A 55,773-nucleotide genomic window follows, 5' to 3' on the forward strand; every position below is an offset into this window, starting at 1 on the left:
AGCCGGGTGCCGGCCGCCTCCCGCGCCAACCGCGCCTGCTCGCCCTCGTACGACTGCGACATCGCCCGGAAGTGCCGCAGCAGAAAGGGACCCACCCCGTGCACCCGCACCTCGGCCGCCGCGTCCGCCTCGATGATCAGCCGGGACAGCGTGTTCGCCGCCCGCGAGTGCTGCACCCACTCCTGGTACGACTGGTAACGGCGACGCGCGATGGTCAGCGCCGACCAGGCACTCGGCATCGTCATCAGCAACAGCATCGGCATCAACACCGGATGCAGCACCGCCAGCACGCCGGCCGCCGCCGCCAGCGACAGCAGCGCCGAGATCACCCGCGTCCCGTGCCCGATCATCCGCCGCGCCGACGACGCCCCGAACTGCGCCGACTCCAGCAGCTTGTGGAACGCGTGGTCCTCGATCGCCTGGAGCTCGACCCCCAACGCCCGCTCCAGATAACGCTCCTGCGCGTGCCGCTCCACCTTCGGCTGCAACGTGCCGTCCGCGTACGTCGACACGGCCCGCGCCACCGCGCCGACCGCCCCCACCACCGTCATCACCGCGATCGCCGGCATCGCGTCCCGCAACCCGTCGGTGACGTCCGCCGGCTCCAACAACGCCACCAGCACCGCCTGCACGCTCAGCAGCATCACCGCCTGCGCGACGCCCCGCGCCACCTCCGCCAACGCCACCGCCCGCGTCGCCCGCCGATCCGCCGCCCACGCGAGCCGCACGCTCATCGCCACCATCTGCGGCAGCCGCACCAGCGTGCGGCGCAACGTCAGCTCCAACACGGCGTCGTCATGCCGCGACCACCCCATGTCGTACCGCAACCGCCCACCGAACAACAGCCGTTCGGACTCGGTGACGAACTCCTCCCGGTCTCTCCCGGCTCCGACGCCACGGAGTCGCCCCATCCAGCCCCACCACCCGACGCGCGCCTTCTCCGCAGCGTTGGCGGAAGCTGAGGGGTTCACATCCATACGATCACGCCCTCCGCAAAGCGACAGCCGATACACGAGCACGCGTACCGTATCCATCTCATCACTTAGCGCAAGTGTCGAGCATCCCAATTTCGGGCCCCGGACGCCCCCGGACGAGCCACCGCTCAGCCTTCCTCCGAGTCAGCGGGCCGCACGACGCCCCGGCGAGCGCGATTGTGCCTGCGGCGAGCGAGCACGCTCGTGACCACCGCCACGATCGCCGTCGTCAGGAGCTGGGCCGGAAGTTGCGTCAACAGCCCTTCGACGAGCGTGTGGGCGATGTGATTCAGTAACGTGGGCATGCGAGCGTCTCCCGTGACTGGCCCGCGGCCTACGCCCGGGCGGGATGAGTACCACCTGGTTCAGCGAACAGGCAGCGCATCACACACTCCGTCTGCCGGCAGGGCCTGGTCCATTTATTCACCCCCCGACGCGTACAAGTCCGGACAAGTTCCTTTGTCCGCGGCGGAGACGGCGGGCATTCCGGAAAGCATGACCACAAGAGGAGAGGGCGTTGACCGAGGGCCGACGACGCACGCGCCCCTGGGGGCCGCTGCGCGGCACATCTGACGAGGACAACGAGCTGGCGAGGCACCTCCGGAGCTGGCTCGACCATGCGGACCTGGCCCTCAACGATCTGATGGGCGAGTTACGGCCGGAGCATTTCCGCGACGGCCGGGTTCCCGGCCGCACCACGGTCTCCGACCGCCTGGCCGGCGTCAGGCTGACATGGGACTTTGTCGAGGCGGTCGCCGACGTGTGCTCGCGAACCGAGGTCGAGCGCGCCCGACTGCTCTCAGAGGCCCGTGCATGCGGAAAGCGCCCTGCCGGAACCGAGCGAGGCGCCTCAGCGGGCGACACCGGGGCAACTCGCGATGTCGGCGGCCCCCGAGGCGCTGACGTCGCGGACTCGGCCGCCGAACTCGTGGCGGTTCAACGGCAGTCGCTTGCCCTCTCCGACAAGCTGGTCCGGGCCGTGGAGCGCGCGGTTGAACTTGAGCGAGCCCGCAGCGAAGCCAGTCAGATCGTATGGCTGCTGCTGGCGATGGTCGATGAGTTGCAACGCCGGGTGAGCTCGCTACAGGCCGAACGCGGGCGACTCCTCACGGCCGGGACGGGGAAGAACGAGCTCCGGCTACGTGAACGCCTGCGGCGCAGCGAGGACCAGCGACGTCAGGCCGAGTCGGAGCTACGCAGGGCCAGTGCCGAGCGCGACAGGGCCGATGAACTCGCCGAACGCGCGGCGGCCCAAGTCCGTGCGCTGACGGAGGAACTGGAATGTCTGCGCCGGAAGGCCGACCCTCACCAGGTTCCCGCCACACTACCCGGACCGCAGCACCCCGCCCGGGAGATCACGGACACTGCGGCGGACGACATCGACCGCGCGCTGGCGACGGCCGCTCGTCGTCTGGACGACGGGGAGGACCGACTCACCAGACTGGCCGACGAACTACGCGAGGACGCGGACGACTCGGATATCCCTGGTCAGGGACGCGAGTGGGCGGACATCCCCCCGGACAACCCACTGCCCGGACTCCACGCTCCGTCCACGGACATCCCTCGGCTCGTGCGCGATGCGCGGGCGGCGGAGCGGCACCACGAGGCCCACCGACTTCTCACGGGTGTTGGCCGCGATGATTCCCCACCCAAAGTGCTGGAGGTCGTGTCGGCACTCCGGGACGCGGGGCAGGAAGCCGATGCCTACCAGGTCCTGGCTGCTGTAGGCCGGGTGCGGGCCAGCGCCGACATTCCGTCCTTCCTACGTTCTGTGCGCCGGGCGAGCGACGCGGAGTGGGTGCTGGCGACAGCCGCTCGTGAACGAGGCCCAGACGCACTCACGGAGTTGGTGAAGGCCTTACGAGGTGATAACCAGCGACAGGCGGCTGACACGCTGAAGACCCTCCTCGTACAACGTCTTAGGACCCCCGTCCCGCAGAACCCCCGCGAGTGGACGAAGGCCGATCGCCACAACCCACGCTTTTCCCTCCGAGCTCGCGGGGAGGACGCCCCGGAGGGCAACCAAGCCTCGCTCGTCCGCCCCTACGCCCCTGCGGTCCCCAAACAGGTCACCCACCACCCTCCCTTGGATAACGCGGTCGTTGACACGACGCAAATCGGCGAACAAGCGTGGAACCTGCTGCCCGAGCAACAGCGCATATGTGATCTCTGTCGTCGGCCCACCTCGGTCGCGCACATCTCCATGCAGTTGTCCATCCCCCTGGGAGTGACCCGCCTCCTGGTCTCGGATCTCTGTGCCGCCGGGTTGGTCACGATTCGACAACCGGGCGACAGGGCTATGGGTACAGTAAGCGTTGCCTGGGAAGACGGTCCGTTCGGCCCGATGCCCAGCCCTTTTGGCTGACCGGAGTCGGCCCGGCTGAGGAGAGGCACGGCCGTGACCACCGATACGACGCCTGCCACCGCCGCGCCCCTTTTCCACCAACCACTGCCGGAGCGGCAGGCGAACACCACGGTCGTCACCCACTTCGGCTCGGACGCCCGCTTTCGTTGACCGCGCCCTCGTCGCCTCCGATCAAGCGCTCGTCCCGAACCCCACGCTTCGCGCCGATCACGAACCCGCCCCGGCAGCCGTCGAGGGTGCGCAGCGTCTCGGAGCCGAGCCCGCCGCTTTGGTCGACCATGGTGACGGCGCGACAGGTGGCAAGCCGGCGTGGCCTGGCGCGATGCCCTCGTCACGCGTTGTCCCAGTCCGGCTGTTCAGTCGTCCAGCGTCGGCGGATCGACTTCAGCGTTCCCTGGCGGCTCTGCCTCAGGCACAGCGCGAATGGGCTGGCCGCCGCGGTAGTACCGCCATGCGCTCCTGTAGGCCGTGGGGCTGTCGTCGTACATGATCACGTAGCCCATCAGGGCAGTGACCTGCCACTTGGCCGGTATCTCTGCGGAGACCAGCTGGAAGACCTCGTCGGCGGTCATCTCAGCCCTCGGCACGTGGACCCGTCGAGCCTTGAACTCCGCGGACTTCCCGTACCTGAAGTTGTACGGGAGACCGACCTTGATCGTTTCCAGGAGTTCCTGCAGCGTCGTCTCGCCGGCCCGCAGCCCCTCGACCGGCCGCTCCAGGTCAATGGGGAACATCACGTCGAAGTGATTCTCTTTCAGGACAGTGCTGTCCCGCTGGCGGCCGGGGTCCTTGTTGCCGAAGCCGTTGTTGTTCCAGGGGATGTCACCCATGCCCTTGTGGTGGCTGATAAGCAACTGTTCTGGGGCGAGGGCGGAGAAGTCCTCCGCCACGTACAGGCACGAGAAGGCCATCTCGGCCAGAGAGATGTTGCGGCGTCCCGAGATCTTGCGGAGGTGGTTGCGAAGGCGGGCGGGCAAGGATTTGTCGGCCTTGCCCACGTAGACGAACTCGCCGTTCAGGTACAGCTGGTAGACCCCAGGCTTCTCCTTGAGCCGCGCGATGCTCTCCTCGGCGAGCGGAGCCCTGTCCAGTTCGCCGAGCGCTGCGGCCAGTTGGTCGCCGAGCGCCTTGGTGATGCTCAGGGTGAAGTCCTTGTGGTACCGCGTCCCATCGTCGGAGCCCACCACCGGCGTCATCCGTCCCACTCCCTTGGTCGACATGATCTCGGAAACCCTAACGGCGACCTGTACACGCTGACGAACCTACAGCTCGAAGGGGTTTGCGGGTCCACAACTCCGCGGTATGCTTTTAGAGTGGCTGAACTGCAGGAAAAATCAAAGAAGGACCGCACGGGTGTCGAGCTCTTCGCTGGCGCTGGTGGTCTGGCCATGGCCGTCCATCGCGCCGGGTTCCGCCCTCTCCTTTTCAACGAGTTCGCCAAGCGGGCGTGCGAGACGCTGGAGGCCAACGGCGCCCAGCGGCTGCCCGACGGGCAGAAGCCGACCCGACCGCCCGGGCCTGGTGAGAAGGTGCCCCTCTTCGCGGGCGACGTCCAAAAACTCGACATGGACTACCTGGCCGGCAAGGTGGACGTGCTCGCTGGCGGTCCCCCCTGCCAGCCGTTCAGCCTCGGCGGCGTCGCGAAGGGGGACGAGGACAAGCGGAACATGTTCCCGCAGATGTTCAAGGCTGTCCGTCAGATTCAGCCAAAGGTTGTGATCTGCGAGAACGTCCGCGGCCTACTCAGGCCGTCTTTCCGTCGCTACTTCGACTACATCCAGCGTGAGCTAGAGCTACCCTTCGAGGAACGACGCGAAGGCAGCAACTGGGAGCAGCACTACGAGCAGCTGCTGGAGCGGCGGCTTGAAGAAGAGCCGGGTGGACTCAAGAAGCGGTACGAGGTCGTCATGATGCCAGTGAACGCGGCCGACTACGGAGTACCTCAGATCCGCAACCGCGTGATCATCGTCGCTTTCCGTCGCGATCTGAACGTCGACATCGACCTGTTCAAGAGGCTTGTGAAGCCAACTCACTCCGAGACTGCCCTCTTCCGGTCCATGGAGGACGAAAGCTACTGGGTGCGGCACCCTAACGTCCCCGACCACGTACGTGAGTGGGTCATGGCCCGCCTGCCCAAGACGATGCCGATGGACGACGGCCTGTTGCCCTGGCACACGCTGCGTGACGCGATCGCCGGCATTGGAGACAACAAGCCTCTGCCAGATGTGCCGGACGAGTGGCTGGATCGCACTGAACACTTCCTAGGCGGGTTCACAGAGCATATTGGCTGGCCCGGAGCTCGCATCTACGACGGACATACCCCCAACGAACTCGACCGCCCGGCGAAGACCGTCAAGGCCGGAGTACATGGTGTACCCGGCGGCGAGTCGGTCATGCTCTTGGACGAGCTGGTGGCCGACAAGACTTCCCAGGGTGGTGTCCCGTACAAATACAGATACATGACGGTCCGTGAGACCGCTCGCGTCATGACCTTCCCCGACACGTGGGAGCTCAGAGGGCCGCGAGGGGAGAAAATGCGCCAGCTCGGCAATGCCGTACCCGTCGCCCTCGGAGAAGTCTTCGCCAAGGCCGTCGCCGCCGTACTGGACGATGCGGAGGAACGTTAGAAGTGACAAGTCCCACCAGCAGAGCGCAGAGCGGCTGGAAGCACGACTCACCGCCGGACCGGGCGTGGAAAGGGCGTCCCGGCAGGACCCGGGCTGCCATTGCCGCCGAACAGGATCGGGCCGCTGGCGGTCGTCACCGCCGTTCCGTCGATCTCGGCGAGGGGCGGTTCGCCCGGGCTTCGGTAGAGCTGAAGGTTCTTCCTGACACGCGACGTATTCGCGCGTACCTGCGCTGGTCCGACGGCGGCAAATCCCCTGCCCGTTACCTAGGGCAAGTCGAGCACAAAACTCGGGCCGCAAACCTTGCCGAAGGCTGGAAGATGGCCTGGGAAAAAGGCCTTCTCACCGAGGAACCGCCTGCAGAGGACTCCTGGGCTTCCTCGCCGTCGGTACGCGCGGTGATGCGGGCCAATCGGGGCAAGGACACCCGACCCGAGTTGAGGCTCCGGTCCTTGCTACACAAGCGGGGTCTCCGGTATCGGGTGGCGTCACGGCCTCTGCCTGAACTACGGCGCACCGCCGACCTGATCTTTTCTAAGCCGAAAGTCGCGGTGTTCGTCGACGGATGCTTTTGGCACGGTTGCCCAGAACACCTTCGGAAGTCGCATAAGAACGCCGAATTCTGGCGCGGCAAGATCGAAGGCACTCAGAACAGGGACGCGGAGACGGATCGTCTCCTGCGAGAGGCGGGCTGGACGGTCGTTCGCGTCTGGGAACACGAGGATCCTGACGCGGCAGCCGCGCGAGTTATAAGCGTCGTGCGAGGCTCACTCATAAATCGCGACGAACCGGAATAGCTTAGCGGAATTACCTACAGCTCGCACAAATCAGCAATTCTCGGGCATAGACGTCTGTTTTTATCAAGGTGTCGCGCCAAGGAGGTCGGGCATCCCGGACGACAAGTAGGATCCAACCATGGTTTCCAGCCCAGTGCCCCCCCCAGTTCAACCCTTTGGACCTTGACTTGCTCGGCCGTAACCTCCGTGAGGAGATGGACAGGCGCCCACGGGTACCCCTAGATGAGATGAAGCCGTTTTCGGGTGCGGGACTATACGCGCTTTACTATAAGGGCGACCTCGAGATCTACAAAGGATTGAAGCATGCGGACACCCCCATTTATATAGGGAAAGCATCGGCTGGCGATAGCAGCTACGGAGATCCGCCAAACTGGTCTCAGCGAAAGCTGTTCGACCGAATAAGCGACCACCGTAGAAGCATCAATGAACCTCACAATCTCCACGCTTCAGATTTCGATGTAAGATATCTGACCGTCGATGACATTTGGATCGTTCTCGGTGAACGGGCCCTCCTGCGTGCCTATAGTCCGGTTCTTTGGAATACTGTGATGACTGGTTTTGGCGCGAACCCACCAGGACAGGGGCGGAGGAATGCCCGCTCAGTCTGGGATTCGGTCCACCCGGGACGGAAACGGGCGATCGGGCTACTCTGCAATCGCAGTTACAGCGGCGTCGAGATGGATAAGCTCATCTTGGACGGCATCGAAATTTCACTGATGGAGGCGGGCGAGCAGCGCGATAAAAAGTTGAAGGAATTCCGGAACCGCCCCGCAGAAACAATCTGGCAGGAAGCTAAAGGCCCCGGGAAGGGACCTAAGCCTGTCCTCGTGTTCCGACATGAAGTGTTCCTCGAAGAAAACAGCCGCTTTGGAGTCGACCTCGATGATATCGAGTGGGAGCTGGCTGCGGCGCCAGAGCAGAAAACAGCAGAGGAAACCGGTCTGTTCCCTTCTGAGTAATTAACGGTCACGGGTGTCGTGTCGACTGCTGTTTCATGGCGCCGTGCTCGTAGCGGTCGCCCCGTGCTCACCGATGGACCCCGCGCAGGAGGTACGGAGGACGGCAGCCGGCTCGAAGTGGCAGGAACACGGACTCGCCTTCGCCTCGGAAGTTGACACCGAGTCGGCGGCGGCCACCTGGTGCTCTCGACGCGCGTTACGGCACCCCGATCGATCCGAGGAACTTCAACCGGGAGTTCGTGCGACACTGCGAGCGGGCCGACGTCCGCTTGATCCGCGTGCACGACACCCGGCACACCTGCGGGTCGCTCCTCACGGCGATGGACGTGCACCCGCGCATCGCCATGCAGATCCTCCGGCACTCCGAGATCGCGGTCACGATGGATGTCTACACGCACATCCCGTCGAAGGAGACGCGACGGGCGTTGCGCAAGCTGGGCAACGCCCTCGGTCGCAAGCCGAAGGAAGGGAAGGGGCGGCGGGGGCCGTAGCGGTTGCTGTACTCCACTGCTGTACCGCAACCGAACTGCGCCGCACCACCAACCGGCAGCGCTTGGTACCCGAAATAGCTAGGCCCTGTCCGGGCGATTTTCTTCGGGCCCGCGCCGCCAGCTACGGCACCTCGCTGCGTTACCGAATCGCGCGAATACGGCCAAGTATGAGCTGCGATCCGGCGCCTTGCGATGCACCGCATCTGACGCCGCGGGCTGATCCTCGAAGATCGCCCGGACAGGACCTAGCCATCAGTTCCCACCACAGCTATCCAAGTCTGTTGGGCACGGGCACGGCTGTCTGCTCTGTGCACCCGCCGTGCGCGCCAAGGGCTAGCCCGTTTCCTTCTGGATCATTGATCTGGTGTGTCGTTGACTGACGCCCAGTGGGCACGTATCGAGCCGTTGCTGCCGGATCGGACGCCAAAGCGGGGCGGGCGGTGGCGGGATCAGCGGCAGGTGATCGACGCGAGCGTGTCCAAGCACCGCACCGGCACGCCGTGGGTGGACCTACCCGAGCACTTCGGCTCATGGGAGGGAGCGCCCACAACATGCTGCGAAAGTGGACTGCAGACGACACTTGGAAGAAGGTCTTCACCGCGTTGCTCACCAAGGCCGACGCCGAGGGCGATCTGAACCGGGTGGTCGCGGTCGACTCCACGATCGTCCACGCTCATCAGCACGCCGCCGGGGCCCGTCAAAAGGGGCCCCGGCCGGCAAGCCGGTCCACCATGTCCTCGGCCGCTCCTGCGGCGGACTGACCACCAAGTTTCACCCCGCCGCTGATGGCCGCTGCCGGCCCCTGGCGTCCGTCATCACTCCGGGCCAGGCGGGCGACGCACCCGCCTTCGAGCAGGTCATGAGCCTGCTGCGGGTGCCCAGACGCATGGGCCGCCCCCGGGTCACCCCCGACGCGGTCCTCGCCGACAATGCCTACTCCTCAAGGGGCGATCCGCGCGCATCTACGTCGCCGCAGAATTCGCGCGGTGATTCCGCAGCCAACCGACCAGACCGCGAACCGCCAAGCGGCTCGGTGTCCCTGAAGCGCTAACTGGGCAGTGGTGATGGTCAACTCCCTCGTCTGCTGTCGTTGAACTCAACGTCGGGTGTCGGAGCCGCTCACCCGCCGATACGTTGTGGGTGAGCGCTACGGGTGGTCCGCCCTCGAAGTCCAAGCCCGCAGAAAGCGCTGAATCGTTGCAGCGTCGTCTCCAGCCCCGGAGCAGCTTGGACACGTATTCGGCTCTGTGGCCATGGCCGCCGGTGGGCGGAACGCCCACCGGCGTGAACGAGTAGCACGCGTGAACTCAGGCCCCACCGCCATGACTTCGGCAGGATGAGCACCATCTCTGCGTTTCTCCCGTATCGACGGGGTCGAGTGCCACACTGGTGATGGCTTCGCTTCGGGGGTCACTCCGCAGGCCGTACGAGCACCGGTTGGTGCAGGCACGCGACAGGGCTGAGAATCGCTCAGAACTGCTCGTCTCGTACGACTAGAGACTCGGACGGCGCCACATGATGATCAAGAGAACGTGGGTGTGACCCCCTCGTCCTTACACGCACGCGAGGCGTGATCTGAGGAGGAGCGCCGTGAAACCCCACGACGAGATCGAGTACCTACTTTCGCCGGATGCCCTGTTCTGGGCCATGGAGCCCTTCGGCCCGCCCCTGGGTGAGGCAGCCTGTCACGTGTGGGACGCGACGAGGTTCCCCAGCCAGGCGGAGCAGCAGGCGGCCTTCGACGGAGAACCCGTCAAACCGGAGCGGGACATCCCGCAGGCCCGCGCTATGTGCCGCGAGTGCCCGTTGCTGCAGAGCTGCCGGCGCTACGCCCTTGACAGTCGAGACGAGCACGTCTTTCTCGCCGGCGAGACGGCGGAGGAGCGGCGCAGGAGGTGGCGTAAGTCCGGCGAGGTCGCCAAGCGGCGCCGTCAGGTAGCCGAGCTGTGTGCCTTGAAAGTGCCGACGGTGATCATCGCGCAGTTGCTCGGTCGTGACGAGAGTTCGATCCGTAACGATCTTCGGATCCTTGGAGGTCGTCTTCCGCAGTCGCTCACTAGCGCGTGAGTCAGGTGGCCGCCGGCAGGCTTCACGACGCCGTCGGCGGCCTCATGCGGAGCCCGTTTCGGTGTGTCCGCACACCACCAGCCCCCACAAACCTGTGCTGATGGAGGAGATCACGATGGATCGGCAGGAATCCGAACACCAGAAGAAGGCCGAAGACGTGGAAGAGCTCGAAGGCGTTGAGGACGAGTTCGACGCGGACGACAGTACGGAGGAGGACAGCGCTGCGATCTGGTCGCGCTTCGCCGAGGACGAGCTGCCGTCGATGGCAAAGGTGGCCGCAGTCCGGCGCGCAGCTGCGGCGGGCGAGGATGTAGGGCTGCCGGCTGAGTTCGCCGCAGCGCTCGCTCATGCCGCCGTTGACCCTAGTGAGCTGAGGTCCCTGCTGAAGCGACCAACGCGAGTCAATGTTGCGGGGGGGGTGATCGAGGCGATCGACCTCGACCTGTATGTCCCCGGACTCGTTCCGCTACCGACCAACAACCGCACTATGGAGCGGCGCGTGTACCCGGCGGCCGGCGCCGAGGGATTTGTGGGTCCGCTGACCGGTCCGCGCTCTACTCCGGGCGAGACCAGCACACTCTGGATCGAGGGCGAGAGCGTCAGCCACGTCTTGGAGGAGACGGAACGGGCCCACGAGTTCATCATGTCGAGAAACAATTTGCGGGAGTCTATCGCCGCGCGCGGCATCGCCATGCCGGTGACCGTTGTCCTCTTCGAACTGCGGCATCGTGACGGGCAATCATCTATGCCTCTCCTGGGCACTGCAGACGGTTCCAGCCGGATCACCAACGCACAGGATATCCTTGGGCTTACAGAGGAGCAGATTCACTATCATTTCCCCACGAACCGGGATGACTACCGTCGCACGATCGGTCGCATCAGCGGGGAGAATCCCCAGGATCTGAGACCGACCGCGCATCGCAAGCTGATCCGACAACGCAACGCCTTGATCACACCGGCTCGTGTGTTCCTCCGCTTTACCCCGACCAGAGAGGGATATGATTACGCGCGGGCGGTCAATGCCTTCGTCGGCATGCTTCACGTCGATCCTCCTCGGCCGTGGAGTCAAACGGGCAAGCTGGAGGCCATGGCCGAAGCCGTCTTGGACGTGCTCCGTGGTGCCGAGGTGCTCGACGACCCGGTGCACGACTACCTCGCCGGCCTGCTCACGCCAGCAGAAGCGAAGGCAGCGGGACTTCCCGTGGAGCGAGACGAACAGGCGGCGTATGTCCTTGCTTCCCTGCTACGCGAGCATCATCGTGAACTAGTCGAGCGCGGCATCCGAGACGTCACCGCCAAAAAAAGCGTGAGTGCCGGGCGACGAACCGAGGTGATCGCGGAGTTGGCCCTACGGCCCACTCGAAGCATCGCAACCACTCTCGACCCTCGCGATCCCGAACGGCTACGGGCTGACCGGATGCGCGCCCCGTACCTGCGTTGCACCCGGCTGGCGCGATACGCCACGGTGCCGTGGAGGGTCACCGGCCGTACCCCTCAAGCCCTGCTTGAGGCCGCTTTGTTGGAACTTGTCGTTGGCAATGCGTCGCCCACCGAACCTGAGGCCTGGGTGGCTCGGCTTGAACTAGCGGCTCTGGCCCAGTATCACTTGACCGCCTGGGGTGGGCTGCAGCGCGAGCCGATGGGCAGCGCCAATGCTGACAAACGTGGGCCACATCAGATTCTAGAATTGATGCTCCATGACGAACTCGGGTTGCATGTGCTGGCACAGGCGATCGTCGACGGACGTGCCAAGACACGCCCTCGCCGGGTTAATGAGAACGGCGAGTTCGAGCTCGGCAGCCTCGACGAGTCGGGGAAGTGGCAGGAGGATCCCGAAGGCAAGCCGATGCCGATCGAGGACACTTGGTTGCGCTACGAGGCCTATCCCGCAGGCACCGTGGTCCCGCGGCCGGTGACAGCGCCGAATGAGACACCCCGGATGAAGGCGACACGTCTGAAGGGCCAGATCGCCCAATTCATCGAACAGACCAACCTAGACGTTGACGAGCTCGCCAGCGTAGAGGAGCCGGGGGGAGCCCGGCTGCTGGACCGGGAGGGCTGGTCCAAGCCAAGTGAACTCCTCAACCAACTGATGGAGATTCACTCGCAGATCAGCTACTGGGCACGCGTAGCCGAGCGCCGGATGCCATGATCTGAGGGGCGCACTAGGAGGGGGGAGCCCTAGGGGCTCCCCCCTCTCTCGCCGCTTCAAGGATCCGAATTCGGCACCGGCGCTAGAGGGCGGTCTCAACCCTTGCAGATCCGCCCTGCAACGGGATCACGGCCTGTGCGGTGGCCTGACGATGCATAGTCCAGTGCTGAGTAAGCCACTTAATGTGGTCGGCGGTGACGATAACCGTAAGCGGAGCGCCGTGGAGCTTGGCGTAGTCCGGGTAAAGCCTGAGCTCGTCGTGCAGGTGCAGGGTGCCGGTCTGCGGGTTGACAGCGATCAACCCGAGGTCGAATAGCCGGTGCAGGTCGCGGCGTAGGAGTAGGCCACCGCCCTTGTGATGCTTGCCGTTGGCGGCGTAGCTGTACAAGTGTGCGGCCTCCAACGCTTGCACCGGGGCCGGCCCGGTGAACGCGCACACGTTGCCGAAGCTCTCCAGCAGCTGCTTACGGAAAGCCGCGCACGCGGATGGTCGCGGTGCTGTGGCCGCCCTGAACGGTGTCATGGGCGGTATCGATGATGCCTAGCGGCAGCGGCACGGAGCCGTAGGCGAGGGCCTGTTGGAAATCGGGCCAGCGCAGCTCGCGCAGGCTGTTCTGCGACTTCGGCTTCACGCACAGGGCCCGCAGCTCGGGCGCCATCAGCGTGCCGCGGGCCGGAATCCAGCCCGCCTCGTGTCGGCTCCGGTAGGTGACAACCGTCTTGTCCTTCCAGCCGGCTGTCTCGGACTCGTGCTTGCACTCGCTGTTCCAACACACGAAGCGCGGCATCTTCTTCTTGCGCTCGGCGACATCGGCCTTCCCGCACTTGAGGCAGTACGGAGTCTTCTTCTCGGCCTGGCCCAGGGTGATGTCCTCGATCACCGACAGGCCCAGCAACTTGGTCGCGTCCCACAACGCAATCACGTCCCCGACCCGCACGGTGGCGTGGTTGGGCACCGTGTTGTCCCAGCTGTAGTGAGTGGCGGGGCTGTCATCGTACCCCTCACCGATCCGCTTACTGCCGTCCTTCGTCAACATCAACCAGGCTGCCACGTGTCCCCCTATACCACACACAGATGGATCACGCTGCTTCGCGCTTATGCGAGAGTTAGCGTCACAGAAATTAACGCTAGTGGTGGCCACTGAAATATCGCCTCAGAATTCCCGTCGATCTCCCACGCGCCAGGTGCGGCGTGCGTCCGAGCCAATCCTATCGGAGTAGGTGGAGGACCCGGCAGGACAAGTTCAGAAAGTTCAAGAGATCAGTCAGCTCTTTATGGCTAACTCGACCAATAGTCCAGACGTCAAGAAGCCGTAGCCATCCTCGGTGATCTCGCCCCCAGCCGGTAGCCCGCTACACAGCCACCGTGGGGATACCTTCCCCACCAGCATGCACCACAGTCGTCCTGCTCCCATCCCGTCCGCCGTCGACCCACACGTCTGTGGAGCGGGCGTGGTTCATGGCGTCCCAGGTGGAGCGCGCCATTCTACGAACGACCTGGACGCCATGGGCCGCGTCTGCTCGGCTCGGCCTGGGGCGATGGCCGACGGGATGGGAGCTCACCACATTCGCCACGATGCGCCCGCAGCCGGGAACGGCTCTCTACCCCACCCGGTGCAGGCCGATCCCCCGCCGGAGACATCGCCCTTGACCGGTGGCCGTGTGCTCGTTGGTGCTCGACTCATGACCTCCGGGCCTACCCGCACGTGGACGGGCGTCGGTGCAGCCGGGGCGGAGCGGGCCGGAGGCAGGAGCGGCGCCCCGAGCGGCGCCGGGAAGCCCGCCCGGCGGAGCGGAGCGCAGCCAGTGCTTGAAGTCGTGGAGAAGGTTGTAACTCACTTGGTCTGGCGGCGGTGTGGGCGCTGTCGGTCGCGTTCGATCTCGTAGGCGATGGTTTCGGCGCAGTCGAGGACGAGGCGGAGTTTGGTGAGGATGTCTCGGCGGGCCTGGCTGATGAGTTTGTAGTGGTCGGGGCTGTTGCCTCGTGGTGCCCATAGGCCGCGGTGGCCGTGTTCGTTGACGGTGTTGCGGCAGTACTGGATCACGGCGTTCATGGCGACGCGGATCTCATCGCGGTAGCCCTGTTCGATCTCGGGGCGGAGCGGTGCCTCGTCGGCCTGGTCCTCCTGGTCAATGTGGTGAGTGGTGATGGGGCCTGCTTGGGGAGTGCGGTGCGGTTGGCGGGGGCGTGCGGACAGTAGCTAGCGGAGGCTGTCTTCGTGGATGGTGTGGGCGTAGAGCTCGCCGTTGACGAGGAGCGCGAGAGCGTGTTCGTGCTCGGCCTGGTCGGTCAGCCAGTGGCGCACGATGGCGGCGGCCGGTTCGTCGAGTTGGTCCGCGATGTGGCCGGCGCGCGTGCGGAACCAACGCATCACCGGGCGCGGCGTCGCGGCGGGGTGAGATCCGAGCCAGAACGTCTGCTCGGTCTCGGGGTAGGAGGCGATGGCCTCGCACCAGAAGCCCATGCGCAGTTCGAGGCGGACCGCGCGGGCCGTGGTCAACATGAGTCGGCCCCTGGTGGCTTGGGGGGAGTTCGGCGGTGATGGTGTGGCCTCGGTGGTCGCCGTGGATAGTGACGGTGTCGGCGTAGGCGTGGACGAGGGCCAAGCCTCGACCGCCGGTGCTGTCGGTTGTCGGGTCCTGGACGTGGGGGCGGGTGGTGGCGCCTCCCGAGTCGGTCACGGCGATGGTGATGCCTTCGGGGGAGTGGGTGAGAGTGAGGCGGAAGCCGCCGCCGGTGGTGTGGGTCAGGGCGTTGGTGCCGAGTTCGGTGACGATCAGGGGCGTCGTCTGCTCGTGGTTCCCCGTCGAAGATTTCTCGAACGAGTTTGCGCACCCTGGTGATCTCTTGCGGAATGCCGCGACAGGTGACTACCCAGACACGGAACCGACTCACATACTCGTGCATACAAGTTTGTTTCTGCTGGTAGACGGCTATGGGCAGGTCGGTTGTGCGGTCGTCCATGAGAAGTGGATCAAGATGCACGCGGAAGCCAGCAAAGGGCCAGTCGCCACGGCCGTTCCGACTGTGGGCAACTACCTCGCCTACTGGCTCCGGGAAGTGGTGGAGCCCAACCTCCGGCCGCTGACCGCAGCGACGTACGAGACGAACGTCCGGTTGTACATCCTTCCGTTCCTGGGTGCGAAGTGGCTGGACCGGTTGAGCGTCCGGGACCTTCGCACATGGATGAACAAGCTCGCGGAGACCTGCCAGTGCTGCGCGCAAGGCAAGGACGCCGCGCGGCGGTGCCGTGCGCGTGGGCAGTGCTGTGGCCGGACGTTGTCCAAGCGGTCGGTCAACGACGCCCGGACCGTGCTGCGGAGCGCGCTCGGCAACGCGGTTGTTGAGGAGCTGATCGCCAAGAACGTCCCCCAGATGATCAAGGTGCCTCGGGCCCGGCGGAAGAAGCCCGAGCCGTGGTCCGTGGAAGAAGCCTGCGGCTTCCTGGAACGAGCCGAAGCGGAACGGGACTACTTCTACGCGGCCTACGTCCTGGTCCTCGTGCTTGGCCTCCGCAAGGGGGAGGTTCTGGGGCTCACCTGGTCGGACGTGAACCTCGACGCGACCGAGCTGCGTGTCCGGCATCAGCTCCAGCGGGTTCGCCGGCAGCTCATCCACTCGGACGTGGCCAAGACGGAGGCGTCGGAGGCGGTGCTCCCGCTGCCTGACATCTGTGTCGCGGCGCTTCGGGCCCGGCAGAAGCACCAGGCAGCGGCGAAGGAGGCGGCCGGCGAAGTGTGGCAGGGCTCGGACCTGGTGTTCACGACGCGCTACGGCACCCCGATCAATCCGGGGAACTTCAACCGGGAGTTCGTGCGACGCTGCGAGCGGGCCGACGTCCGCTTGATCCGCGTGCACGACACCCGGCACACCTGCGGGTCGCTGCTGGCGGCGATGGACGTGCACCCGCGCATCGCGATGCAGATCCTCCGGCACTCCGAGATCGCGGTCACGATGGAGGTCTATACACACGTCCCGTCGAAGGAGACGCGGCGGGCCTTGCGCAAGCTAGGCAAGGCCCTCGGTCGCAAGGCGAAGGAGGGGAAGGGGCGGCGGGGGCCGTAGCGGTTGCGGTACTCCGCTGCTGTACGGAACGCCAGAGGCCACCTACTAAAAAGAGTAGGTGGCCTCTGAGCTGTGTCGGGGTGGCGGGATTTGAACCCACGACCTCTTCGTCCCGAACGAAGCGCGCTGCCAAGCTGCGCCACACCCCGGTTCAACGGGGACTACTCTAGCCGACCGCCTGGCGTACGGGAAATCAGGTTTCGCGGGGGACCAGGGTCAGGAGGGTGGCCTCCGGGGGGCAGGCGAAGCGGACCGGGGTGTAGCGGTTGGTGCCGCAGCCGGCGGAGACGTGGAGGTAGCTGGTGTGGCCGGGGGTCTCGTGGGTGGAGAGGCCTTTGACGCGGTCCGGGTCGATGTCGCAGTTGGTGACCAGGGCGCCGTAGAAGGGGACGCAGAGCTGGCCGCCGTGGGTGTGGCCGGCGAGGATCAGAGGGTAGCCGTCGGCGGTGAAGGAGTCGAGGACGCGCAGGTAGGGGGCGTGCACCACGGCGAGGGAGAGGTCGGCGTCGCGGTCCGGGCCGCCGGCGACCTCCGCGTAGCGGTCGCGGCGGATGTGCGGGTCGTCGAGGCCGGTGAGGGCGATCTCGGCGCCGGCGGCCTTGATGCGGCCGCGGGCGTTGGTGAGGTTGGCCCAGCCGGCGGCGTCGAAGGCGTCGCGCAGCTCCCACCAGGGGTTGCGCGGCACGTTGCGCGCGGGCGCGTTGCCGTTGAGGCCGTGGCGGCCGGTGGCGCGCTCGGCGAGGTAGCGGGCCGGGTTGCGCAGCCGGGGTGCGTAGTAGTCGTTGGAGCCGAAGACGTAGGCGCCGGGGAATTCCAGGAGCGGGCCGAGCGCGTCGAGGGCCTCGGGGACGGCTTCCGGGTCGGAGAGGTTGTCCCCGGTGTTGATCACGAAGTCCGGCCGCAGCCCGGCCAGGGACTGGAGCCAGCGGCGCTTCTTGTTCTGACCCGACACCATGTGGATGTCGGAGACCTGCAGTAACCGCAGCGGCGGCATCCCGGGCCGCAGGACGGGGACGGTCACGCGACGCAGGCGGAAGGCTCGGGCCTCGTAGCCGGCGGCGTAGGCGACCGTGGCGGCGGAGAGCGCGGTCACCGCGAGCGCGGCTTTGAGGGGGACGCGGTATCGGGCACGCATGGGTCCCATCGTTTCACGACTGCCACAATGGCTCGCATGACCACCTTCAAGTCCCGACTGCAGGGCGACCTCACGACCGCGATCAAGGCGCGGGACGAGCTGCGCTCGGCCACGCTGCGGATGACGCTGGCCGCGATCACCAACGAGGAGGTCGCCGGCAAGGCGGCGCGCGAGCTCTCGGACGAGGAGGTGCAGAAGGTCGTCGCGCGGGAGGCGAAGAAGCGGCGCGAGGCGGCCGAGGCGTTCGAGAGTGGCGGCCGGCCGGAGCAGGCGGCGCGGGAGCGGGCCGAGGGCGAGGTGCTCGCCGAGTACCTGCCGAAGCCGCTGAGCGACGAGGAGCTGGCGGCGCTGGTCGCCGAGGCGGTGGCCGAGGCCCGGGCGGGCGGCGCGGAGGGGCCGCGGGCGATGGGCGCGGTGATGAAGATCGTGAACCCGAAGGTCGCGGGCCGGGCTGAGGGCGGCCGGGTGGCGGCGGCGGTCAAGCAGGCTCTGGCGGGCTGAGCCGGCGGGCCGCCGCCCGGGAGCGGGCGGCGCCCGCGAACATGGCGGCGGCGAACATGGCGAACATCGCCACGGTGGCGGCGGCGAGCCGGGTCTGGGCCTTGCGTTGGGCCCAGTACTCGGGCTCGGTGAGGATGATGCGGGTCGCGTCGGCGGTCAACGGGGCGTAGGAGTAGCGGCCGTCGACCGCGTCGATCGAGGAGAGCACCGGAAGCGGGCCCACGGCGACGCAGAGGACGCTCACCAGCAGGAGCCCGCCGGCGGCCCAGGCGAGGGGGCGGGGCACCGACCAGAGGGCCCCGGCGGCTCGCTCGACGCGGCCCGCCCGCGCGAACGCGAAGATCGCGGCGACGAACACCAGCAGAACGAGGACGGCGAGGACCGGCACGGTGCTGACTGGTAACAGTGCGAGCGCCATCACCAGGACGCAGACACCGCAGAGGGTCAGGGCGAGTGGCACGGGACGGCCTCCTCACGTCGGGGGGTAGCGAGGACCACCGGGTTCAGGTATCCGGGCACCGTGTCGATCGAGTGCTCGTCCTGGTGAGCGGGCCGAGGACGTGGGCCCCGGCGGTGAGCCCGAGCAGGAGCCGGGCCGTGAGCGGCCAGGACCATCTCCTGCCAAGGCGAGGGCGGACACGAGTGAGGCCCAGAGCATGTTGCACCCCTGGGCCTCCTCACCTCGTCCGGCTGTGGGTCAGTCGCGGCCTCGGCCGCCTCCGTTGCCGTTGCCCCAGGTGTCGGGCCACTCGATGTCGGGGAAGTCCGGGATGTCGGGGATGCCGACGTCGCCGGAGTCGTTGCCCCCGCCGCCGTTGCCGTTGCCGCCGCCGTTGTCGCCGTTGTCGTTGTCCCGGTCCTCGTCCTCGTCGCGGTCGCGGTCACGCTCGCGGTCGCGGGCTCGGGGGACGTCGACCTCGTTGAACTGGTTGTTCGGGACGCCCTGCAGCGCGCCGACCATCGCGCTGCGCCAGATCGGGCCGGCCACGCCGGCGCCGCTGGCGCGCTCGTAGTACTGGCCGCCGATGGTGATGTCCTCCATCGAGATCAGTTCGTTGAGGCCGCCGACCCGGACCGCGGTGGAGATGTCCGGGGTGTAGCCGACGAACCACACGTTCTGCCGCTCGTCGGTGGTACCGGTCTTGCCGGCGTTGTCGCGGTCGGTGAGGCCGACCGCCTGGCCGGTGCCGTCCTCCAGCACGCCGCCGAGCATCTCGTTGATGGTGTCGGCGGTGTTCGCGGACATCACCGGGGAGCACTCGGACTCGGGGACGTCGAGCTCCTCGCCCTCCGCGTTGGTCACCGAGGTGATCGCGACGGGGGTGCAGTAGGTGCCGCGGTTGGCGAACGTCGCGTAGGCGTTGGCCATCATCAGCGGGCTGGTCTCGTGGGCGCCGAGGGTGGCCGCGGCGTCTGCGGGGATCGGGTCGCCGTTGCCGAGCCTGACGCCCAGGTCACCGGCCATCTGGATGGTGTCGCACAGGCCGGCCTGCTGCTCGAGGAGGGCGAAGTAGGTGTTGATCGACTCACCGAGCGCGGAGGTCATGTCCCACTCGCCCTGCTCGTCCTCGCGCTCGTTGTTGACCTCCCACTCACCGGTGCCGGTCGGGCGGTTCTCGCAGTCCCGGAACTCCGACTGATCGAGGATGACCTGGTTGTCGGTCTCGTAGGTCTGGGCGGGCGAGATGCCGTTCTCCAGCGCCGCGGCGGCCGTGAACGGCTTGAAGGTGGAGCCGGTCTGGAAGCCGTTGGCCGGACCGCCCATGGCGGCCGGGACGTTGAGGTTGATCGCCGTCTGGTTCTGCGTGGCGTCGACGCCGTACGGCTTGCTCTGCGCCATGGAGAGGATGCGGCCGGTGCCGGGCTCGACCTGGACGACGGAGGCGACGATCGGGTCGGTCTCGTCGGCGCCCTCGCGGGCGGCCGCCGCGGCGGCGGCCTGGGCCTGGGGGTCGAGGGTGGTCTGGATGGTGAGGCCGCCGAGGCGCCAGAGGGCCATGCGGTCGTCCTCGGTCTCGCCGAAGACCGGGTTGTTCAGGATCTCCTGGCGCACGTAGTCGCAGAAGAAGCCGGAGTCGTCGACGGCGGTGGTGCAGCCGGTGCGCGGTTCGCTGACGTCGAGGCCGAGGTCCTGCTCGGCGGCCGCGTCGGCCTCCTCCTGGGTGATCGCGTCGTTGTCCACCATGCGCTGGAGGACGACGTTGCGCCGGTCCAGGGCCGTCTCGGGGTTGACCGTCGGGTCGTAGCGGGACGGGGACTGGACCAGGCCGGCCAGCATGGCGGCCTCGTGGAGTTCGAGGTCGGCGGCCGGCTTGGAGAAGTACCGCTCGGCGGCGGCCTGGATGCCGTACGCCTGCTGACCGAAGTACGTGATGTTCAGGTAGTTCTCCAGGATCTCGTCCTTGGTGAGCTCCTGTTCGAGCTGGATCGCGTACTTGATCTCCTGGATCTTGCGGCCGAGGCCGGCGGCGCCGGTCTGCTGGGTGGCCTCGGCGATCGCCTCCTGGTCGTCGCCCGCGGCCTCGACGAAGACGTTCTTCACGTACTGCTGGGTGAGGGTGGAGGCGCCCTGCTCCACGGAGCCCGAGCCGAGGTTGGTGGTCAGCGCGCGGATGATGCCCTGCAGGTCGACGGCGCCGTGCTCGTAGAAGCGGGCGTCCTCGATGGCGACCACGGCCTGCGGCACGATGCCCATCGCGTCGAGGTCGACGACGGTGCGGTTACGGAAGGAGACCTCGGCGATCTGGTTGCCCTCGGCGTCCAGGATGGTGGACGTCTGGCTGAGCGGGGGGCGCTCCATCTCGGCGGGGATCTCGTCGAAACCCTCCATGGTGCCGCGCGCCGCGAGGCCGAGCGCGCCCACCGCCGGCAGCGCGAGGCCGGCGAGAACCGCGCCGGACACCGCGCTCACCCCGAGGAACCTGGCGATCTGCCCCGCGGCGTTCTGCCCGCCGCCCGGCCGCTTGCTACCCATGGCGCAAGCCTACGGTCTCGAACACCGGACTCGGGAGCCGGCGTTCCCCTAGGCTGGCCGAAAGCCGTCCGCTTCCTGGCGCTCCGCCCCGCACTCTTTCGAGTGAACTTGGGTGTGGGGTAGTCGGAATGGGCCATCCAACGTTGGCCTGGTGGGGGTGTTGGCGGTCGCCGCGGCTTACGTAACGTCCTCCGCATGAGTCTGGCTACCGACCGGAGTGAGCGGGGCGAGATGCGTGACGGGCGCGGCGGTTGGACCGCGCGGGCGGCCTGCCGCAAGGCGGACCCCGACGAGCTGTTCGTCCAGGGCGCGGCGCAGAACCGGGCCAAGGCGGTGTGCAACGGCTGCCCGGTGCGGACCGAGTGCCTGGCCGACGCGTTGGACAACCGGGTGGAGTTCGGCGTCTGGGGCGGCATGACGGAGCGGGAGCGGCGGGCGTTGCTGCGGCGGCGGCCGACGGTGACGTCCTGGCGGCGGCTGCTGGAGTCGGCGCGCAGCGAGTACGAGCGGGGCGCGGGCGAGCGGGGCGCGGGCGAGCGGGGCGCGGGCGAGCGGGGTGAGGGGTGGGCGCGGGTCAGCTGAGGGACGGCTCGGCGCCGTCGGTCTGGCCGAGGCGGTCGCCGATGGCGCGCAGCCCGGCGAGGTCGTGCACGTCCTCCGAGAGCGCGGGCACCTCGACGACCGGCACCCTGGGGTGCACGGCGGTGAACCGGGCCATGGTGCGGGCCTCGCGGGTCAACTGGCGCATGCGTTCCGCGTGCACGCGCAGCAGTCCGGCGGCGCGGGCGCCGTCCTCGGTGTCGGACGTCTCCAGGACCTCGGCGGCGGCGACGGCGCGTTCCGCGGAGAGGTGGGCGGCGTCCGAGGTGTGCACGCGGTTGAGGACGAGGCCGGCGAGCGGCATCCGCTCGGTGGCGAGCCGCTCCACGAAGTAGGCGGCCTCGCGCAGCGCGTCCCGCTCGGGCGCGGCGACGACGAGGAAGGCGGTGCCGGGCGCCTGGAGCAGCTGGTAGGTGGCGTCGGCGCGGGTGCGGAAGCCGCCGAACATGGTGTCCATGGCGGCCACGAAGGTCTGCACGTCGCGCAGCAGGGCGGTGCCGAGCACCTTGCCGAGCGTGCCGGTGACGAGGGACAGGCCGGCCATGCCGAGGCTCATCACCTTGCGGCCGGCCCGGCCGCCGGCCTTGGCCGGGGCCATCAGCACCCGGATGAACCGGCCGTCGAGGAACGAGCCGAGGCGCTGCGGGGCGTCGAGGAAGTCGAGCGCGGAGCGGCTGGGCGGGGTGTCCACGACGATCAGGTCCCACTCGCCGCGGGCCGAGAGCTGCCCGAGCTTCTCCATCGCCATGTACTCCTGGGTGCCGGCGAATCCCGCGGAGAGCGACTGGTAGAAGGGGTTGTCGAGGATCGCCCGGGCGCGGGCGGGGTCGGCGTGCGCCTCGACTATCTCGTCGAAGGTCCGCTTCATGTCGAGCATCATCGCGAACAGTTCGCCGCCGGCCGACGTGTCGATCCCGGGGACGGGGCGTGGCACGTTGTCCAGCTCGGTGAGGCCCATGGACTGGGCGAGCCGCCGCGCCGGGTCGATGGTCAGCACGACGACGCGCCGGCCGCGCTCGGCGGCGCGCACGGCGAGGGCGGCGGCGGTCGTCGTCTTCCCGACCCCGCCGGAGCCGCAGCAGACGACGATGCGGGTGCCGGGGTCGTCGAGCAGCGGGTCGATCTCCAGCGGCATGGTCTCCCGGGCGGTGGAGGTCCCGGGCGGCGTGGGGGGTGGGGTGAGCGACATGGTCACCAGTCCTGGGCGCGGAGGAGGCGGGCCAGCCGGTAGAGGCCGGCGATGTCGACGCCGTCGGGGAGGAGGGGGAGTTCGCGGACGGGGAGGTCGAGGCGGGCGAGTTCGGCGCGTTGGGCGGCTTCGAGGGAGCGGCGGGTGGCGTGTTCGCGGCCCTGGGTCAGGAGCGGGCCGGTCAGCGTGCTCGGGTCCTTCAGGCCGGCGTCGGTCAACGCGGCGGTGAGGGCGGCCGGTTCGGGGAGGGCCGTGGCGGCGCCGGCGACCGGGGCGCGGACCATGTTGACCACCGCGCCGCCCACCGGGAGGTCGGCCGCGCGGAGTTCGGCCACCCCGTCGGCCGTCTCCTGGACCGGCATCTCCTCCAGCAGCGTCACCAGGTGCACCGCCGTCTCGGCCGACTTCAGCACCCGCATCACGGCCTGCGCCTGGTGGTGGATCGGCCCGGTCCTGGCGAGGCCCGCCACCTCGTCGTTGACGGCGAGGAAGCGGGTGACGCGCCCGGTCGGCGGCGCGTCCATCACGACGGCGTCGTAGGCCCAGCCGCCGTCCGGGGAGCGCCGCCGGACCGCCTCGCAGACCTTGCCGGTGAGCAGCACGTCCCGCAGGCCGGGCGCCACGGTCGTCACGAAGTCGATGGCGCCGATGCGGCGGAGGGCGCGCCCGGCGCCGCCGAGCTTGTAGAACATCTGCAGGTAGTCGAGCAGCGCCCGCTCGGCGTCGATGGCGAGCGCGAACACCTCGCCGCCGCCGGGGCCGATGGCGATCCGCCGTTCCTCGTAGGGCAGCGCCTCGGTCTCGAAGAGCTGGGCGATGCCCTGCCGGCCCTCGACCTCGACCAGCAGGGTCCGCCGCCCCTCCTCGGCCAGGGCGAGCGCGAGGGCGGCGGCGACGGTGGTCTTGCCGGTGCCGCCCTTGCCGCTGACCACATGGAGTCTGCGCACCGATGTCACATCGGCGAGCCTAAGCGACGACGAACGACTCGATGGCGCGGGCGAGGCTCGCGCTGCCGTGCCCCTCGGCGGCCTGCCGTTCGAAGAGGTCGAGCAGCGGCGCGAGCAGCCGGTCGTCGACGCCGCGCGGCCGGCCGGCGGTGAGGATGGCGCCCAGGCCGGCGCGGTTGATGTCGATGGTGGAGGTCTCGGTCGCGTCGTAGTCGGCGGTGTCGATCTCGCGGGCGAACTGGGGGAGGGTGGCGACGGCCGAGGTGAGCCAGCGGGTCATCGGTCCGGTGATCTCGGCGCCGCTGATGCCGGCGGTCCCGGCGAGGGCGACGCCGTGGAAGAAGCCGGCGAACATGCCGTACATGGCGGCGAGCACGGCCATGTCCTGGACGGAGGCGAGCGTCGGGTCGGTGCCGGCGAACAGGCCGGCGCCCAGGGTGGGGTCGAGGGTCTCGCGGGCGGTGTCGAAGGCGGCGCGTGAGCCGCTGTAGAGGACGAACGCCTCGGGGGTGCCGATGGTCTGGGGCACGGCGTAGACGGCGCCGTCCAGGTAGTGGGCGCCGTGCCCGGTGGCCCAGGCGGCCAGCTCCCGCACCGGTTCCGGGGTGCCCGAGGTGATGTTGACGAGGGTCCGGCCGGCGAGCGCGCCGGCGGCGGGGGCGAGGACGGTGGTGGCGGCCGGGTAGTCGAGCACGCAGACGACGACCAGCGGGCTGGCGGCGACCGCCTCGGCGACCGTCTCGGCGCGGCGCGCGCCGCGCGCCACCAGGGCGTCGGCCCGGCCGGGCGTGCGGTTCCAGACGGTGGTGGGGTGGCCGCGGTCGACCAGCGCCTCGGCCAGGGCCCGGCCGAGGTTGCCGAGGCCGATGACGGTGACCGGGGTCGGGGCCTGGGTCGGGGTGGTGCCGCTCATGGGACGCGCTCCTTCGGTGGTGGGGGTCGGTGTCGTGCCCCACGGTGCGGGTACCGGCTGTCGGGTGGCTGTCGGAACGCTGTCGGAGCCCGCGCCAGTTGCACGATGAGCGTCGAACTAAGGCGTCCTTCGACGCCCCGCGCGTGCCCGGCGTCTTCCTCAACGAGTACGCCGTGCTGCGCGCCCGGGCGCCCGGCGGCCGGCGTTATCGTGTCCGGATGCGATTCGGGGTCCTCGGCCCGCTGGCCCTGTGGGCGCCGGACGGCACGCCGGTGCGGTTGCCCGAGCCCGGGGCACGCGCCCTGCTCGCCCGGCTGCTGGTGCGGCCCGGGCAGCCGGTCTCCGGGGACCGCCTGGTGCAGAGCCTGTGGGGCGCCCACCCGCCGCGCCACCCCGCCAACGCCCTGCAGGGCCGGGTCTCGCGGCTGCGCCAGGCGCTCGACCGCGCCGAGCCCGGCGGCCGTCGGCTGCTGACGTTCGGCCCCGCCGGCTACGCGCTCGACCTCAGCCCGCCGCACGACACCGACGCCGGCCGCTTCGCCGAGCTCACCGCCGCGGCGCGCGGCGCGGCCGGCCCCCGGGAGCGGGCCGAACTGCTGGCCGAGGCGCTGGGCTTGTGGCGGGGCGAGCCGTTCGCCGAGTACGCCGACGAGCCCTTCGCCAGGGCCGCCGCCGACCGGCTGGCCGAGCAACGCCTCGCCGCCCGGGAGGAGTCGGCCGAGGCCCGCCTGGAACTCGGCGAACACCTGACGCTGACCGCCGAGTTGGCCGACCTCGTGGCGCGGCACCCGCTGCGCGAGCGGCTGCGCGCCCTGCAGCTGCGGGCCCTGCACCGCGCCGGCCGGCGCGGCGAGGCGCTGGCCGGCTACGCCGAGCTGCGCCGCGCGCTCGCCACCGAACTCGGCCTCGAACCCGGCCCCGAACTGGTCGCCCTCCAGCGGGAGATCCTGCGCGGCCCCGCGGCGCGCCCCGCGCCGGCCGGGCGGCCCGCCGTACTGCCGGCCCCCATCGCGCCGTTGATCGGCCGGGAGGACGACGTGGCCGGCCTGTCCGCGCTGCTCGCCGGCCGCGACGGCCGGCTCGTCACGCTCCTCGGCCCCGGCGGGGTCGGCAAGTCGCGGCTCGCCCTGGAGGTGGCGCGCGACCTCCAGGACTCCGACGCCTACCCCGACGGCGTCCACCTGGTCGAGCTGGCCGGCACCGAGCCGGCCGGCTGCGGCGACGAGGCGCTGTGCGCGCTGACCGAGACGCTGCTCGCCGCGCTCGGCCTCTCCGACGCCGCGGGCCCCGGCGCGGACGCCGGCGTCGCCCGGCTCGCCGCCGCGCTGCGCGGCCGGCGCCCGCTGCTGGTGCTCGACAACTGCGAGCACCTGACGGCCGACGCCGCCGCCCTGGCCGAGGGGCTGCTGCGGGCCGTGCCGGGGCTCACGGTCCTGGCCACCAGCCGCGAGCCGCTGTCCGTCGCCGGCGAGCGGCTGTGGCGCGTCGAGCCGCTGGCCCTACCGCCCGCCGAGGCGGCCGACTGGCCGGCCGCCGTCGCGGCGTCGAGCGCGGCCCGGCTCTTCCTGGCCCGGGCGGCCGGCACGCCAGGACTCGGCGCCGGCCGGCTCGACCCGGAGGCGGCCCGGGCCGTGGCGGTGATCTGCCGCCGCCTCGACGGGCTGCCGCTCGCCCTCGAACTGGCCGCGTCCCGGGCCAGGACGCTGGGCCTGCACGGCCTGGTGGCCAGGCTCGACGACCGGTTCGCGGTGCTGACCGGCGGCCCTCGCGGCGCCCCGCCGCGGCAGCGCACGCTGCGCGCGGTGCTCGACTGGAGCTGGGAGCCGCTGGGCGACGCCGAACGCGCGGTGCTGCGCCGGCTCTCGGTGGTGGCGGACGGCGCCACCGCGGCGGCCGCGGCCGCGGTCTGCGGCGGGGACGGCGTGCGGCCGGCCGCCGTGCTCGACGTGTTGGGCCGGCTCGTGGACCGGTCCCTCGTGGTGCTCGACGACCGCCGGGAGGGGCCGCGGTACCGACTGCTGGAGTCCGTGCGCGCGTACGGCGCGGAACGGCTGCGGGCGGCCGGCGAGGAGCCGGCGGCGCGCGACCGGTACGTCCGCCACCACCGGGAGTTCGCCGAGCTGGCGGCGCCGGCGCTGCGCGGCCGGGAGCAGCGGCGGTGGCTGGCCGCGCTCGACGCCGAGGCCGGCAACCTGCGGCGGGCGATCGACCTGGCCACCTCGGGCGAGGCGCTGCGGCTGGTGAACGCGCTCGCCTGGTACTGGGTGCTGCGCGGCCGGCTCGGCGAGGCCCGCCGGGCGCTCGGCAGGGCCGCCGCCGGCGCGGATCCCCAGGACGCGGCGGCGGCACTGGCCCGGGCCTGGGCGCACGGCCTCGCGCTGCTCCAGGGCGAGCCCGCGGACCCGGCGGCGCCCGCGATCGGGGCGACGCTGCGGACCCTGGCCGACGCCGGTGCCCCGGAGGACCTCGCCACGGCCCGCTGGTTCCTCGCCCACGCCGGGCTCGGCACCGCGGCGGTGGCCGACGGCGAGCGGCTGGCCGGGCTGGCCGCCGCCGACTTCGCGGCGCTCGGCGACCGGTGGGGCGAGGCCGCGGCACGCGGGGTGCTGGCCCGGCACGCGCTGGCCCGGGGCGAGCTCGCGGCGGCCCGGCGGCACGCGGAGTGGGCGGACGCGGTCTTCCGCGACCTCGGGGACGGCTGGGGCCGCTCCGGCACCGTCTTCCCGCTCGCCGCGCTGGCCGAGATCGCCGGGGACCACGCGCGGGCCGCCGCGCTGCACGCCGAGGGGCTGCGCGCCGCCGAGGAGGCGGGGCTGTGGACGGCGGCCGTGCACCGGCTCAGCGGCCTCGGCCGGATCGCCCTGCTCACCGGTGACCTGGCGGCCGCCGAGGCCCACCACGCGCGGGCCCTGGCGGCCGCCGAGGCCCACCACGCGCGGGCCCTGGCGCTCGCCACCGAGCTCGGCTTCCGGCAGGGCCGGGCCGCCGCCGAGCTCGGCCTGGCGCTCGGCGCCCGCCGGGCCGGCGAGTTGGCCGCCGCCGAGGAGCGGCTGACCGGCCTGCTCGACTGGTACCGGGCGGCGGACTACGGCCCGGCGCTCGCCCTGGTGCTCGCCGAGCTCGGCTTCGTCGCGGAGCTGCGCGGCGACCACGCGACGGCGCGGGAGCGCCACCTGGCCGGCCTGGCCGAGGCGCGGCGGCTGGGCGATCCACGGGCCGTGGCGCTGGCCTTGGAGGGCCTGGCGGGGGCCCACGCGGCGGCCGGCGAGCCGCGCGGGGCGGCGGAGCTGCTCGGCACGGCCGCCGCGGCGCGCGAGTCCGTGCGCGCGCCGCTCGCGCCCGCCGAGCGCGGGGACGTGGACCGCGTGACGGCGGCGGCCCGCGCCGCCCTGGGCGCTGAGGCCTTCGACGCGGCCTTCGACGCGGCCTTCCGCGCGGCGTTCGTCTCGGGCCTGGAGCCGGGGGCGGACGTGACGCCCGTGCCGGCTGGTTAGAGTGAGCCGCATGACCAAGTGGGAATACGTCACCGTGCCGCTGCTGGTGCACGCGACCAAGCAGATCCTCGACAACTGGGGCGAGGACGGCTGGGAGTTGGTGCAGGTCGTCCCGGGCCCCAACCCGGAACAGCTGGTCGCCTACCTCAAGCGCCCCAAGGGCGGCGCGGCGTGAGCGCCGTCGAGCGGCGGCTGGCCGAGCTCGGCCTTCAGCTGCCGCCGCTGGTGCCGCCGGTCGCCGCCTATGTGCCGGCCGTGGTGACCGGCCCCTACGTGTACACCTCGGGCCAGGTGCCGCTCGTCGACGGCGCGCTGCCGGCGGCCGGCAAGGTCGGCGCCGAGGTCAGCCCGGAGCGGGCCAAGGAGCTGGCGGCCGTCTGCGCGCTCAACGCGCTGGCCGCCGTGAAGTCCGTGGCCGGCGACCTGGACCGGGTGGCCCGCGTCGTCAAGGTGCTCGGCTTCGTCGCCTCGGCGCCCGACTTCACCGGCCAGCCGCAGGTGGTCAACGGCGCCAGCGAACTGCTCGGGCAGGTCTTCGGCGAGCGCGGCCAGCACGCGCGCAGCGCGGTGGGCGTGGCGGTGCTGCCGCTCGACGCGCCCGTCGAGGTCGAGATCCAGGTGGAGCTGGCGCCGGAGGGCTGAGCGCCCACGGCGGCGAAGGCCCCGGCGGAAAAGGGCCGGGCCGTCCCCGCCGGGGTTCGGGTAGAACTGAGCCATGACCGACGACGTGAAGCCCGACGAGACGCCCGACCGGCCGGACTGGGAGAAGCGGTTCCGCGCGCCCCGCGTGAGCCTGCCGCAGTGGGCCCACGAGGCACCCGCGCGGTCGCTGTTCGTCTCCAACGCCACCGGCACCTTCGAGCTGTACGCCTGGGACCGGGAGAGCGGGAAGCAGCGCCAGGCCACCGACCGTCCCAACGGCACGGTGCACGGCACGCTCACCCCGGACGGCGCGTGGATCTGGTGGTTCGCGGACACCGACGGGGACGAGTTCGGCGTCTGGCAGCGGCAGCCGTTCGGCGGCGGCCCCGACGAGCCGGCCGTCCCCGGGCTCGACCCCGGCTACTCGGCCGGCCTGGCCCTCGGCCGGGACGGCACGGTCGTCGTCGGCCGGATGACCGAGGAGGTCGGCACCACCATCCATGTCGCGCGGCCCGACGCCCCCGAGGGCGGCGAGCCCGTGGAGATCTACCGGCACCGCCAGTCCGGCGGGGTCGGCGACCTCTCGCACGACGGCACGCTGCTGGCCATCGAGCACACCGAGCACGGCGACGCGATGCACTCCGCGATCCGCGTCGTCCGCCTCGACGGCACCCGGGTCGCCGAGCTCGACGACACCGAGGGCGGCACGAAGGAGCTCGGCCTGACCGTCCTCGGCTTCGCGCCCGTCGACGGCGACCCGCGGCTGCTCATCGGCCACCAGCGGCGCGGCCGTTGGGAGCCGGCCATCTGGAACCCGCTGACCGGCGAGTTCACCGAGCCGGAGCTCGACCTGCCGGGCGACGTCGACGCCCAGTGGTACCCGGACGCCAGCGCGCTGCTGGTCGAGCACAGCCACCAGGCGCGCTCCGAGCTGTGGTCCTACGACCTGGCGCGGGCCGAGAAGCGGCGCGTGGAGACCCCGGCCGGCACCATCTCGGGCGCCACCGCGCGCCCCGACGGCTCCACCGAGTACCTGTGGTCCTCGGCCGCCGAGCCGCCGCGGATCCGCTCCACCAGCGGCGCGACGGTGCTGGAGCCGCCCGGCATTCGGCCGCCCGCCTCGCTGCCCGTCACCGACGCCTGGGTGGAGGGCCCCGGCGGCACGGTGCACGCGCTGATCCAGCGCCCCGCCACCGGCCAGGCGCCCTACCCGACGGTGTTCGACATCCACGGCGGCCCGACCTGGCACGACAGCGACTCCTTCGCCGCCGGTCCGGCCGCCTGGCTCGACCACGGCTTCGCGGTCGTCCGCGTCAACTACCGCGGCTCCACGGGCTACGGCCGCGAGTGGACCGACGCGCTCAAGCACCGGGTCGGTCTGATCGAGCTGGAGGACATCGCCGCCGTCCGCGAGTGGTGCGTGGCCGAGGGCCTGGCCGACCCGGCGCGCCTGGTGCTCACCGGCGGCTCCTGGGGCGGCTACCTGACGCTGCTCGGCCTCGGCACCCAGCCCGAGGCGTGGGCGGTGGGCGTAGCGGCCGTGCCGGTCGCCGACTACGTCACCGCCTACCACGACGAGATGGAGGCGCTGAAGGCGATGGACCGCACGCTGCTCGGCGGCACGCCCGAGGAGCAGCCGGAGCGCTGGGCGGCCTCGTCACCGATCACCTACGTCGACGACGTGCGGGCGCCCGTCTATATCTCGGCCGGCGTCAACGACCCGCGCTGCCCGATCCGGCAGATCGACAACTACGTGGAGCGGCTCGCGGCGCGCGGCGCGACCCACCAGGTGTACCGGTACGACGCCGGGCACGGCTCGCTGGTGGTGGAGGAGCGGATCAAGCAGGTGGCGCAGGAGATCCGGTTCGCGCGGGAACACCTGCCCGCCGCGGAGTGACCTCGGGCTCGACGTCGACCAGGCCGAGTTCGGCGTCGCGCCTGGTCTCCACCTCGCGCCGCACGAGGCGGAACCACATGAAGACGACGAAGGCGGCGAAGACGAACCACTCGGCGGTGTAGCCCAGGTTCTGGAACGCGTCCATGTCGAGCCCGGTGCCGCTCGGCGCGACGGCCGGCACCGGCGACATGGGCGCGGCGGCGTCCGTGACGGTGATCCACGGGTCGCCGACCTCGTACGGCAGCAGGTTGATCAACGAGGCGGCGCTGATCACGCCGAGCTGCCCGGCCGGCAGCCCGTCGGTCGGCCCGTCCACCTCGCTGGGCGACTCGGCGGCCTGCACCGCGCCGGCCACGGTCACCTCGCCGGCCGGCGGCGCGGGCACGGCGGCGGGGTCGGCGTCGCCCGGCAGCCAGCCGCGCACCACGGGCACGGCGGCGCCGCCGTCGGCCGGCCGCAGCATGGTCAGCACGTAGAAGCCGCGCTCGCCGTCCACCGTGCGGTCCGGCACGAGGAGTTGGTTGTCGAGGTCGTAGCTGCCGCGCACCTCGGCCTGCTCGCCGACCGTGTCGGTGGTCAACGGCAGCAGCTCGGCGAGCGGCACGGGATCGCCCGGGCCGCGCTCGACCCGCTCCTGCTGCTCCCGGTGGTTGTCGACCTGGTCCTCGAAGCGGCCGAGCTGCCACATGCCGGCGACCAGGCACACCGGGATCGCCAGCAGCACGAAGACGTTGATCGCCAACCAGCGCGGCGTCAGCAGGAACCGGTACACGCCCCAACGGTACTTCCCGGGCGTCGGGTCCTATTCGGCCGGGGCCTGGAGCACACCCGTGCGGTAGATCGTTCCCGAGCAGGAGCCCTCGAGCAGGATCTGCGCCGCCTCCGGCTGTCCGGCGGCCGGGGTGTACCGCAGCACCACGCCGTCCGTGGTGGGGCCGGTGTCGCCGCCGGTCGCGGTGCCGGGCGACTCGCCGCCGCCGGTGTCGGTCGTCGCGCCGCTGTCGGTGCCGGTGTCGGGCGACTCGCCGCCGCCGGTGTCGCCGCCGGTCGTGGTGCCGGTGTCGCCGCCGCTCGTCGTCTCGCCGCCGGTCGTGGTGCCGGTGTCGCCGCCGCTGTCGCTCTCGGAGCCCGCCCCGCTGGTGGCGGTCGGCTCGTCGGCGGCCGACTCGCTCCGGCCCCCGTTGGGCGAGGGCCCCTCCGCGCCGCCCTCGACGGGCTCGGCGGCCACGGCGCAACTGTCGACGGCCTGGCCGCTCGGCACCCAGGCGAACCGCACCTCGTACGCCTCGCCCGGCGGCAGCACCAGCTCCTCGTACGTCTCGTCGGGGGTGGGCAGCCGCTCGGCCCGGTCGCCCTCGGTCCGGTCGACGACCTGGATCCCGTCGGTCGACGCCATGCCGACCGGCAACGCGGCCAACTCGCCGTTCCCGGTGACGCGACACGGCGAGTCCGAGACGTTGACCAGCCGGATCGTGCCGTAGACCCGGCCCTCGGCGTCGGGCGACTCCGTGCTGGTCCGCGCCTGCCCGAGCTGGGTGCGGGCGCAGGTCGGCGAGGTGAGGCCCATCTCGGAGCCGTCCCTGGTGGTGGCGTGCCCGTCGTCCGCGTCGCCGTCCAGCGGCTGCCCGCCGTTCTCGGCGTCCTCGCCGGGCCGCCCGGGCGCCTCGCTGTCGCCGCCCGCCGGATGCGAGTCGGCTCCGCCGGCGTCGCCACGGCCCTCGGGCTCCCCGCCGGCCGTGCGCTCCGCGCCGGCGTCCAGCGTGGCCCCGCCACCGCCGCCGCGCACATGCTCGGCGGCGGACATCACGACGGGCGCGCCGACCCCCAACAACGCGACGGACGCCGCCGCGCCCAACCACAACCGCCGCCGCCGACGCCGCCGCATCGGCACGGCCTCCCGCAACTGCGCCAACGCACCACGGGAAGGCTCCAACGTGCCGACCACGTCCCGAAACAACGCCCTGATCTCAGCCTCACCGGAGCCGCCGTCACCGGCGACGGCCTCCCCCCACCGGCCCTCCGGGCCGTCCGCCAACGCGTCGCCATCACCGGCGAAGCCGGACACGTCCACCGGCGACGCCGGACCGCCGGCGGCAGCCGAGGCGGCTCCAGCCGACCGCGGCCGGTGCGAAGCGCTCTCGCCTTCGGCGGGCGCGGGCCCGTTGGCCGGGGTGTCGGTGTCGTGTCGCGGCTCGTCAGCGGCCTCGCGCCGCGTCGGCTCGGGTTCCTTCGAGCCGTTCGGCCCGGCAGGACCAGCCACCGCCGGCCGGGGCGGCCCGCCTTCGGCGTCCGCCTCGCCGGCGAAGCCGGACACGGCTACCGGCGCGGCCGGGCGACCATCGCCGGACGCCGGTCCGGAGGGCGCGTCTTCGGCGTCCGTATCGGCCGGCGAACCGCCCGCGGCGCCAGCCGCACCCGGCGCATCCGGTTCGCCGGCGGCAGCGGACCGCAACCGGCGCGACGCGCCCTCGGCAACCGGCGCAGCCGGGACGCCGTCGCCGGCCTCCGGCCGGTGTGAGGCGGTCTCGTTCCCGCCTTCGGCGGGCAGCGCGGGGCCGTCGATGTCGTGTCGGGGCCCCTCACCGGCCTCGCGCCGCGCGGGCTCGGGTGCCTTCGAGCCGTTCGGTCCGGCAGGGCCGACGCTCATCGGGCCGCCTCCATGGCGATCCGCAGCGCGGCGATGCCGCGGGAGCCGTACGCCTTGACGGAGCCGGCCGAGATGCCGAGCGTCCTGGCGACCTCGGCCTCCGTCATGTCCGCGAAGTACCGCAGCACCAACACCTCGCGCTGCCGCCGCTGGAGGCCCCGCATCGCCTTGATGAGGTCGGCCCGCTCCAGCTGCTCGTAGGCGCCCTCCTCGGCGCTCGCCATGTTCGGCAGCGGCTTGGAGAGCAGCTTGAGCCCGAGGATGCGGCGCCGCAGCGTGGAGCGGGAGAGGTTGACGACGGTCTGCCGCAGGTAGGCGAGCGTCTTCTCCGGGTCCCGGACCCGGCCGCGTGCCGAGTGCACGCGGATGAAGGCCTCCTGGACGACGTCCTCGCAGGAGGCCGTGTCGTCGAGGAGCAGCGCCGCGAGGCCGAGCAGCGAGCGGTAGTGCGCCCGGTAGGTCTCGGTGAGGTAGTCGATGGTGGTGCCTTCGGCCATCGCGTCGCCCGCGGCCTCAGCGGCGGGGCTGTCGGGCGTGCTGACGCCCGCCGGCGCGATCACCGGCATGCCTCCGTGCCGCTTCCCGCCCCCACGCGACGATCCTGGTCGCGGGAGACGTCGCGGGGGCGCTGCCGTGAAATCCAGGACCTCTGCCACGCCAGTTGGACACGTTCTCCCCCGCGAAGGTTGTACGTGGCTCGGCATGGGCGACGTATCGACGGTTTCGCCCCCACATCGACCACCTGCCCGGAATGCCCTGCCCGAAGAGCCTCTTGGGCCCCGGCGGAGGGCAGCCAAAAGACGCTCCCCGCACCGCCGTCGGTTGCGCTCGCGGTACGGGGAGTTGAAATGGTCTCCTGTGGGCTCGGCCTGGAGCAAGCCATCCAGCCCTACGACTTGGTCACGGGAGCTTCACATCTGGCCAGCCTCGGCCGGATTCCACACTGATAACCCCGCTATCCCCTCATCGCCCGGTTCCGCCGTAGACCACGGCCTCGTCCGACTCGCTGTCCAGGCCGAAGGCCGTGTGCACGGCGCGGACCGCCGACTTGACGTCGTCCTCGCGGGTCACGACCGAGATCCGGATCTCGGAGGTGGAGATCAGCTCGATGTTCACGCCCGCGTTGGAGAGCGCCTCGAAGAAGGTGGCCGTGACGCCGGGGTTGGTCTTCATGCCGGCGCCGACGAGCGAGATCTTGGCGATCTGGTCGTCGTACCGGAGCGCGTCGAAGCCGATGAGGTCGCGGCGCCGCTCCAGCGCCTCGATGGCCTTGCGGCCCTCGTCCTTCGGCAGCGTGAAGGAGATGTCGGTGAGGCCGGTCGAGGCGGCCGACACGTTCTGCACGACCATGTCGATGTTGACCTCGGCGTCCGCGATGGCCCGGAAGATGGTCGCCGCCTCGCCCGGCTTGTCCGGCACGCCGACGACCGTGATCTTCGCCTCGGAGGTGTCGTGGGCAACACCCGAGATGATCGCCTGCTCCATCGGTTGACCTCCAAGCGGTGCGGTGCTGACCCAGGTGCCGGGCAGTCCGGAGAAGGACGACCTGACGTGGATCGGGATGTTGTAGCGGCGGGCGTACTCGACGCAGCGGTGCAGCAGGACCTTGGAGCCGGAGCTCGCCAGCTCCAGCATGTCCTCGAACGAGATCCAGTCGATCTTGCGGGCCTTCTTCACCACGCGCGGGTCGGCGGTGAAGACGCCGTCGACGTCGGTGTAGATCTCGCACACCTCGGCCTGGAGGGCGGCGGCCAGCGCCACGGCGGTGGTGTCGGAGCCGCCGCGCCCGAGGGTGGTGATGTCCTTGCTGCTCTGCGAGACGCCCTGGAAGCCGGCGACGATCGCGATGTTGCCCGCGTCGACCGAGCTCTGGATGCGGCCCGGCGTGACGTCGATGATGCGCGCCTTGTTGTGCACGGAGTCGGTGATGACCCCGGCCTGGCTGCCGGTGAAGGACTGCGCCTCGTGGCCGAGCGCCTTGATGGCCATGGCGAGCAGCGCCATGGAGATGCGCTCGCCCGAGGTGAGCAGCATGTCCAGCTCGCGGCCCTGGGCCACCGGTGACACCTGGCCCGCGAGGTCGATGAGCTCGTCCGTCGTGTCGCCCATCGCGGACACGACCACGACCACCTGGTGACCGTTCTTTTTCGCCTCGACCACACGCTTGGCGACGCGCTTGATGCCCTCGGCATCGGCGACGGAGGAGCCACCGTACTTCTGCACGACAAGGCCCACGGGTGCTCGCCTCTCGTTTCTCTCGTTCTCCCGTGGCCGAAAAACGACCACGGCCGGACGAATTCTATCGAGCTGACCACGATGTCCGCCCGCTCAGCGACGCCCCTGCCCACCGCGCCCCGTGCACACACGGAAACGCGCCGGAAACGTGCCCGAACTCACACAGGGGCGAATCGCTGACGACTACTTCCTCCACAGGTGATGCTCATGACAATATCTTCCGCCAAGCGACACCACTGCAACAGCAGGCACATTCCCCCCACGTTTCTCCACTGGAGGATCCATGCGACGTGCCACGGTCTCCGCCCTCGCCGGCGTGACCCTGTTAGCGGCCCTCAACGCGGCTCCCGCCGCCCAGGCCGCGGACGAACGGACGGTCGACTACCGCGGTTACGAGATCGACGTGCCCGCCGACTGGCCGGTGTTCGACCTCGCGCAGGACCCCACGACCTGCGTCCGCTTCGACCGCCCCGCCGTCTACCTGGGCACGCCGGGCGAGCAGCAGGACTGCCCGTCCCACCTGGTCGGCCGCACCACCGGCCTCGTCATCGAGCCGCTGACGGCGGACGCGGTGCGGGCGACGGCCGACGGCACCGTCCGGGTGCCGGTGCCCGAGGCCGGTCTGCTGGTCTCGGCCGCCCACGGCCCGGCGGCCGGCGAGGCGGAGCTCGTGCGGGACGTCCTGGCCACCGCCCGGGTCACCGCCGACGCCGAGCCGGCGCCGGTGCCCGCACCCGCCAAGGACTCGGCCGCCCCGCTGGCCGCCGCGGGGCCGCAGCCCGGCACCTACACGGGACGCGGCTTCGACGCGTGCGCCGCGCCCTCGCTCTCCGCGATGAACACGTGGCGCGACAGCTCCCCGTACCAGGCGGTGGGCGTCTACATCAGCGGCGGCCTGCGCGCCTGCTCGCAGCCGAACCTGACCGCCAGCTGGGTCACCAACACCACGGCCGACGGCTGGCACCTGATGCCCATCGACGTGGGCCGCCAGGCGCCGTGCACCAACTACGCCAGCCGGATGTCGACCGACCCCGCCACGGCACGCTCCCAGGGCTCGACGGCCGCGGCGAGCGCCGTCACCGCCGCCCAGAACCTCGGCATCCCGGCCGGCAGCGCGATCTACAGCGACATCGAGGCGTACACCCGCGGCGGCTCCTGCACCACCGCCGTCCTCAACTACGTCCAGGGCTGGACCCAGGCCCTGCACGACCGCGGCTACCTGTCCGGCGTGTACTCCAGCGCCGCCTCCGGCATCGCCGACCTGGTGGCGGCCGTGCCGAACACCCCGGCCGAACTCCGCGTCGACCACATCTGGTTCGCGTGGTGGAACAACGTCGCCGACACCGACGGCGGCTCCTACATCCCCGACAACTACTGGAACCAGCGCCAGCGCATCCACCAGTTCCGCGGCGGCGCGACCGAGACCTACGGCGGCGTCTCCATCAACATCGACCGCAACTACCTGGACGTGGTCACCCGCTGATCCGGGCCCGGCTACTCCAACGGCGCCAGCGGCCCGTCCTCCCTGGCCGGATCCAGGCAACTCGCCAGGCTGTCCACCAGGTTGCAGAGGCCGGGCCGCTGCGCCAGCTCGTACCCCGCCGGCACGCCGCCGTTGGCGGTGAGCGCCGTGTACGCGGCGACCGCGTCCGTCGGCCGGCGCTCCAGCGTCGGGTCGTCCAGCACGTCGACCGTGTAGAGGCCGAACCGCGCCCGGTAGGTGCCCCACTCGTAGTTGTCCGTCAGGGACCAGTAGTTGTAGCCGATGACGTTCATGCCGTCGGCCTTGGCGCGCTGCACCCAGTAGATGGTGTCGTTGAGGTTGTCGGCCCGGGTGATCTCCGGGTCGCGCAGCGCGCCGTTGTTGGTGGGCATGCCGTTCTCGACGATGAACAGCGGCAGGTCGGGGAAGCGGCGGTGGTAGGCGCGCAGCGCGTAGTAGATGCCCTCCGGCTGGAGCCTGACGTCCCAGAACGCGCCGGAGGCGGCGGCGATCACCGAGAGGTTGTCCAGGCTGAGGCCGTAGTAGTAGTCGATCCCGATGAAGTCGAGCTTGTCCGCGAACTGTTCGAGGAAGAGCAGGTCGGTCGCGCCGTTGAAGCCGCTGATGAACGCCTGGTTGCTGGTGACCTTGGCGTCCTCGTCGACCGCGTGGATCAGGTCGTACGCCCGCCGGTGCGCGTCGACGACGTTGGCCCTGGCGGCGGGCAGCTCCCACCACTCCAGCGCGCCCACGGTCATCTCGTGGCTGAGCAGCACCAGCGGCTCGTTGAACGTCACCCACAGCGCGCCGGTGTCCTGGTACCGCTCGACGATCCGCTCGCCGTAGGCGAGGAAGTCGTCGACGGTCTCCGCCGCCGCCCAGCTCCCCTGGTCGGTCACCCAGCCCGGCTCGGTGAAGTGGTTGAGCGTGATCATCGGCGTCATGCCGGCGTCGAGGACGTGCGCGACGACGTCGTCGTAGTACGCCAGCTCCGCCTCGTCCCACACGCCGGGCGCGGGCTGCACCCGCGCCCACTCCACGCCGAACCGGAAGGTGTTCACGCCCATGTCGGCGGCGAGTTGGATGTCCTCGGCGTACCGGTGCCGGAAGTCCACCGCGTCCCGGTACGGGTCGACGCCGTCACTGCCGGCGTTCTCCTCGACCCACCGCTGCCAGTTGCTGTCCGGGGCGTCCCCCTCGACCTGGTAGCCGGAGGTCGCCACCCCCCAGTAGAAGGACCGCGACCACCCGTCGTCCCCCTCGTCCACGGCCCCGGCGCCGGGCGCCGCCGTCAGCACGGCCCCCAGCGCGGCGAGCACCACGGCGGGCCGGTAGAAGCGAGCTCGCACCACGTCTTCTCCCTCAAAGTTGACGCGCCAGTAAGTTCCTGCACCGTATTCGCGGGCGCGACGACTGTCAGGGGCTGATTCAGGACTCGTCCTCCGCCTCCAGCCAGAAGCCGGTGCGGGTCAGCCAGAGGTCGAGCAGTGCCGCGTCGCCCGTGGTCTCGGTGGTGGGGGTGGGGCGGCGGTAGACGGTGAGCAGGAGTTCGGTGAGCGGGCCGCGCACGGTGACGGCCGCCGGGTCCGATGCCCGGGTCCAGGTGGGGCGGTCGCCGGTGAGGTCCACTCGCCAGGTACGGTCCACATCGGTTGCTTGGAAAAGCAAAGCGCGCCCGGGGCCGAGCAGCGGGGGCAGGTCGGGGCGTGGCTGGTATGCCTCGGAGACCCCGGCGAACGTCATCCACTCGTCGAGCCCGTCGGCCGCGACGGCGGCCTCGACGGCGAACGGCCGGCCGGTGGCGAGGGCCGCGTCGCAGCGGTGCAGCACGGTCTCGAACGTCATCCGGCGGCCCCAGAACCGCGCCGTCGACTCGCCCTCGGCCGGCGTCCACGCCGGGGCGTCGGGGCCGGCCTCGCGCAGCGCGTCGGCCAGCCGCGCGGCGCCCTCGGCCAGCCAGCCGTCCAGCGCGGCCAGGTCCTCGTCGACGCCCGTGCCGACGTCCTCGACCAGGTCGTCCGACACCTCGGCACCCCGGGCGCGCACGCTCTCCGCCGCCCACCGGTGGGTGCCGCCGACGTGCCGCACCAACTGCCCCAGGTTCCACTCGGGGCAGCTGGGCACGCGCGCCCGCACGTCGCCGCCGCGCACCGCCTCCCGCAGCAACTCCGTCTGCCTGACGACCTGTTCCGCGTAATCGTCCAACACGGCCTCAGCATCGCACCCGGCCCGTGCCGGCGTCACGCGCTCCAGCCGGGTCCAGCCGGTCCAGCCGCGCCGCCGCAGCAGCTCGACCAGGCGGCGGGCCGGCGGCGCCGCGTCGAACGCCAGCGCGTCCATCAGCCGGGCGAACGGCGGCTCGACGTCGTTGTCGGCGACGTACGCCTCGCCCCGCTCCTCGGCCAGCCGCGTGAGGTAGGCGGCCAGTTGGTCGGCCAGCTCGACCAGCCGGGGGTCGTCGTCGGCGTGGTCGAGGGCCGCGCCCAGGGTCCGGTAGAAGTCGGCGAGCCGCGGGTCGGCGAGCTGTTCCCGCTTGCGCGCCGCCCACTCCCTGATCCGCTCGGGCGGGTGCGCGGCGGCCAGCGGTATCCAGCCGTCGCGTTCGACGCGGACCAGCCGCTCGTCGACGCCGAGCGCGCGCAGCCGGTCGAGGAGCGAGACCACCTCCGGCGGCAGCGCCAGGCCGTCGCCGGCGGTGAGGCGGGCGATCCGCTCACGGTGCCGGCGCCGCTCCCGGATCTCGGCCCGCAGCCGCGCGTCGATCTCACCGACCGCCGCCGCGAACTCCACCGCGTCGGCCCGGAGCAGCTCCCGCACCCGCGCCAGCGGCACCCCGGCCTCGGCGAGGGTCCGGATCCTGATCAGCTCGACCACGGCGTCGGCGCCGTACCGCCGGTAGCCGGAGCGGTCCCGCGCCGGCTCCGGCAGCAGCCCCGTGGCGTGGTAGTGCCGCACGGCGCGCACCGTCACCCCGGCCCGCGCCGCCAGCTCGCCGATGGTCAGCACCGCGTCACGCTCCGGACGATCCGGGCGATCTCCGGGGCGTGGGTGAAGGCCAGCCGGTGGTCGGCGTCGAGCCAGTGCGCGGCGATGTCCGGCCGCGCGGCGACGAGGCGTTCGACGCCGGCGCGCCAGAGCCGGTTGTGCCGGGGCGCCCGCCCCTCGTCGCTGGCGCCGGCGATCGCGGCCGACATGATCATGGTGATCGGGCCGTCGATCCCCAGGTACCGGTCGAGGATTCCGGCCCTGACGACGTCGATCTCGACGCCCAGGTCGAAGATCTCCTCGGCGGTGAGCGGCCCGGTCGCCTGCTCCCCCGCCAACTCGCGGAACCAGGCCAGGTCGACGTCGGCGAGGAACGGCTCGGGCAGCGGGTTCGCCCCGTCGACGAGGACGAGTCCGGCGACGGCGTCGGGGTGGGCGGCGGCGTGGTGCACGGCCAGGTCGGCGCCCAGCGAATAGCCGACGAGCACGGGCGCCTCGGGGAGCGTGAGCTCCCCGAGCACCGCGCCGAGGTCGCCCAGGAACGCGTCGAAGGTGTACCGGTCGGCGGCCGAGGCGAGGCCGTGGCCGCGCAGGTCGAAGGTCACCACGTGGTGGTCGCGGCGCAGCAGTTCGGTCAGCTCGCCCAGGTCGGCCTGGGTGGAGCTGAGCCCGGGGCAGAGGACCAGCGGCCGCCCCCGGCCGCCACGGGACACCGGGATCGTGACGCCGTCGTGGTGCACGGTGAGGGTTCTGGTCGTTGTCGTTGTCATGCCGGCCATGCTGCGAGGTTGCCGCTGCGTCAGGGTCAAGCGTCAGGCGTCGGCGGTCGCGTAGTCGCCGAGGGCGGGCTCCAGCAGGTCGAACACCAGGGCCGCCTCGCGGGAGACGACGGCCGCGACCTCGTCCTCGTCCCGCCCGGCCAGCGTCAGTTCCTGGATGCGCTGGAACAGCACCCGGTGCGCGGCGCCGAGTTGGGCGGCGACGGCGCGGGGCGTGAGGTCGTCGTCGGCGGCGCCGGTCTCCGCCGCCAGGACCTCGGCCAGCGCGTGCTCCCGCTGGTCGTGCAGGTCGCGCAGCCGGGTGGTGAGGGTCGGGCTGTCGGCGACCATCCGGGAGAACGCCGGCCCGCTGAAGCCGGCCACGGGGTCCCGCGCCTCGACGGCGGCGAGGAACGCCCGCCGCAGCGCGGCCAGCGCGGACTCCCCCGCCGCCCGCCCGGCCACGGCGCCGGCCAGCCCGGCGACGAACGCCTCGTGGTGGTCGAGCGCCAGGTCCTCCTTGCGCGCGAAGTAGTTGGTGACCGTCTTCTTCGCGACCCGGGCCGCGCCGGCGATCTCCGCGATGGTCGTCCGCTCGAAACCCCGCGCCAGGAACAGCCGCGTCGCCTGGTCGGAGATCAGCTGCCGCGTCTCCCGCTTCTTGGACTCCCTGAGCCCCGTCGTCTCGTCCACCACGGAGGAAATCTTACCCCCGACGTAAAAATACGTTGACGCCGCGATAGCCTCGGGCTAAAGTTATGCCGGTCGTAAGTTTCCCCCCGAGAGGACCCCTCTTGCAGATCACCGCGTCAACCGTCTCGCTCACCGTCGACGACGTGGCCGCGTCCCAGGCGTTCCTCACCACCCACCTCGGCTACCGCGAGCAGGCCGCCGCCGACGGCTTCGCCTCCCTCACCCACGACGACGCGGCCTGCGACATCGTCCTGCTGCGGCGCGGCATCGACGTCCTCCCCGCCGAGCAGCGCGACCGGCACGCCACCGGCCTCATCCTGGCGTTCACCGTCGACGGCGGCCTGGCGGCCGAGGAGCGGCGGCTGCGGGAGGCGGGCGTCGCCATCACCATGCCGCTGCGCGAGGAGCCGTGGGGCGAGCGGCTCTTCCAGATCACCGACCCCAATGGAGTGGTGGTTCAGTTCGTCGAGTGGGTCAAGGCCGAGGTGTAGCACCGGCGGCCACGAAGAACGGAATGGCGACGAGGAGGCGGCCGGCCTCGGCGCGCCGGCGCTGTTCGGCCAGCCACTCGTCGGCCTGGTCGCGGCTGACGGCGCCGCTGGCGCAGGCCGGCTCGGCGAGCCTCGCGAGCAGCGGCAGCGACCCGGGATCGGTGAACACGCTGGTGTGCGCCTCGACCGTGACATCGTCGAAGCCGCCGGCCAGCAGCAGGTCGCGGTACTGGCGGCCGGCGCGGGGCGTGCCCAGGAGGTCGGCGCGGGCGTGCACGATCGTGCGGGTGAGCGCCGCGTCATCCGAGTCGATCATGATGGCGTCCCAGTCCTGACCGACCAGGACGATCCTGCCGCCCGGGCGGAGGACCCGTCGCGCCTCCGCCAGCGCGCGCCCCGGCTCCCGCAGGACGTGGAAGACCTTGTCGGCACGGTAGCCGTGCACGCTTCCGTCGGCGAACGGCAGCTCCTCCGCCCCCGCCTCCCGGAACTCGCCCCCCGGCCACCGCGTCCGGGCCGCGGCCAGCATCACCGGGCTGGGGTCCACGCCCACCGCGTGGACCCCACGTTCGGCCAGCTCGGCGACGGCTCGCCCGGCGCCGCAGCCGACGTCCACGACGGTCGAGCCCGGGACGAGAGACAGCAGTTCGTAGGAGCGGTCCCGCAGCAGGACCGCGCTCGGCAGCTGGTCAGCGGCGTCGAGTACGGCCAGGAGGGCTTCGGTGTCGCGGTGCTCGGCCACCGCTTCCTCGTTCTTGGACATGGCCGTCATGCTGCGACTTAATGTCGGCATGAAGTCAAGCGAAGACGGCCCCGCGTTGAGTATCGGCGACCTCGGCGCACGGTTCGGCCTGGCCACGCACGTGCTGCGCCACTGGGAGACGATGGGCCTGCTGCACCCCGCACGGGACGCCGGCGGACGCCGCCGCTACGGCGCGGACGACCTCAACCGCGTGGCCACGATCCTCATCCTGAAGGAGGCCGGCCTCGGCCTGACCACCATCAGGAGCCTGTCCGCGACCACCGACCGCGCCACCCGGCACGAGATCCTGCGCCCGGCAGCCGAGGAGCTTCGGTCGAGAATCGCGGCGGCCCGGGCCTCGTTGGAGCTGATCGAGGGCGGCCTGAACTGCGCGTACGAGGACGTCACCCACTGCCCGAACTACCGGCGGCGGCTCGCCGAGCGGATCGACGCGCGTCAGGAACGCAACGAGCCGATGAACCGGCCGAACACGGCCGGCGGGAAGCTGAGTTGAGGGCCGACCGGGGCGACCTTGGAGTCCCGGACGTGGATGGTGGAGGGAGTGGCGGCCAGCTCGACGCAGGCGCTGCCCTCGGTGTCGCTGTACGTCGACTTGCGCCAGGCCAGGGCCACTTCGACGCAGTTGCTGCCCTCGGTGTCGCTGTAGCTGGACTTGAACCAGACCAGTTCGTCGCTCATAGCTCATCAACCAATCGCTGGATGAAACGAAGAGACTCCTCCGCGTTCAGAGCCTGCATGCGGATCATCCCATAGCGTTGGGTGAGCATGCTCACCTCTTCGGGCTCGGAGGTGAACTGGCTCAGGGACTGCCCTTCGACCAGGCTGAAGTGCTCGTGGTTCGTGGTCTCCAGCAGCACCATCGGGCCGTTCAGCCCCGCGTGCGCACCCCGGTCGTACGGCAGCACCTGAAGGGTGATGTTGCGCAGCTCGGCCAGCTTCAGCAGGTGCAGAAGCTGCTCCTTGTGGACCTCCGGACCGCCGACAGGGCAGCGCAGCGCGGCCTCGTAGATCACGAAGCAGCAGTCCACGATCGGCTTCTGGGTCAGCACCCGCTGACGTGCGACACGGAACTTGAACCGCTCCTCCAGCGTCTCGTCGTCCAGCGCGGGCCGATGCGCGTTGAGCAGCGCCCGGATGGTGGCCTCCGTCTGCAAAAGCCCCGGGATCAGGGAGACTTCGTACGAACTCAGCGCGATCGCGTCGCCCTCGTACTCGAAGAAGTCCTTGGACCGCTCCGGAATCTTCTTCTCCTGGTTCAGGTACGAGAGCCCCGCCACCAGCTTCCCCCTCGCCCCGCACATCTCGTCGGCGATCTCGGCGAGGCGCGGCGGCACCGGGCGGCGGCCCTGTTCCACGGACTTGACGGTGTCGACGGAGTACCGCGCCGCCTCCGCGATGTCCTCGCGACGGACCTGCGCGCCGGCTCGCCACAGCTGGAACTGCTGGCCGAAGTACCGGTGAACGACGGGCAGTTGGGGTTCCTTCGCCATGACGCCGTCTCCTCCGCGAGCCAGTACGCACAGTGCGTACCCGATCCGTCACTGGGCAGAGTATGGCGCGCTCGGCCACCTTCTTTCCCATGAACGACGAAACTTCCGCCCTTTCGTGGGCGGTGGCCGCCGGGGCGGCCGGTGAAGTGGTCCTCGACCGGTGGCGGTGGAACCGTGCCATCGAGGTGCCGATCGGTGGGCTGTGGGAGGCCGTGCGCGTGACGCGTGACCTCGGGGAGGCGGCGCTGCACCGGTTGCGGCGGGCCGGGGAGCCGGTCGGCCTGGTGTTGGAGGTGCCGTTGCGCGGCGCCGTGGAGTTCCTGGTGCCGTGCGGCACGGCGGCCAGTTGGCCGACGATCGGCGGGACCGTGGCCGTCGCGGACGGCGTGATGCGGTGGCCCGCGCCGGGGGCCAGCGCCGCCAACGGCCGGCGGGCGATCTGCGGCCGCCGCTGGCTGGTCGCGCCGGCGGCGGTCGCGAGCGTGGTCACGGACGCCGACGCGCTCTGCGAGGCCGTCGCGGCGGCCATCGCCCACGAGCGGTTCGCCGGGCGGATCGGCCAGTCGGGATGACCAGATCGCCGCGCGGGCGTCACTCCTCCGCGTCGCGGACCAGGAGGGCGATCTGCACCCGGTTCTCGACCGCCAGCTTGGCGAACAGGCTGCCGGTGTGCGCCTTGACGGTCGCGACGCTGATGTTCAGCCGCTCGGCGATCTCCAGGTTGCCAAGGCCGTCCGCGATGGCCCGGGCGGTTTCGCGTTCCCGTTCGCTCAGCGCCTCGAGACGCCGCCGCGCGGCCTGGCGGGTCGCGTCGCGGGCGTCCCGGGAGCCGGGCCCGGTGGCCGCGGCGATCACCCGGGCCATGGCTGCCGGGGACAGCGCGGGTTTCCCCTCCGCGACCGTCCGCACCGCGTCGACGATCCGTGGCGGCGGGGTGTCCTTGAGGACGAACCCGAGCGCTCCGGCGCGCAGCGCGCCGAGCACCAGGTCGTCGGAGTCGAACGTGGTCAGCACCAGGACCCGTGGCGGCGCCGGCCGGGTCAGGATCTCCCGCGTCGCGCTGAGACCGTCCCGGCCGGACATCCGCACGTCCATCAGCACCACGTCGGGACGCCGCTCGTCCACCACGGCGATCGCGGCGTCCCCGTCGGCCGCCTCCGCGACGACGGTCAGGTCAGGTTCGCCCTCGATGACGAGTCGCAGCGCCAAGCGCACCAACTGGTCGTCGTCGACGATGACGACGCGCACCGGCTCCCGCTCACTGGCCACTCGGGCTCTCCCTCGTCGGTGTGCTACGGCCAGGGCAGGCACGCGGTGAGGACGTACCCGTCGTCCGGCGTGGGGTGGTGGTCGAGTTCCCCGCCGGCGAGGGCCATCCGTTCGGCGAGGCCGAGCAGGCCGAACCCGGACGACGGCGGTCGCGTGGCACCCGCGGTGGCCGGGGCGTTGCGGACGACGATTCGGAGTTCGCCGCCGGGCCGCCCCTCGACGGTGATGTCCACGGCCGCGCCCGGGGCGTGTTTGGCGGCGTTGGTCAGTCCTTCCTGGACGATCCGGTAGCAGGTCCGGCCGACGGTGTCGGACGGGCTTCCCGTCACGGTGGTGCCGAGCGTGACGGCCATCCCGGAGGCGCGGGCGTCGGTCACCAGCTCCGGTATGTGGTCGAAGGACGGCTGTGGTGGCTCCGGGCGGTCCGGGTCTGCCCGGAGCACGCCGAGGACGTCCCGCAGTTCCTCCAGGGCCTGGTGGGAGCTGTCGGCGATGCCGCGGACCAGCGTGCGGTGCTGCTCGGCCGTGAGGTCGGCGCGGTGGTCGAGCACCCCGGCCTGCATGGCGACCAGGGAGATCCGGTGCGCGAGCACGTCGTGCATCTCGCGGGCGATCCGGTTCCGTTCCAGCGCCCGCGCCTGCGCGGCCCGTGCCAGCTGTTCCCGCTCCGCGCTCTCCGCCCGCTCGCGCAGCGACCGCATCTCGGCGCGCCGCGCGCCGACGGCCACGCCCACGGCCACCGCGATCCCCGCGATCAGCGTCGGGAGCGCGAGGCGGAGCCACAACGGGCCGGTCGGGCTCTCCACCGGGTAGATGCCGAGGGCGATCTGCGACGAGGCCACATAGGCCAGCACCACGACCCCGATCTCCACGGGGCGGCGTCGGGTGGCGAGCGAGCCGAGCGCCAGCAGCGCGACGCCGGCGGCGAGGGCCGAGGCGGCGGAGGCGATCGCGACCGTCATGGCGACGGCGAGCGGGAAGCGCCGCCGCAGGGGAAGCACCGCCAGACACCCCAGGGCCACCAGCGGATCGCCGACGGCCCACCAGGAACCCGGTCCGGTCGCCTGTTCCCGCGACAGCACCACCCCGGTGGAGAGCCAGAAGGGCACGCCCACGGCGGCGGCCGCCGCCAGCCGCCCCGCCTGTTGCCACGCTCCGAGCCGTGGCGCCGCCTCCGCGTTCACCCGACCAGTATCGCGACCGGGCGCGGCCCGGCGCGTCGGACCAGCGGCCGATGCGCCTTCGACCCGAGTCGAACCGCCACCTCGACCTGGGTCGAAGGCGGTTCGAGCCGCCGGGCCGATGTGCCGGCGGGGGCCCGGTGGAGAGAGTCGGACCCACACCGGGAGAAGAGGAGACCGACAGATGCACAGAAGCCTGGCTCTCGCCCTCGCCGCCACGGCGGTGGTGACGACGGCGGTTCCGGCGGCCGCCGCGGCGACCCCCACCACGGTGACGGTGACGGTGCCCGAGACCGTGGAGTGGGGACCGTGCCCCGAGGAGGTGACCACACCACGGCTGGAGTGCGGAACGCTCGACGTCCCCCTGGACTACCGGGACCCGGACGGCCGGCAGATCGAGATCGCCGTCTCCCGGCTGGCGAGCGAGAACCCGTCGCGGCGCCGGGGCGTGCTGCTGACCAACCCGGGCGGCCCCGGCCTCCCGGGCCTTGGCTACCCGGCCGTGCTCGCCTGGGCGGGGCTGCCGCAGGAGGTGCTCGACTCCTACGACGTGATCGGCTTCGACACGCGGGGCGTCGGTCACAGCACGCCGGTGACCTGCGACCTGACGCCGGAGCAGCAGGGGCGCGGCGCCATCCCGGGCTACGCGGACACCGCCGCCGACGTCACGCGGGAGGCGGCGTACGCGCGGACCGTCGCCGAGCAGTGCGCCGCCTCGTCGACGGCCTGGATGCTGCCGCACACCACCACCGCGAACAACGCGCGCGACATGGACCGGATCAGGGCGGCGCTGGGCGAGCGACGGGTGTCGTTCCTCGGCGGCTCCTACGGCTCCTACCTCGGCGCGGCGTACGCGACGATGTTCCCCGAGCGCGGCGACCGGATCGTGCTCGACAGCAACCCGGGCCCCGGCGGCTACGACGTGACGACCATGCGGAGGTTCGCCCAGGGGCTCGAGGAGCGGTTCCCGGACTTCGCGGCGTTCGCGGCCGCCCGCCCCGAGTACGGTCTGGGCAGCACGCCCGAGCAGGTGACCGCGACGTTCCACGAGCTCGCGGAACGGTTGGACGAGGAGCCGGTCGACGGCATCGACGGGACGTGGTTCCGGGGGTACACCTTCGACCGCCTCTACACCGACGCGCTGATGCCCGAGCTGGCCGAGGGCTGGCGGGCGCTCGACGCGGGCCAGGCCCCGCCGCCCCTGCCACCGATGCCGAACATGGAGAACGTCATGTCCGCGCGGCTCCATGTGATCTGCGCCGACTCGCGCTGGCCGGACACGGTCCGCGAGTACCAGCGGAACGTCGCACACGACCGTCAGCGGTACCCGATGCTCGGCGGCTCCTCGGCCAACATCGGGCCGTGCGCGTTCTGGCCGACGGAGGGGATCGAACCGCCGCTGGAGATCGGCGACCGGGGCCCGTCGAACGTGCTCATGGCGCAGAACGAGCGCGACCCGGGAACGCCGCTGGTCGGCGCCCGGGAGATGCGGCGGGCGTTGGGGGACCGGGCCAGGATGGTGACGGTCGACCAGGGCGGGCACGGCGTCTACCCGTTCGGCGCGAACACCTGCGCCAACGACACGGTGACGACGTTCCTGACCACCGGGCAGCGCCCCGCGCGTGACCTCGCCTGCCCGGCCGAGCCGTGATCGGGAAGGTGCGGCGCGGGCGTGCCCTCCGGCGGGTGCGGCCGGGGGACGGGCGGGCGTTGAAGAGGTTCCGCTGGTGGCAGTCGCCCTTCCGCGCGCTGTTCCACCTTCGGCTGACGGGCGACGACGGCCGGCAGGCGCTCTACGCCGTCGACGTCAGACACTGGCAGAACCAGTCGTCCGGAAAGGTGAGGGCCCATCTGTACCTCGACGGCAGGCACCACGCCGAGTGCCGGCTCCCCGCCGTCTTCCCCGTCCCTGGCGGCACCGTCGAGGTGGCGATGAGCGCCTTCGGACTGAAGCGGTGCCACTACGTCACCACCGACGGGGCCGAGCGGCAGCTCGTCCCCGACCCCCGCTCGGCCGAGGGGCGTCGCGCGCGCCTCGACCGGGCGCACCCCATGCTGAGCCGCGGGATCGGCGCCCTCTCGACGATCGTGCTCGGCATCGCCCTGGCGCTCCTCGTCCCCCAGGTCGTCGAAGCGATCAGCCAGGTGGAACCCTTCGCCCGGCGCGTCGGGACCTTCACCTCGCCCGTCGACCCGCCAGGGTGGTTCAACGCCGTGCTGGCGCTCGGCACCGCGGCGGCCAGCACGGAGCGCGCCCTGCGACTTCGCTACAGCAGGCTGCTCGACGGTGCGGGCGGCTGATCCCGCCTCACGGCTGGAACTTGTAGCCGAGGCCCCGGATCGTCAGCAGGTGGCGTGGCGCTCCGGGGTCCGGCTCGATCTTGTCGCGGAGGCGTTTGACGTGGACGTCGAGCGTCTTGGTGTCGCCGACGTAGTCGGCGCCCCAGACGCGGTCCATGAGCTGGCCGCGGGTGAGGACGCGGCCGGCGTTGCGGAGCAGGTACGCCAGCAGGTCGAACTCCCGCAGGGGCAGGCCGACCTGGCGGCCGGCGACGGCGACCTGGTGGCGTTCGATGTCGATCCTGACCGGTCCCGCCTCCAGGGCCGTCGGGTCGTCGTCGACCGGGTGCCACTCGTCGCGGCGGCGCAGCACAGCCCGGACGCGGGCGACGAGTTCGCGCGCGGAGAACGGCTTGGCGACGTAGTCGTCGGCCCCGACCTCCAGGCCGACGACGCGGTCGAGTTCGCTGTCCCGCGCGCTGACGAAGATCACCGCGGCCTGCGAGCGGCCGCGGATCCGGCGGCAGAGTTCAAGCCCCGAGAGGTCCGGCAGCACGGCGTCGAGCAACACCACGTCGGCGCCGTCGCGTTCCAGCAGTTCGGCGCCGTCCCGGCCGGTGGCGGCCGCGGTCGCCTCGAAACCCTCGGCGCGCAGCAGCCGGGCCAGCCCCTGGCGGAACCGTTCGTCGCCGTCGATGACAAGAATCCGGGTCATGCTTCGACTCCTCACCTCGCCATTACTTGTCCCGAGGGCGACGGTTCATTACCGGTCATCACCGGTTCAGTCGAGCCATTCGGTGTAACGGGTCGGCGCGAGGCGCGCGTTCGGGTCGGTGAGGACGTCACCCCGGACGGCGGCGAACATGCCGGCGGTGGGGTCGGTGACGACGGTGCGGCCGTCGGCCCGGTGGGAGAGGGTGATCCGGCCCAGCTCGTCCAGCGGGAGGATCTCGGGCCCGCCGACGTTGCGGACCCCCATCAGCGGCTCTCCGACGGCGACCTCGGCGACGGCGGCGGCCACGTCCTTCGCGGCGATCGGCTGGATGGGCGTGGCGGGCAGCCGGACGGTCTCGCCCTCGGCGGTCCAGGACATCACCGCGTCCACGAACTCCATGAACTGCGTGGCGCGGACGATCGAGTACGGGATCGGTCCCGACTTCAGGATCTCCTCCTGGAGGGCCTTGGCCCGGTAGTAGTCCAGCTCGGGCACCTGGTCCACGCCGACGATGGAGAGGACGACGAAGTGCCGGACCCCGCCGCGCTGGGCGGCGGCCAGCAGGTTGTCCATCGAGGTCCGGAAGAAGGCCAGCGACGCCTCGTCGAAGGTCGGGGAGTTGGTGAGGTTGACGACGACGTCGACCCCGGCGACGGCCTCGTCCACGCCCTGGCCGCTGACGACGTCGATGCCGGTGGACTTCCCGTGCGGGACCGCCTCGTGTCCGGCGGCGTCCAGATCCTTCACCACCCGCGCCCCGATGAGACCGGTGCCGCCGATGACCGCGAGCTTCATGACATGCCTTTCGGTGGGGGTTTTGCCCGCAATATGGCATAGGGGCACCGCGGGTGGCGTCAGGGACCCGGTCGGTGGCGGGTTCCGGGTGGAGGGACCAGAGGCGGACCGTTCCGTCGTCGGACGAGGTGACGAGCGCGGTGCCGTCCTGGGTGAACCGCGCCGTGAGCGGGGCGGTCTCCGGCAGGTGCCAGCGCCGCACCGACCGGGCCAGGGCGCGGGCTGGACGGCGACGAGCCGCACCCGGTCACCGCGGAGCCTGACCATGCCGTCGCTGTCGGAGGTCAGCATCACGACGGTCGCTGCTGGCGCAGGGCCATCTCGGCGGTGAGCGCGTCCCGGCCGAGGAACCAGCGCGCGTCCGCCTCCCTGCCCCCGGCCAGAGCCCGGCCGGCCATGGCCAACGCATGCCGGCCGCGTGACCTCGTCGTACCGTGCTGGTATGGGCTGCGGAACGGGCTCGGGCTCAGGTCCTGACGACGACCTGTCGCTGCTGAGCCCGCACCTGCACCGGGTCATCCGGGAGGCCGGCGGCTACGGCGGCGGCGTCTTCCTGCTGGCCCCGGGCGAGCACGTGCTGCGGCTCGCCGTGGTCTGCGGCATCCCGATGGACGTCGCCGGTCCCTGGTCGCGGGTGGGCCTGGACGTGCCGGTGCCGCTGACCAGGGCGGTCAACGAGCGGCGTCTGGTCTGGCAGGAGAGCGGCCGGCACGACCGGCGCGGGCCCCGGGTGAGCGTGCCGCTGCCGTACTCGTACGCCGTCGCGCACGCCCCCATCACCACCACCGACGGGACGGCGGGGTCGGAGGAGGCGGAGGAGGAGTGCTGGGGCGTGCTGATGGTGCTCTGGCCCGGCTCGCACCCCTCGCAGCTCGCGCCGCACGAGCGTGAGCCGCTGGAGGCCGGCTGCCGCCGCCTCGGCCCACTGCTGCGCGACGCGGCCCGCCGCGGCTGCCCGGTGCGCCTGCCGGAGGAGCCGACGATCATCGAACGGCCCCGCACCCGGATGCCGGAGCCGGAGCAGGCACTGGCCGCGACCGACTTCGCCGAGCGGCTGCCGGAGGGCGCCTGCGCCCTCGCGCTCGACGGCCGGGTCGCCTTCGTCACCGAGCGCGGGGCCGCGCTGCTCGGCGCCAACGGGGCCGAGCTGCTCGGCGCGCGGCTGTGGGAGGCGGTGCCCTGGCTGGCCGACCCGTCGTACGAGGACCGCTTCAGGTCGGCGGTGATCAGCCGCCAGCCGACCTCGTTCACGGCCCGGCGGGCCACCGGGCACTGGCTGCGGTTCGAGCTGCACCCGGGCGACCGGGGCGTCAGCCTCCGGCTGAGCCCGGCCCGGGCCCCGGCCGAGGAGCCGCCCGAGCCGCGGGGCGAGCCGCCGCCCGCGGGGCCGACCAGGGTCGGGGCGATCTACCAGGTGATGCGGCTCGCGGTCACGCTCACCGAGGCGGCGGGCGTGGCGGACGTGGTGCGGCTGGTCGCCGACCAGCTGCTGCCGGCCTTCGACGCGCAGGGGCTGATCCTGTGCGTCACGGAGGGCGACCGGCTGCGGGTCGTGGGGCACCGCGGCTGCCCCCCGGAGATCGCCAACCGGCTCGACGGCACGCCGCTCACCAGCCGCACCAGCCCGACCGCCGCCGCCATGTCCGAGGGCGTCCCCACCTACTACGCGTCACCGGACGAGATGCGCCGCCGCTTCCCGCACATCCCCGACGCGCAGGAGGAGGTCGCCGGCCCCGGCCGGGCCAAAGCCGCCTCGGCGGCGTGGGCCTTCCTGCCGCTGGTCACCTCGGGTCGGGTGGCCGGCTGCGCGGTGATCTTCTACGACCGGCCACACGACTTCACCGCCGAGGAGCGGACGCTGCTGACCTCGCTGGCCGGCGTCGTCGCGCAGGCCCTGGAGCGCGCCCGGCTCTTCGACGCCAACCAGCGGCTCGCCCGTCGGCTCCAGAAGGACCTGCTCCCGCGCGACCTGCCCAGCATCCCCGGGCTCGACGTGGCCGCCCGCTACCTCGCCGCCACCAAGGGCATGGAGATCGGCGGCGACTTCTACGACGTGATCGAGCTCGACGGCGGCGCGGGCGCGACGATCGGCGACGTGCAGGGGCACAACGTGACGGCGGCCGCGCTGATGGGGCAGGTGCGCACGGCCGTGCACGCGGCGGCCGGCACCGCGCCGTCCGAGGTGCTGACCCGCACCAACCGGCTGCTCAACGACCTCGACCCCGGCCTGTTCACCAGCTGCCTGTACGTCCACCTCGACCTGCGCCGGCGGCTCGCGCGGCTGGCCACGGCCGGCCATCCGCCGCCGCTGCTGCGGATGCCCGACGGGCGGATCACCGAGGTGGACGTGCCGCCGGGGCCCGTCCTCGGCGTCGACCCGCGCGCCGACTACCCGGCCGTCGAGATCCCGCTGCCGCCCGGCGCGGTGCTGCTGCTCTTCACCGACGGCCTGATCGAGCGGCCCGGCGTCCACCTCGACGACGCCACCGCCGCGCTCGCCGGCCACTTCGGGCGGATCGCGGAGCAGCCGGAGCGCAGCATGGACGAGCTGGCCGAGACGCTGCTCCGCTCCCACCAGACGGGCGGCCGCGGCGACGACATCGCGCTGCTGCTGCTCAGCCCGCGGGGGTGAGACGGACGGCGTGAGACATTCATGTCTCATATGAGTTACGGTTGTCTCATGGCTGTCGATCGTGACCACGTGCTGCGGGCCGCCGCCGCACTGCTCTCCCGCAAGTCCACCGCGACCATGGACGAGGTCGCCCAGGCCGCCGGGATCAGTCGGGCGACGCTGCACCGGCACTTCGCCGGGCGCGACGCGCTCGTCCGCGCCCTGGAGGCCCTCGGCATCGCCGAGTGCGAGGCCGCCCTGGCGGCGGCCCGCCCCGAGCAGGGCACGGCCGCCGACGCGGTGCGCCGCCTGGTCGCCGCGATCGAGCCCTCCGCCGCCCTGCTCGCCTTCCTCTACACCGAGAACCAGCTCTTCGAGGGCGGCGAGCAGAACGCGGGCTGGGCCCGCGTCGACGCCCGTCTCGCCGCGCTGTTCCGGCGCGGCCAGGAGAGCGGCGAGTTCCGCGTCGACCTCAGCCCCGTCTGGCTCACCGAGGCGCTCTACGGCCTGATCGGCTCCGCGGCCTGGGCCGTGAGCGACGGCCGGGTGGCGCGCAACGACTTCACCCACCTGATCGTCGAGCTGCTGCTCGGCGGCGCGATCCGGAGAGAGGAACCATGACCACCACCACGAGGCCGGCCGACACCGTCGGGGAGGTCAGGCGCCCCGGCCGCTGGCTCGCGCTGGCCGTCCTCGTCCTGGCGGTGCTGCTGGTCGCCGTCGACGCGACCGTCCTCGGCCTCGCGACCCCCTACCTCAGCGAAGACCTGGGCCCGTCCGGCACCCAGCTGCTGTGGATCGGCGACGTCTACTCCTTCGTGATCGCCGGCCTGCTCATCTCCATGGGCGGCCTCGGCGACCGCGTGGGCCGCAAGCGCGTCCTGCTCCTGGGCGCCACGGCCTTCGGCGCGATATCCGTGCTCAACGCCTACGCGGCCACGCCCGAGCTGATGATCGTGGCCCGCGCCCTGCTGGGCGTCGCCGGCGCCACGCTGATGCCCGCCACCCTCGCCCTGATCCGGAACCTCTTCCACGACCCGCGCGAACGCAGCGTCGCCATCGGCGTCTGGGGTGCCGCGGCCTCCGCGGGCATGGCCATCGGCCCGATCGCGGGCGGCTTCCTGCTGGAGCACTTCTGGTGGGGCTCGGTCTTCCTGATCAACGTGCCGGTGATGGCCGTCCTTGTGCTCGTCGGCGCCAGGCTGCTGCCGGAGTCCCGGAACCCGAACCCGGGACCGTGGGACCTGGTCAGCGTCGCCCTGTCGCTGGTCGGCATGGTCGGCATCGTGTACGCGATCAAGGAGACCGCCGCGCACGGCTTCGCCTGGGGCACGCTCGCCGCCGGCCTGCTGGGCGCCGCCGCCCTGGCCGCGTTCGTCCGGCGCCAGCACACCCTGCCGACGCCGCTGCTCGACATGCGGCTGTTCCGCAGCCGCGGCTTCAGCGGCGCGGTCATGGCCGACCTGATGACCATCCTCGGCTTGTCCGGTCTGGTCTTCTTCCTCTCCCAGTACCTGCAACTGGTCCAGGACCGGCGGCCCCTCGAAGCCGGACTCGCCGAACTGCCCGCCGCCCTCGGCGCGGTGACGGCCGGCCTGCTCGCGGGGCGCGCGGCGCGGCGGTTCTCGGTGCGGGCCGTCGTCGCCGGCGGCCTGGCCGCCGTCGGCCTCGGGCTCGCCGCCCTCACCGTCATCGGCCAGCACACCGACTACCCGCTGCTCGGCGCCGCCCTGCTGGTCGTCGGCCTCGGCTCCGGTTTCTCCTTCACCGTCACCGCCGACGTCATCCTCTCCAGCGTCCCCAAGGAGCGGGCGGGCGCCGCCTCCGCGGTCTCCGAGACGGCGTACGAACTCGGCGCGGCCCTCGGCATCGCGCTGCTCGGCTCCCTCGTGACCGGCGTCTACCGGGACTTCACCGGCCCGGCCGGCACCCCGGAGGCGGCACACGAGTCGCTGGGCGGCGCCGTCGAGGCCGCCGCCCAGCTGCCGTCCGGCACCGCCACCGAGCTCCTGGACGCCGCCCGCCAGTCCTTCGTCGACGGCCTGACGCTCGCCGCCGGCGCGGGGGCCGCGGTCCTGCTGACCGCCGCCGTCGCGGCCTGGTTCCTGCTGCGTGGACAGCAACTGCTGGACGGCGAGCCCGTGGACCACTGAGCGGCCGGCCGCGCCGGCCGGTCGCTCAGCCGACCTGCTCCTTCACGTGGTCGAGCACCTTGGCGAAGTCGTCGGCCGGCGAGAACTCCATCAGCTCGCTGTCCTCGAGCGCCTCCGGGGCGTGCCCGGGCGCCCAGTAGTAAGCCTGCCCGGCCTCGTAGATCTCGTCGCCGTGCCCGGTGTGCAGCTTCATCCTGCCCTTGGTCAGGAAGCCCCAGTGCGGGCACTGGCACTGGTCGTCGGGCAGTCCCTTCAGCGGGATCGACATGTCCGTCCCGGCGGGGAGCCGAATGTAGCTGACGGCCAGATCGCCGCCGATCGGCCTGCTGCGGACCTCGACGCCCGCCTCGTTGGACACCACCACGGGGGTCTCGTCCCGGGTCATCGTCGTCATCACGCTCACCCCTCTCAAGAGGGTCGATTGACGCCTTTCA

54 protein-coding genes, 1 tRNA gene and 2 pseudogenes (1 of these 57 cut by a window edge) are annotated in these 55,773 nt (G+C 71.5%); 25 read left to right on the plus strand and 32 right to left on the minus strand.

Annotated features, from left to right (window positions below):
• Both RNC47_RS06360 and RNC47_RS06365 read right to left on the minus strand, forming a co-directional pair.
• On the minus strand, positions 1–911 hold the start of the coding sequence (locus RNC47_RS06360) for an ABC transporter ATP-binding protein (RefSeq protein ID WP_311596300.1). 1,036 nt of this gene lie to the left of the window's left edge; the window shows 911 of its 1,947 coding nt (coding positions 1–911); it begins with the start codon at positions 909–911; its stop codon lies beyond the left edge, outside the window.
• Positions 912–1,102: 191 nt separating this feature from the next.
• The gene (locus tag RNC47_RS06365) at positions 1,103–1,279 is read right to left on the minus strand and encodes a hypothetical protein (RefSeq protein WP_311596302.1); all 177 of its coding nucleotides are present in this window, start codon (positions 1,277–1,279) and stop codon (positions 1,103–1,105) included.
• A 212-nt stretch (positions 1,280–1,491) separates the two neighbouring features.
• On the opposite strand from RNC47_RS06365, the gene RNC47_RS06370 reads away from it, so the two are divergent.
• Positions 1,492–3,339 (plus strand): DUF742 domain-containing protein, encoded by a 1,848-nt coding sequence (locus RNC47_RS06370; RefSeq protein WP_311596304.1) that lies wholly within the window; start codon positions 1,492–1,494, stop codon positions 3,337–3,339.
• A gap of 356 nt (positions 3,340–3,695) precedes the next feature.
• Here the strand turns inward: RNC47_RS06370 and RNC47_RS06375 are convergent, their stop codons facing one another.
• Positions 3,696–4,559, minus strand: coding sequence for a GIY-YIG nuclease family protein (locus tag RNC47_RS06375; RefSeq protein WP_311596306.1), 864 nt, complete (start codon positions 4,557–4,559; stop codon positions 3,696–3,698).
• A gap of 93 nt (positions 4,560–4,652) precedes the next feature.
• Between RNC47_RS06375 and RNC47_RS06380 the strand changes: the two genes are divergently transcribed.
• The 8 genes from RNC47_RS06380 to RNC47_RS06410 all read left to right on the plus strand — a co-directional run bounded on the left by RNC47_RS06380 (position 4,653) and on the right by RNC47_RS06410 (position 12,432).
• The gene (locus RNC47_RS06380) at positions 4,653–5,966 is read left to right on the plus strand and encodes a DNA cytosine methyltransferase (RefSeq protein WP_311596308.1); all 1,314 of its coding nucleotides are present in this window, start codon (positions 4,653–4,655) and stop codon (positions 5,964–5,966) included.
• A gap of 2 nt (positions 5,967–5,968) precedes the next feature.
• Positions 5,969–6,763 (plus strand): very short patch repair endonuclease, encoded by a 795-nt coding sequence (locus tag RNC47_RS06385; RefSeq protein WP_311596310.1) that lies wholly within the window; start codon positions 5,969–5,971, stop codon positions 6,761–6,763.
• A 227-nt stretch (positions 6,764–6,990) separates the two neighbouring features.
• On the plus strand, positions 6,991–7,722 hold the full coding sequence (locus tag RNC47_RS06390) for an Eco29kI family restriction endonuclease (RefSeq protein ID WP_311596312.1): 732 nt from the start codon (positions 6,991–6,993) through the stop codon (positions 7,720–7,722).
• 152 nt (positions 7,723–7,874) lie between these two features.
• On the plus strand, positions 7,875–8,213 hold the full coding sequence (locus RNC47_RS06395) for a tyrosine-type recombinase/integrase (protein WP_311596313.1): 339 nt from the start codon (positions 7,875–7,877) through the stop codon (positions 8,211–8,213).
• A gap of 366 nt (positions 8,214–8,579) precedes the next feature.
• A complete protein-coding gene (locus RNC47_RS37570; RefSeq protein WP_394814721.1) occupies positions 8,580–8,849 on the plus strand; it encodes a transposase in 270 nt (89 codons plus the stop codon).
• Positions 8,765–8,974 (plus strand): hypothetical protein, encoded by a 210-nt coding sequence (locus RNC47_RS37575; protein ID WP_394814730.1) that lies wholly within the window; start codon positions 8,765–8,767, stop codon positions 8,972–8,974. The genes RNC47_RS37570 and RNC47_RS37575 overlap by 85 nt, the downstream gene beginning before the upstream one ends.
• Before the next feature lie 829 nt (positions 8,975–9,803).
• Complete coding sequence (locus tag RNC47_RS06405) at positions 9,804–10,280, plus strand: WhiB family transcriptional regulator (RefSeq protein WP_311596315.1); 477 nt, start codon at positions 9,804–9,806, stop codon at positions 10,278–10,280.
• Between the two features lie 100 nt (positions 10,281–10,380).
• Positions 10,381–12,432 carry a hypothetical protein gene (locus RNC47_RS06410; protein WP_311596317.1) on the plus strand — a complete coding sequence of 684 codons (2,052 nt, stop codon included), beginning with the start codon at positions 10,381–10,383 and terminating at the stop codon, positions 12,430–12,432.
• An 82-nt stretch (positions 12,433–12,514) separates the two neighbouring features.
• On the opposite strand, the gene RNC47_RS06415 is transcribed toward RNC47_RS06410, so the two are convergent.
• From RNC47_RS06415 to RNC47_RS06435, 5 genes and pseudogenes are all read right to left on the minus strand, one after another.
• Positions 12,515–12,871, minus strand: a complete 357-nt coding sequence (locus RNC47_RS06415) for an HNH endonuclease (RefSeq protein WP_311596320.1) — start codon at positions 12,869–12,871, stop codon at positions 12,515–12,517.
• 25 nt (positions 12,872–12,896) lie between these two features.
• Positions 12,897–13,484 carry a hypothetical protein gene (locus RNC47_RS06420; protein WP_311596322.1) on the minus strand — a complete coding sequence of 196 codons (588 nt, stop codon included), beginning with the start codon at positions 13,482–13,484 and terminating at the stop codon, positions 12,897–12,899.
• A gap of 783 nt (positions 13,485–14,267) precedes the next feature.
• Positions 14,268–14,486 (minus strand): hypothetical protein, encoded by a 219-nt coding sequence (locus tag RNC47_RS06425; RefSeq protein WP_311596324.1) that lies wholly within the window; start codon positions 14,484–14,486, stop codon positions 14,268–14,270.
• 147 nt (positions 14,487–14,633) lie between these two features.
• Positions 14,634–14,936, minus strand: a complete 303-nt coding sequence (locus tag RNC47_RS06430) for a hypothetical protein (RefSeq protein ID WP_311596326.1) — start codon at positions 14,934–14,936, stop codon at positions 14,634–14,636.
• 79 nt (positions 14,937–15,015) lie between these two features.
• Positions 15,016–15,213, minus strand: a pseudogene (locus RNC47_RS06435) (ATP-binding protein); the annotation flags it as partial.
• A 133-nt stretch (positions 15,214–15,346) separates the two neighbouring features.
• Here RNC47_RS06435 and RNC47_RS06440 point away from each other — a divergent pair.
• The gene (locus tag RNC47_RS06440) at positions 15,347–16,498 is read left to right on the plus strand and encodes a site-specific integrase (RefSeq protein WP_311596328.1); all 1,152 of its coding nucleotides are present in this window, start codon (positions 15,347–15,349) and stop codon (positions 16,496–16,498) included.
• Between the two features lie 75 nt (positions 16,499–16,573).
• On the opposite strand, the gene RNC47_RS06445 is transcribed toward RNC47_RS06440, so the two are convergent.
• A tRNA-Pro gene (locus RNC47_RS06445) sits at positions 16,574–16,647 on the minus strand.
• Positions 16,648–16,691: 44 nt separating this feature from the next.
• On the minus strand, positions 16,692–17,633 hold the full coding sequence (locus RNC47_RS06450) for a metallophosphoesterase (protein WP_311596330.1): 942 nt from the start codon (positions 17,631–17,633) through the stop codon (positions 16,692–16,694).
• 36 nt (positions 17,634–17,669) lie between these two features.
• Here RNC47_RS06450 and RNC47_RS06455 point away from each other — a divergent pair, with 36 nt between their 5' ends.
• The gene (locus tag RNC47_RS06455; RefSeq protein WP_311596331.1) at positions 17,670–18,134 is read left to right on the plus strand and encodes a GatB/YqeY domain-containing protein; all 465 of its coding nucleotides are present in this window, start codon (positions 17,670–17,672) and stop codon (positions 18,132–18,134) included.
• On the opposite strand, the gene RNC47_RS06460 is transcribed toward RNC47_RS06455, so the two are convergent.
• On the minus strand, positions 18,112–18,594 hold the full coding sequence (locus tag RNC47_RS06460) for a hypothetical protein (protein ID WP_311596332.1): 483 nt from the start codon (positions 18,592–18,594) through the stop codon (positions 18,112–18,114). The two genes, RNC47_RS06455 and RNC47_RS06460, sit on opposite strands and share 23 nt — an antisense overlap.
• A 237-nt stretch (positions 18,595–18,831) precedes the next feature.
• On the minus strand, positions 18,832–21,108 hold the full coding sequence (locus RNC47_RS06465; protein ID WP_311596334.1) for a transglycosylase domain-containing protein: 2,277 nt from the start codon (positions 21,106–21,108) through the stop codon (positions 18,832–18,834).
• Between the two features lie 231 nt (positions 21,109–21,339).
• Between RNC47_RS06465 and RNC47_RS06470 the strand changes: the two genes are divergently transcribed.
• Entirely contained in the window at positions 21,340–21,690 is a 351-nt protein-coding gene (locus tag RNC47_RS06470) for a WhiB family transcriptional regulator (protein ID WP_311596659.1), read from the plus strand.
• Here the strand turns inward: RNC47_RS06470 and RNC47_RS06475 are convergent.
• Genes RNC47_RS06475 through RNC47_RS06485 form a run of 3 tightly spaced genes read right to left on the minus strand, consistent with a single transcriptional unit; the run spans position 21,683 to position 24,757 of the window.
• Positions 21,683–22,897, minus strand: coding sequence for an ArsA family ATPase (locus RNC47_RS06475; protein ID WP_311596336.1), 1,215 nt, complete (start codon positions 22,895–22,897; stop codon positions 21,683–21,685). The two genes, RNC47_RS06470 and RNC47_RS06475, sit on opposite strands and share 8 nt — an antisense overlap.
• 2 nt (positions 22,898–22,899) lie before the next feature.
• Complete coding sequence (locus tag RNC47_RS06480; RefSeq protein WP_311596338.1) at positions 22,900–23,844, minus strand: ArsA family ATPase; 945 nt, start codon at positions 23,842–23,844, stop codon at positions 22,900–22,902.
• 19 nt (positions 23,845–23,863) lie between these two features.
• Positions 23,864–24,757 carry an NAD(P)-dependent oxidoreductase gene (locus RNC47_RS06485; RefSeq protein ID WP_311596340.1) on the minus strand — a complete coding sequence of 298 codons (894 nt, stop codon included), beginning with the start codon at positions 24,755–24,757 and terminating at the stop codon, positions 23,864–23,866.
• A 98-nt stretch (positions 24,758–24,855) separates the two neighbouring features.
• Here RNC47_RS06485 and RNC47_RS06490 point away from each other — a divergent pair, with 98 nt between their 5' ends.
• The 4 genes from RNC47_RS06490 to RNC47_RS06505 all read left to right on the plus strand — a co-directional run bounded on the left by RNC47_RS06490 (position 24,856) and on the right by RNC47_RS06505 (position 30,790).
• On the plus strand, positions 24,856–28,251 hold the full coding sequence (locus tag RNC47_RS06490; protein ID WP_311596341.1) for a BTAD domain-containing putative transcriptional regulator: 3,396 nt from the start codon (positions 24,856–24,858) through the stop codon (positions 28,249–28,251).
• 10 nt (positions 28,252–28,261) lie between these two features.
• A complete protein-coding gene (locus RNC47_RS06495; protein ID WP_311596343.1) occupies positions 28,262–28,426 on the plus strand; it encodes a DUF4177 domain-containing protein in 165 nt (54 codons plus the stop codon).
• The gene (locus tag RNC47_RS06500; RefSeq protein WP_311596344.1) at positions 28,423–28,893 is read left to right on the plus strand and encodes a RidA family protein; all 471 of its coding nucleotides are present in this window, start codon (positions 28,423–28,425) and stop codon (positions 28,891–28,893) included. Before RNC47_RS06495 ends, RNC47_RS06500 begins: the two co-directional genes overlap by 4 nt.
• Before the next feature lie 73 nt (positions 28,894–28,966).
• Positions 28,967–30,790, plus strand: coding sequence for a S9 family peptidase (locus RNC47_RS06505; protein WP_311596345.1), 1,824 nt, complete (start codon positions 28,967–28,969; stop codon positions 30,788–30,790).
• On the opposite strand, the gene RNC47_RS06510 is transcribed toward RNC47_RS06505, so the two are convergent.
• From RNC47_RS06510 to RNC47_RS06525, 4 genes are all read right to left on the minus strand, one after another.
• The gene (locus tag RNC47_RS06510) at positions 30,732–31,562 is read right to left on the minus strand and encodes an SURF1 family protein (protein ID WP_311596347.1); all 831 of its coding nucleotides are present in this window, start codon (positions 31,560–31,562) and stop codon (positions 30,732–30,734) included. The genes RNC47_RS06505 and RNC47_RS06510 overlap by 59 nt on opposite strands.
• Before the next feature lie 30 nt (positions 31,563–31,592).
• Positions 31,593–32,861, minus strand: a complete 1,269-nt coding sequence (locus RNC47_RS06515) for a hypothetical protein (RefSeq protein WP_311596349.1) — start codon at positions 32,859–32,861, stop codon at positions 31,593–31,595.
• Positions 32,862–33,433: 572 nt separating this feature from the next.
• Positions 33,434–34,093 (minus strand): SigE family RNA polymerase sigma factor, encoded by a 660-nt coding sequence (locus RNC47_RS06520; protein WP_311596350.1) that lies wholly within the window; start codon positions 34,091–34,093, stop codon positions 33,434–33,436.
• Positions 34,094–34,400: 307 nt separating this feature from the next.
• Positions 34,401–35,672 carry an aspartate kinase gene (locus RNC47_RS06525; protein ID WP_311596351.1) on the minus strand — a complete coding sequence of 424 codons (1,272 nt, stop codon included), beginning with the start codon at positions 35,670–35,672 and terminating at the stop codon, positions 34,401–34,403.
• 283 nt (positions 35,673–35,955) lie between these two features.
• Between RNC47_RS06525 and RNC47_RS06530 the strand changes: the two genes are divergently transcribed.
• Positions 35,956–37,155, plus strand: coding sequence for a DUF1906 domain-containing protein (locus RNC47_RS06530; protein ID WP_311596353.1), 1,200 nt, complete (start codon positions 35,956–35,958; stop codon positions 37,153–37,155).
• Between the two features lie 11 nt (positions 37,156–37,166).
• Here the strand turns inward: RNC47_RS06530 and RNC47_RS06535 are convergent, their stop codons facing one another.
• From RNC47_RS06535 to RNC47_RS06555, 5 genes and pseudogenes are all read right to left on the minus strand, one after another.
• Complete coding sequence (locus tag RNC47_RS06535) at positions 37,167–38,507, minus strand: glycoside hydrolase family 1 protein (RefSeq protein WP_311596355.1); 1,341 nt, start codon at positions 38,505–38,507, stop codon at positions 37,167–37,169.
• Positions 38,508–38,583: 76 nt separating this feature from the next.
• The gene (locus RNC47_RS06540; protein WP_311596661.1) at positions 38,584–39,399 is read right to left on the minus strand and encodes a maleylpyruvate isomerase family mycothiol-dependent enzyme; all 816 of its coding nucleotides are present in this window, start codon (positions 39,397–39,399) and stop codon (positions 38,584–38,586) included.
• A pseudogene (locus RNC47_RS06545) lies at positions 39,391–40,161 on the minus strand (MerR family transcriptional regulator); the annotation flags it as partial. The gene RNC47_RS06540 and the pseudogene RNC47_RS06545, both read right to left, overlap by 9 nt.
• Positions 40,155–40,910: an alpha/beta fold hydrolase gene (locus RNC47_RS06550; RefSeq protein WP_311596357.1), complete on the minus strand. Its 756-nt coding sequence runs from the start codon at positions 40,908–40,910 to the stop codon at positions 40,155–40,157. The pseudogene RNC47_RS06545 and the gene RNC47_RS06550, both read right to left, overlap by 7 nt.
• 42 nt (positions 40,911–40,952) lie before the next feature.
• Entirely contained in the window at positions 40,953–41,594 is a 642-nt protein-coding gene (locus tag RNC47_RS06555) for a TetR/AcrR family transcriptional regulator (protein ID WP_311596359.1), read from the minus strand.
• A 98-nt stretch (positions 41,595–41,692) separates the two neighbouring features.
• Between RNC47_RS06555 and RNC47_RS06560 the strand changes: the two genes are divergently transcribed.
• Positions 41,693–42,082, plus strand: coding sequence for a VOC family protein (locus RNC47_RS06560; protein WP_311596361.1), 390 nt, complete (start codon positions 41,693–41,695; stop codon positions 42,080–42,082).
• Here RNC47_RS06560 and RNC47_RS06565 read toward each other — a convergent pair.
• Positions 42,066–42,845: a methyltransferase domain-containing protein gene (locus tag RNC47_RS06565; RefSeq protein ID WP_311596363.1), complete on the minus strand. Its 780-nt coding sequence runs from the start codon at positions 42,843–42,845 to the stop codon at positions 42,066–42,068. The two genes, RNC47_RS06560 and RNC47_RS06565, sit on opposite strands and share 17 nt — an antisense overlap.
• Positions 42,846–42,873: 28 nt before the next feature.
• On the opposite strand from RNC47_RS06565, the gene RNC47_RS06570 reads away from it, so the two are divergent.
• The gene (locus tag RNC47_RS06570; RefSeq protein WP_311596365.1) at positions 42,874–43,338 is read left to right on the plus strand and encodes a MerR family transcriptional regulator; all 465 of its coding nucleotides are present in this window, start codon (positions 42,874–42,876) and stop codon (positions 43,336–43,338) included.
• Here RNC47_RS06570 and RNC47_RS06575 read toward each other — a convergent pair.
• Positions 43,281–43,523, minus strand: coding sequence for a DUF397 domain-containing protein (locus RNC47_RS06575; RefSeq protein WP_311596367.1), 243 nt, complete (start codon positions 43,521–43,523; stop codon positions 43,281–43,283). The genes RNC47_RS06570 and RNC47_RS06575 overlap by 58 nt on opposite strands.
• Positions 43,520–44,335 carry a helix-turn-helix domain-containing protein gene (locus tag RNC47_RS06580; protein ID WP_311596369.1) on the minus strand — a complete coding sequence of 272 codons (816 nt, stop codon included), beginning with the start codon at positions 44,333–44,335 and terminating at the stop codon, positions 43,520–43,522. The genes RNC47_RS06575 and RNC47_RS06580 overlap by 4 nt, the downstream gene beginning before the upstream one ends.
• Positions 44,336–44,424: 89 nt before the next feature.
• On the opposite strand from RNC47_RS06580, the gene RNC47_RS06585 reads away from it, so the two are divergent.
• Complete coding sequence (locus RNC47_RS06585) at positions 44,425–44,907, plus strand: hypothetical protein (RefSeq protein WP_311596371.1); 483 nt, start codon at positions 44,425–44,427, stop codon at positions 44,905–44,907.
• A gap of 19 nt (positions 44,908–44,926) precedes the next feature.
• Here the strand turns inward: RNC47_RS06585 and RNC47_RS06590 are convergent, their stop codons facing one another.
• Both RNC47_RS06590 and RNC47_RS06595 read right to left on the minus strand, forming a co-directional pair.
• On the minus strand, positions 44,927–45,604 hold the full coding sequence (locus RNC47_RS06590) for a response regulator transcription factor (RefSeq protein ID WP_311596373.1): 678 nt from the start codon (positions 45,602–45,604) through the stop codon (positions 44,927–44,929).
• A 23-nt stretch (positions 45,605–45,627) separates the two neighbouring features.
• Entirely contained in the window at positions 45,628–46,788 is a 1,161-nt protein-coding gene (locus RNC47_RS06595) for a sensor histidine kinase (RefSeq protein WP_311596375.1), read from the minus strand.
• Positions 46,789–46,969: 181 nt separating this feature from the next.
• On the opposite strand from RNC47_RS06595, the gene RNC47_RS06600 reads away from it, so the two are divergent.
• Complete coding sequence (locus tag RNC47_RS06600) at positions 46,970–48,436, plus strand: alpha/beta hydrolase (RefSeq protein WP_311596377.1); 1,467 nt, start codon at positions 46,970–46,972, stop codon at positions 48,434–48,436.
• Positions 48,433–49,086, plus strand: a complete 654-nt coding sequence (locus RNC47_RS06605) for a hypothetical protein (protein WP_311596378.1) — start codon at positions 48,433–48,435, stop codon at positions 49,084–49,086. The genes RNC47_RS06600 and RNC47_RS06605 overlap by 4 nt, the downstream gene beginning before the upstream one ends.
• Before the next feature lie 7 nt (positions 49,087–49,093).
• On the opposite strand, the gene RNC47_RS06610 is transcribed toward RNC47_RS06605, so the two are convergent.
• Both RNC47_RS06610 and RNC47_RS06615 read right to left on the minus strand, forming a co-directional pair.
• Complete coding sequence (locus RNC47_RS06610) at positions 49,094–49,780, minus strand: response regulator transcription factor (RefSeq protein WP_311596380.1); 687 nt, start codon at positions 49,778–49,780, stop codon at positions 49,094–49,096.
• A 66-nt stretch (positions 49,781–49,846) separates the two neighbouring features.
• Entirely contained in the window at positions 49,847–50,575 is a 729-nt protein-coding gene (locus RNC47_RS06615) for an SDR family oxidoreductase (RefSeq protein ID WP_311596382.1), read from the minus strand.
• A gap of 442 nt (positions 50,576–51,017) precedes the next feature.
• Between RNC47_RS06615 and RNC47_RS06620 the strand changes: the two genes are divergently transcribed.
• From RNC47_RS06620 to RNC47_RS06630, 3 genes are read left to right on the plus strand one after another with little or no spacing between them, the layout of a single operon-like run.
• On the plus strand, positions 51,018–53,207 hold the full coding sequence (locus RNC47_RS06620) for a SpoIIE family protein phosphatase (protein ID WP_311596384.1): 2,190 nt from the start codon (positions 51,018–51,020) through the stop codon (positions 53,205–53,207).
• 48 nt (positions 53,208–53,255) lie between these two features.
• A complete protein-coding gene (locus tag RNC47_RS06625) occupies positions 53,256–53,807 on the plus strand; it encodes a TetR/AcrR family transcriptional regulator (protein WP_311596386.1) in 552 nt (183 codons plus the stop codon).
• Entirely contained in the window at positions 53,804–55,339 is a 1,536-nt protein-coding gene (locus RNC47_RS06630; protein ID WP_311596388.1) for an MFS transporter, read from the plus strand. Before RNC47_RS06625 ends, RNC47_RS06630 begins: the two co-directional genes overlap by 4 nt.
• A gap of 25 nt (positions 55,340–55,364) precedes the next feature.
• On the opposite strand, the gene RNC47_RS06635 is transcribed toward RNC47_RS06630, so the two are convergent.
• Positions 55,365–55,733 (minus strand): cupin domain-containing protein, encoded by a 369-nt coding sequence (locus RNC47_RS06635; RefSeq protein WP_311596390.1) that lies wholly within the window; start codon positions 55,731–55,733, stop codon positions 55,365–55,367.
• Between the last annotated feature and the right edge of the window lie 40 nt (positions 55,734–55,773).

The sequence above is a fragment of the Streptomyces millisiae genome, assembly GCF_031845425.1.
Lineage (GTDB): Bacteria > Actinomycetota > Actinomycetes > Streptomycetales > Streptomycetaceae > Streptomyces > Streptomyces millisiae.

Coding starts and splice junctions, on each gene's coding strand:
- RNC47_RS06495 (WP_311596343.1), top strand. CDS start 28,262: ATGACCAAGTGGGAATACGTCACCGTGCCGCTGCTGGTGCACGCGACC.
- RNC47_RS06410 (WP_311596317.1), top strand. CDS start 10,381: ATGGAGGAGATCACGATGGATCGGCAGGAATCCGAACACCAGAAGAAG.
- RNC47_RS06615 (WP_311596382.1), bottom strand. CDS start 50,575: ATGAAGCTCGCGGTCATCGGCGGCACCGGTCTCATCGGGGCGCGGGTG.
- RNC47_RS06470 (WP_311596659.1), top strand. CDS start 21,340: ATGCGTGACGGGCGCGGCGGTTGGACCGCGCGGGCGGCCTGCCGCAAG.
- RNC47_RS06630 (WP_311596388.1), top strand. CDS start 53,804: ATGACCACCACCACGAGGCCGGCCGACACCGTCGGGGAGGTCAGGCGC.
- RNC47_RS06580 (WP_311596369.1), bottom strand. CDS start 44,335: ATGGCGAAGGAACCCCAACTGCCCGTCGTTCACCGGTACTTCGGCCAG.
- RNC47_RS06390 (WP_311596312.1), top strand. CDS start 6,991: ATGAAGCCGTTTTCGGGTGCGGGACTATACGCGCTTTACTATAAGGGC.
- RNC47_RS06625 (WP_311596386.1), top strand. CDS start 53,256: ATGGCTGTCGATCGTGACCACGTGCTGCGGGCCGCCGCCGCACTGCTC.
- RNC47_RS06485 (WP_311596340.1), bottom strand. CDS start 24,757: ATGAGCGGCACCACCCCGACCCAGGCCCCGACCCCGGTCACCGTCATC.
- RNC47_RS06570 (WP_311596365.1), top strand. CDS start 42,874: ATGAAGTCAAGCGAAGACGGCCCCGCGTTGAGTATCGGCGACCTCGGC.
- RNC47_RS06365 (WP_311596302.1), bottom strand. CDS start 1,279: ATGCCCACGTTACTGAATCACATCGCCCACACGCTCGTCGAAGGGCTG.
- RNC47_RS06375 (WP_311596306.1), bottom strand. CDS start 4,559: ATGTCGACCAAGGGAGTGGGACGGATGACGCCGGTGGTGGGCTCCGAC.
- RNC47_RS06565 (WP_311596363.1), bottom strand. CDS start 42,845: ATGTCCAAGAACGAGGAAGCGGTGGCCGAGCACCGCGACACCGAAGCC.
- RNC47_RS37575 (WP_394814730.1), top strand. CDS start 8,765: ATGCTGCGAAAGTGGACTGCAGACGACACTTGGAAGAAGGTCTTCACC.
- RNC47_RS06450 (WP_311596330.1), bottom strand. CDS start 17,633: ATGCGTGCCCGATACCGCGTCCCCCTCAAAGCCGCGCTCGCGGTGACC.
- RNC47_RS06425 (WP_311596324.1), bottom strand. CDS start 14,486: ATGAACGCCGTGATCCAGTACTGCCGCAACACCGTCAACGAACACGGC.
- RNC47_RS06530 (WP_311596353.1), top strand. CDS start 35,956: ATGCGACGTGCCACGGTCTCCGCCCTCGCCGGCGTGACCCTGTTAGCG.
- RNC47_RS06455 (WP_311596331.1), top strand. CDS start 17,670: ATGACCACCTTCAAGTCCCGACTGCAGGGCGACCTCACGACCGCGATC.
- RNC47_RS06505 (WP_311596345.1), top strand. CDS start 28,967: ATGACCGACGACGTGAAGCCCGACGAGACGCCCGACCGGCCGGACTGG.
- RNC47_RS06600 (WP_311596377.1), top strand. CDS start 46,970: ATGCACAGAAGCCTGGCTCTCGCCCTCGCCGCCACGGCGGTGGTGACG.
- RNC47_RS06430 (WP_311596326.1), bottom strand. CDS start 14,936: ATGTTGACCACGGCCCGCGCGGTCCGCCTCGAACTGCGCATGGGCTTC.
- RNC47_RS06585 (WP_311596371.1), top strand. CDS start 44,425: ATGAACGACGAAACTTCCGCCCTTTCGTGGGCGGTGGCCGCCGGGGCG.
- RNC47_RS06550 (WP_311596357.1), bottom strand. CDS start 40,910: ATGACAACGACAACGACCAGAACCCTCACCGTGCACCACGACGGCGTC.
- RNC47_RS06465 (WP_311596334.1), bottom strand. CDS start 21,108: ATGGGTAGCAAGCGGCCGGGCGGCGGGCAGAACGCCGCGGGGCAGATC.
- RNC47_RS06635 (WP_311596390.1), bottom strand. CDS start 55,733: ATGACGACGATGACCCGGGACGAGACCCCCGTGGTGGTGTCCAACGAG.
- RNC47_RS06575 (WP_311596367.1), bottom strand. CDS start 43,523: ATGAGCGACGAACTGGTCTGGTTCAAGTCCAGCTACAGCGACACCGAG.
- RNC47_RS06475 (WP_311596336.1), bottom strand. CDS start 22,897: ATGTCGCTCACCCCACCCCCCACGCCGCCCGGGACCTCCACCGCCCGG.
- RNC47_RS06620 (WP_311596384.1), top strand. CDS start 51,018: ATGGGCTGCGGAACGGGCTCGGGCTCAGGTCCTGACGACGACCTGTCG.
- RNC47_RS06610 (WP_311596380.1), bottom strand. CDS start 49,780: ATGACCCGGATTCTTGTCATCGACGGCGACGAACGGTTCCGCCAGGGG.